Below are 49,458 nucleotides of genomic sequence, written 5' to 3'. Positions count from 1 at the left end.
GTGCTGAGACCGGTCGACAACGAACTCACGTTGGACGTGACCGTGCTCATGCCCGTCGACAGCGAACTGACATCGGAAGTCACCGTGCTCAATCCGGTGGACAGCGATGCGACGCCCGACGTCACTGTGCTCAAGCCTGTCGAGGCGGACGTCGACAGCGAATCGAGGCCCGAAGTCACGGTGCTCAAACCCATCGAGGTCGAACTCGACAGAGAGTCCAGACCGGACGTCACCGTGCTGAGACCCGTCGAGAGCGAACTCACGTTGGACGTGACCGTGCTCACGCCCGTCGACAGCGAACTGACATCGGAGGTCACCGTGCTCAGTCCGGTGGACAGCGATGCGACGCCCGACGTCACCGTACTCAAGCCTGTCGAAGTGGACGTCGACAGCGAACCGAGGCCCGAAGTTACAGTGCTCAAACCCATCGAGGTCGAACTCGACAGAGAGTCCAGACCGGACGTCACCGTGCTGAGACCCGTCGAGAGCGAACTCACGTTGGACGTGACCGTGCTCACGCCCGTCGACAGCGAACTGACATCGGAGGTCACCGTGCTCAGTCCGGTGGACAGCGATGCGACGCCCGACGTCACCGTACTCAAGCCTGTCGAAGTGGACGTCGACAGCGAACCGAGGCCCGAAGTTACAGTGCTCAAACCCGTCGAGGTCGAACTCGACAGAGAGTCCAGACCGGACGTCACCGTGCTGAGACCAGTGGACAGCGAACTCACGTTGGACGTGACCGTGCTCATGCCCGTCGACAACGAACTGACATCGGAGGTCACCGTGCTCAGTCCGGTGGACAGCGATGCGACGCCCGAAGTTACGGTGCTCAAACCCGTCGAGGTCGAACTCGACAGAGAGTCCAGACCCGACGTCACCGTGCTGAGACCGGTGGACAGCGAACTCACGTTGGACGTGACCGTGCTCATGCCCGTCGACAGCGAACTGACATCGGAAGTCACCGTGCTCAATCCGGTGGACAGCGATGCGACGCCCGACGTCACTGTGCTCAAGCCTGTCGAGGCGGACGTCGACAGCGAATCGAGGCCCGAAGTCACGGTGCTCAAACCCGTCGAGGTCGAACTCGACAGAGAGTCCAGACCCGACGTCACCGTGCTGAGACCGCTCGACAGCGAACTCACGTTGGACGTCACCGTGCTAAGTCCGCTGGAAAGCGAGCTGACGTTAGATGTCACCGTGCTCAAACCCGTCGACGTTGATGTCGACAACGAGTCCAGGCCAGACGCTGCCGTGCTAAGTCCGGTCGACAGCGAACTCACGGTCGACGTCAGAGTGCTCAAGCCCGTCGATGCCGAAGCCGACACGGAATTGATATTCGAATTCGCCGTGCTCAGGCCCGTCGATAGCGAATTCACTCTGCTTGACGCCGTGCTCAAGCCCGCGGACATCGAACTGGACACCGTGAATAGCTGGCCGCCGTTGACCGCGTCGAAGCTACCACTGCTCAATATGCCCGCGGCGACTCCCGTGATCTTGTTCCGATCCATGTCGATCGTCGCATGTGCGGTGATCGGCGCATACGTATCTATCTTGGTCGTACCGGTGGGGTCCGTCGTAATGGTCAGCTGGTCGCTACCCGCAGTGCCAAACCGAAGGGTGTTGGAGTCTGTAGCAAGCGCATAAGCGCCCGCCGTGGCAGCTTGATCAAACGCCACAAAGCCCACGCCAGTCATGCCGCCGCTGTCACAACCAGCACCGTTCTGTGGACCGCTAGCCGTCGATGAGAAGCAATTCAACAGCGCGCTCGTGTCGAAGACGCCATTTAAATAGCTATTCGCATCCGCCGCGTGCGCAGCTCCGCCCGTGAGCGTGGCCACCGCGGAAGCAACCGCAACCACTGATCGCTTCGTGCTCTTTCCCTTCGTCCGAGCGACTTCAGACACTGCGACCCACTCGCCCCGCGCCTGATTCCAAACTACCCTATACGTCTTGTTCACTCAAAACCTCGTAGATTCAACCGCTCAAAATTCATGTTTCGGCATGGAACGCCCGCGCATGGCAGGTGTGGGAAATAACTCGTCATTTCTCGTACTTCGATTGCGTCGGATCGACTAGCGTTCGAATCGAGGGTCATTAGATCAATTTGGCTTGGCTCATTGATTCGCCATCCTAATTTTTTATCACGAAATGTTTCACGATCGCCGCCGCCTCTCCCAGAAGCGTAATTCGCGCAATTCTTAGCGTTCCTGACGAGCTTTACCATTCATAAATTCTGAAAAACGAAATTTACGTCTTACGAGTCGAAAAAATTGGACGGCACATATCGCGCAAAGAGTCAAAAATCTTGGCGCGAAAGAAGCGGAGCTCTTTCAACTACTGATTTTCGGCGGTCAATCACATTAATCGACTGCCAATAGACATCGAAATTTGGAACGGAGATCGTTTAGGATTTGCCTCTATTTTCGGGATTCGCGGTGCTCACAGGGCTTCGACACAACGCCGATGTCGCTAAAGCTGTCTGTCATCGAGGACGAGATAGCAGCGGGAAGTCTTCGTCCACCATCATCAGGAAGCGAGTACATGGCCGAACACGCAGATGTGCGTTCGCATCGACCACAACACGAACCGCGCAAGCAAAGGAAGCGCAGCCGTCCGGCCTCGACAAACAAAAAAGCGCGCCGTGGTTTCCCAACGACGCGCCTCTGCCCCGCACATACAACACTCAGATCGACAACAACTCCCGCGCCTCTTTCGCCGTTGCCACCGGCCTCCCATACTCCGCACACAGCGACGCCACCCGGCTCACCAACTGCGCATTGCTCTTCGCGAGCGTGTCCTTGTCCCAGCGCACGTTGTCTTCCAACCCCGTCCGGCAGTGCCCTCCGAGCTGCAACGTCCAGTGATTCACCTCGAGCTGATGACGCCCGATGCCCGCCGCAGTCCACGTCGCGTCGGGTAGATTCTTCTTCAATTGCTCGACTTCGAACTCGAGAATTTCGAGCCGCGCAGGCAAGGCGTTCTTCACACCCAGCACGAACTGCACATGCACGGGCGGCTTCAGCAAGCCCTGATTCACCAGATCGACGGTGTTGTAGAGCATCGCCAGATCGAAGATTTCGATCTCGGGCTTCACATCGTGATCGAGCATCATCTGCGCGAGCGAGCGCACGAAGTCGGGCGGATTCTCGTAGACGATCGTCGGAAAATTGACCGAACCCGTCGCGAGCGACGCCATGTCGGGTTTCAGATCGAGCATGGCGCCGCGTTGCTCGAACGAGCGTCCGCGCCCGCCCGTCGAAAACTGGATGATGATGTCCGGACAATGCTTGCGGATGCCCTCCTGCAACTCCGCGAAGCGATGCCGGTCCGAGCTCGAACGTTCATCTTCGTCGCGCACGTGCAGATGCACGAGTGTCGCGCCCGCTTCATACGCCTCGTGCGTGCTCTCGATCTGCTCGGAGATCGTGATCGGCACCGCGGGATTGTCCTTCTTGCGCGGTACCGAGCCGGTGATCGCCACCGATATCACGCAAGGTTCTTTCGTAGGGGATTGGGTCACGCTTCGCTCCTTGATGGCGCCATCCTTGCGGCAATAATGCGGGGATCGCGAACAGCGCTCAAATTTGAACTAACTAGTACGTTCTGAATGGTGAGGCATCGTCCTTTCCGCTGCAAGCCAAACAAACCCTAACCCACCTGCCGTGCCACAAACGCCGTTCGTACGAAGAATCGGCTACTGCCGCTCCGCGTATTCCATCAGCATTCTGCCGACCTGCTCGTCGGTGATCGCGGGTTTGATGTCGAACATGAAGAGATCGGCCCACTCGTGCGCCCACCGCGCGAGCGGTTCGATGTCGTCGCATTCGCACACGGCAATCCCCCAGATGGAGCCGATCGCGTGCCAGCGTCCGATAAGCTTGATGCCGTCCGGCGGCGCACCGCGAGTCTCAATGAATCGCTCGGCCGCCTGCCGTTCGACCTCGGGCTGCGCAGTCCAGTTGACGATGAATAGCATGGCTCGATCCTCCTGTTGGAACGCCATGAAACGGCGCGAAGCGCCGGGTCGCCGCCGCATCGGTATATCGGGCCGATGCGGTTCATCCAGTATAGGAGGCAGCCGCGTATCGCATCGCTCGTTCAATGCATCACGACGACGGGCGTCGCGAGCACCGGCTGCGCGTAGGTGATCCTGACGGCCGGCGCAACCGCATAAGGCGCCACGACGACGACCGGCCTCGGCGGCGGAGGTGCGACGACCACAGTGCGCGCGGGCACATAGTAGCGAGGCGGCGCGTAGTAATACACGGGACGCGGCGGCGGTGCATAAACCACAGCGGGCGCGACATACGAAACCTGCACGCTCGTTCCAGCCGATGCGGTTTTCGCGCAAGTCAGACTGATGGCGGCAACGGCGGAAACGCTGAGCAAACGGAAGTTCATGGTGAAGTCCTCATGCATCGTGAGACATGGAATTCGGCAGCGTCAAGGAAGCACATCTGCCGGCGATGAGAACGATAGCGAAGCGTGGCCCGAAGCGTGATCCATAACTTATTTCGCCACATGTCGGCGCAACCTCGCATGAAATCCGGCGACATGATTCGTAGCATTCACCAGATTGCGTTCGCCGCGCGGCTCAATAGAATGGCATCAACCTCGACGTTCATTCGTATCCGCACCAGGGAGACAGCCATGCGAAAACTTCTTGTCATGCTTGCGGCATGCGCGGCGTGCGCCGCGCCGGGCGCCGCATTCGCGCAAACCGCCACGCAGCCGATGGGCGCGAGCCCGCGCGTCGAACGCGCGCTCGGGCAGTTACAGACGCGCTTCTCGAACGCCAACACGACGCACGACGGCAAGCTCACGCGCGAGCAGGCATCGGCGGGCATGCCGATGGTGGCTAAACACTTCGATCAGATCGACACGCAGAAGAACGGCTACGTGACGCTGCCGCAGATCGAAGCCTTTATGCGCGAGCACGCCGCACAACGCTGATCCGGAGCCTCCATGGAAACCCTGCCGAAGATCATCGTGCTCGACGACGAAGCCGAGTTGCGCAACATGCTGCAGCGCTTTCTGAGTTCGCAGGGGTTCGAGGTCCGCGTCGTCGAGAACGGCAAGCGGCTCGACCGCTACCTTCAGCGCGAGCCTTACGACCTGCTCGTGCTCGACTGGATGATGGAGCCCGAAGACGGCCTCTCGGTCTGCAAGCGCCTGCGCGCCGAAGGACAGACCCTGCCCATCCTCATGCTCACGGCCAAGGGCGATCCGGTCGACAAGGTGATCGGCCTCGAAACCGGCGCCGACGATTACCTCGCCAAGCCCTTTTTGCCACAAGAGCTGGTCGCTCGCGTGCGCGCGTTGCTGCGCCGCCAGAAAATCGCCGCGGGCGATCCGACGCACACGCAGCAAGTCGTCCGTTTCGGCGAATTCCGCCTCGATCTCGCCAAGCAGAAGCTCTATCGCAACGGCGAGCCGTTCGAGATCCATTCCGCGCAGATGCAGCTGCTGCACGCGCTCGGCTCGTCGCCGAACCGCGCGGTGAGCCGCGACAACCTCATTGCCCGGACGCGTGGCCGCGATCACGACGCGCTCGATCGCAGCATCGACGTGCAGGTGCTGCGGCTGCGTCAGATCGTCGAGGAAGACCCGGGCAAGCCGCGCTTCATCAAGACCGTGTGGGGCGTCGGCTACATGCTGCTCGCCGAAATCGAATCGTGAGCGCCGTGCCTCGCGTGCCCCGTGTGAATCTCGTCCCGCGCTCGCTGTTCGCGCGCAACGTCCTGCTGCTCGTCGCACTCGTCGCGGTGAGCCAGGTATGCGCGATCGCGGTGCTGCTGCACTTCATCCAGACGCCGCGCATCGAACGGGCGGCCGCGACGTTCGCGAGCTACATCGTCACGCTCGACACGCTTCTGCAAACGACGCCGCCCGACGCCGCGCAAACCGTCGCCGCGCATCTCGACATTCACTCCGAGCTGCCCGCCGGCGCGCACGAAACGGCGCCGGAATCGCGCTTGCGCTTCTATCAAACGTATCAGCGTCGGACTTTCGTGGAGAGCTTGCGGCAGCATTTGCCCGCCGGCATGCTCGTGCGCTGGCAAGGCGGCGACGCGGCCGACGACGGCCAGCAGCGATTGTGGATCCGCGCGCATCTGTCGGGCGAGCCGCGCTGGCTTGCGCTGCCGGTGCCCGAAGCCGCGCACGATGACGGCATCGTGACCGCGCTCCTTCTGTCGCTCGGACTCGGCGCGCTCGCGTTCGCGACAGCCTATGTGATCCAGCGTCACCTGAATCGCCCGCTCGCGCATCTCGCCGATGCCGCGCGGCTAGTCTCCGCGGGCGGCGAGCCCGGCGTCCTGCCGACGGACGGCCCGACCGAAATCGCACAGGTGAGCGGCGCATTCAACCGCATGACGGCCGCGCTGAAGGAAGCCGAAGCCACGCGCGCGCTGATGCTCGCGGGCATCTCGCACGACATCCGCACGCCGATGACCAAGCTGCGCCTCGCCATGGCGATGTCCTCCGTGCCCTCGAAGGACGCGGGCTTCGCGGCATCGGCGGAAGGCTACCTCGACACCATCGACACGATTCTCCAGCAGTTCATGGATTACGCGGGCAGCGGCGCGAAGGAGACGCCCGTCGTCGGCGATCTCAATACGCTGATCGCCAATCTCGCAGCCGATTTCGCGGGACTGGGACACGAATTCGCACTCGATCTCGGCGCGATCGAACCGTTCCCGTTTCGGCCCATCAGCATGATGCGCATGCTCATGAACCTGATGCAGAACGCGGTGCTGTACGGCGTCGTCGGGCTGGAAGTGCGCACGTGGACCGACACGCGGGCGAACGCCGCGTGCATCGTGATCGCGGATCGCGGCAAGGGACTCGGCGGACAGGATCCGGAAGCGCTCAAGCAGCCGTTCAAGCGCGGCGGCGGCGAAGGCCAGCCGAAAGGCACGGGCCTCGGTCTCGCGATCGTCGAGCGCATTGCGCGGTTGCATGGCGGCACGCTCGAATTGCGCGCGCGCGAAGGCGGCGGTGCGGAGTCGCGCATCGTGCTGCCGCTGTCGGGCATCGCGGCGGGCTGACTATTCCGTGGCGTGCGCGTCGTCAGGATCGGCGATCGCCTGTTTTGCGCCGCCCTCTTTCACCGCTTGCGCCTGTTCCTCGACGAGCGTCGATTCGCGCGCGAGCGGCGCGATCGCCTGCAACGGGACCAGCGGCTGCGCACGCGCGTTGACGCCGGCGGGGCTCGGCTCGTTGTCGTGGATCAATGCGCGAATGCGCGGATAAATCTGCCGCTCCCAGCGCTTGCCGTTGAACACGCCGTAGTGCCCGACGCCCGTCTGCACGTGATGCGCCTTCAGGTAAGGCCGCAGCTTGTCGCACAGATCCTGCGCGGCGAGCGTCTGGCCGACGGCGCAGATATCGTCGCGCTCGCCTTCGACCGTGAAAAGCGCGGTGCGCCGGATCGCCGACGGATCGACCCTGCGGCCGCGCACTTCGAGCTGCTTCAACGGCAGCGCGTGCCGCTGAAACACCGTATCGACGGTCTCGAGATAAAACTCCGCGGTGAGGTCCATCGTCGCGAAGTATTCCTCGTAGAAAACGCGGATCGCGTCCGCCTGCGCGGGATCGCCTTTCGCCCGCTGACGATACATCTCCTCGAACGATTCGACGTGGCGCGCGAGATTCATCGACATGAACGCGCCCAGTTGCACGAAGCCCGGGTAGACGCGCCGCATCGCGCCCGCGAAACCGAACGGCACCATGCCGATCAGGTTGCGCTCGAACCATTCGATCGGTTTGCTCTTCGCAAGCTCGTTCACGCGCGTCGGATTCACGCGCGTGTCGATGGGACCGGCCATCAGCGTCATGCTCGCCGGCTCGGCCGGATGCCGCTCCTCGGCCATCAGCGCGACCGCCGACAGCGCCGCGACGGTCGGCTGACACACCGCGAGCAGATGCGTCCCCGGCCCGATCGTTTCGATGAAATCGATGATGTGGTGCACGTATTCGTCGAAGCCGAAACGGCCGTGCACGAGCGAGACGTCGCGCGGATTGCGCCAGTCGGTGATATAGACGTCGTGGTCGGCGAGCATCGTGCGCACCGTGCCGCGCAGCAAGGTCGCGAAGTGGCCGGACATCGGCGCGATGACGAGCACGCGCGGCTGCGCGACGGAGGTATCGGCCTTGCGGAAATGCAGCAGATCGCAGAACGGCGTGCGCGCCGCGATCTCTTCCACGACGCGCATTGGCTTGCCTTCGACGTCGACTTGCGCGATGCCGAACGCAGGCCGCGCATGCGTGAGCCCGGCAAGCTCGATCTGCTCGCAGAACGCCGCGAGGCCGCGGCCCTGCGGCGTGTCGCCGATGTCCTTCCAGACACGCAATGCGCCGTCGATGAGCGAGGCGGCGTGACGTATCGGCAACATCGAATCGGACCAGGCCTGATAGCCCGCGTAAGCAAAGGGATTCATCTCTCTTGCACGCGGGCGGCGCATGCGTTTCTTTGGAGCCTTGAAACAAGGCAATAGCTATGCCAATCGACTGAAGCTGCGGCTCACTCGACGGGGCGATTGGCATACCCTTTGCACCGCTAACCTCCACGAGCGCGTTTTGCCGCCTTTCGGTGCCTGCACGCATCGCGTTCGATCCGTCTTGGTGCACGACGCGCGAGGAGACCTCATGGCGAACGCCACGCTCACCATCAGCAGCAAGAACTATTCGTCCTGGTCACTGCGCGGCTGGCTGCTCACGAAGTTCAGCGGACTGCCTTTCGAGGAAGTCGTCATGCCCGCCGACGATCCCGGCGCGCGCGCCGAGCTGCTTCTGCTGTCGCCATCGATACTCGTGCCGTGCCTCTTTCACGACGGCATCAAGGTCTGGGACACGCTCGCGATCGCCGAGTATCTGAACGAAGTACGTCCCGATGCCGGTCTGCTGCCGAAGGAACGCGCCGAGCGCGCGCATTGCCGGGCGATCTGCGGCGAGATGCATTCGGGCTTCGCCGCATTGCGCTCCGCCTTGCCGATGAACCTGAAGGCGCACTTTCCCGGCTTCAAGGTGTGGGCGCGCGCGCAGACCGACATCGAGCGCATCGTGACCATCTGGCACGAGTGTCTCGCGCAATACGGCGGCCCGTATCTGTTCGGCGAACGCTCGTGCGCGGATGCGATGTTCGCGCCGGTCGTCACGCGCTTCGTCACCTACGACGTGAAGCTCGACGCCGATATCGTCGGGTACGGCGAGCGCATCCTCGCGATGCCGGACATGCGCCAGTGGATCGCCGAAGCGCAACAGGAAGCCGAGGAAATCGACGAGCTGGATATCGAATTCTGAAACGCCGCTGCGCCGACGCGCGGGTTTTCCTTTCCTTCATCCGTGAACCATACTCAGTCTGTAGGAGGAAGCCCGTCATGGAACCGTCAATCGACCCAGGCGCTTCGGTGAGGCGTGCCGCGCCGACGCTGCACGTCCGCTTTTCGGACGCCGACGCCATTCCGTTTCCGACGCGCACCGTCGAACGCGGCGATGCGCTTTACTGCATGGGCGAACCGCTGCGCAGCCTCTATACGGTGCAAAGCGGCTGCTTCAAGACCGTCGCGACCTATCCCAGCGTCAACGACGACAGCGCCCCGCACATGCAGGTCACGGGTTTCCACTTCGTGAACGAAACGCTCGGGCTCGACGGCGTGTGCACGAGCCGGCACGAAAGCGACGCCATTGCGCTCGAACCGAGCATCGTGCGCATCATGCCGGTCGGCATTCTCGAACCCTTGTGCCGTGAATACGCGGCGATGCAGCACGAACTGCTCGCGATCATGAGCGCGGAAATCGTGCGCGCGTCGCGTCTCGCGCTGATGCTCGGCACGATGCCCGCGCGCGAGCGCGTCGCCGCGTTTTTGCTCGATTTCTCCGAGCGCCTCGACGCGCGCGCTGGCTCGGCACGCGGACAGACGAGCGCACTGATCCTGCCGATGACGCGCGCGGACATCGGCAGCTATCTGGGGCTGGAACTGGAAACCGTGAGCCGCATGCTGTCGAAGCTGCAACGCGAGGGCGCGATCGGGCTCAATGGACGGCAGGTGCGCATCGTCGATCGCACGATGCTCGAACATCACTGACGAACGTTCGTCGATTTATTCGATTTACCCGCGCACCGTGAGCACGGCCGCGCCCGTAAGCTTGCCCGTGCGAAGATCGGCAAGCGCGCGGTTGGCTTCGTCGAGCGGATAAGGCGTCGTGTGCAGATCCAGATGAAACTGCCCGGCGATGTTCATGAACGCGCGCCCATCCTCGCGCGTGAGATTCGCCACCGACATGAGGCGGCGCTCGCCCCACAGCAGGTCGTAGGAAAACGAAGGAATGTCGCTCATGTGGATGCCGCCGCACACCACCGCGCCGCCCTTCGCGACCGCCTTGAGCGCCGCTGGCACGAGCGCGCCGGCCGGTGCGAAGATGAGTGCGGCGTCGAGCTTGTCGGGCGGCGTCTCGTCGCTGCCGCCGGCCCAATGCGCCTTCAGATCGAGCGCGAGCCGTTGCGCGGCGGTATCGCCGGGACGCGTGAATGCATAGACCGCGCGCCCCTCGTGCCTCGCCACCTGCGCGACGATATGCGCCGCTGCGCCGAAGCCATAGATGCCGATGCGCTCGGCATCGCCCGCCATCGCGAGCGTGCGAAAGCCGATGAGTCCCGCGCATAACAGCGGCGCCGCTTCGACATCCGAATAACGCTGCGGCAGGTGCAGGCAGTAGCGCGCATCGGCAATGACGCGTTCCGCATAACCGCCGTCGATCGTATAGCCCGTGAAGCCGGGCGTATCGCACAGATTCTCGCGCCCCGCCGCGCAATAGCGACAGTGCCCGCACGTATGACCCAGCCACGGCACGCCCACGCGATCGCCGACCGCGAAGTCCGTCACGCCCGCGCCGAGCCGCGCGACCGTCCCGACGATCTCGTGCCCCGGAATTACCGGCCGTTTCGGATACGCGAGTTCGCCGTCGACCACATGCAGATCGGTGCGGCACACGCCGCACGCATGGACGTCCATGAGCAGCTCTCCCGCGCTCGGCATAGGGTCCGGCAGATCGAGCATTTGCAGAACGGGAGCCTTGCCGTCGAAAACCATTGCGCGCATGAGTGCGTCTCCTCAATTCGATATTGCAGTGCAGCGGCGATGCGGTGGGGCGCGCCAAGCCGACGTGGTGCACATGTGCACGAGCAACGAGCGTCGATGTAACGTGCCTCGCACAATGTTCGTTCACCTTGGATCACACCTAGATGCGGCGATATGCCTCCGACGCTTGTCGCTGAAGCGTCAGATTGTCATACTAAACTCAAGTCACGAAGCCGAATGTTGCGGTCGCGTTTTCGGCATCGGACTTGCTTAATGGCTTCGAATGTCTTCACTGTTGCGGCACGGCAAGTTAAGCAAAGCATGTCCGATGGAACCCATTACATGCGCCGCGTTTAAACTTATCGGCCGCGCGCAGTTCGAACCTTGATCGCGGTCTGTACGAACCGCGCTGTAACGCCTTAACACTACGCGCGGCGCGAGCCGCCATTCATCGAGGGCGCTCATGGCCAGTGCGAAAGTGCTGAGCGTCTCGTCCATCGAATCGTTTCATGGAGGATGACATGCGTATCACGGTCAAGCTGGATGGCTTCGAAGGCGCTCAATCGGCGGCCTACGCCATCCTGTGGCTCGACAAGGAAACTCGCCGATGGTCGCGCGAGGGCCACCAGGCAGTGGAGGTGCCGGACTGGGGCGGCTTGCGCTCGGGATCGAACGGCACGATGATCTGCGGCCAGCACGTCGGCGAGCCGATCTGCGTATTGGAGCGCCTCGATGTCGACGCGCCGGACGGCCCGTGCGAAGGGCTCGCGGGACGCGTGCTGTGGTATGCGGACGGCGCGGCGATGAAGAGCACCGGACGATGGCACGTACAGTGCATCGACCGCGAGCAGATCAAGGCGGAGCGCGGGGTTTTCGCGGGCGAGGAGGGAATCTGATCGACGTGCGCAATCTCAGGATCAGGGCTCGTCGCCCGGCAACGGCGTGAGCATCACGACGAACGACGCAGCCCCGATGAGAATCGCGAGCACGCCGTAGTACATCACGGCGGTCTCGTCGAAGAGCAGGCCGCGCAGCGCCGCATTGATGCCGCCCAGCGTCAAGAAGACGGCGCCCAAGGCCGCGACGATGCGCCCTTCACCCCTGACCATGATGTTCTCCCGACCGCCGGGCGGCGTGGGCCGCGCGCGCGGTTTCTGCGCGCGGTCGATATGCGCGCCGCCATAAAATCCATGGTCGTTTGCGCGGCGCGGCATGCATTGACCTGCATCAAGCTTCCCCGGGCGCCGATTCGACCGACCGTTCTGGTGTTTTCCCTTCCCCCATTTCCGACGCTTATATTGGTAGTATCAGGTGCTGTCTGCGCGTCGGACATGATCGCGCGCGAACGGCGCATGCTGCCCGGGCCATCCTCGCCTTTGCCCGCAAGAATGGCTCACATTCGATCGACAGAACCCTGGGGAGGCACGATGAATCAAAATTTCAGCGATCCGTTCAGCCAGTTTGCCGCCATGTTCCAGCAGTATCAGCTTCCTGGGTTCGACGTCACCGCGATCATGGAATCGCGGCGCAAGGACGTCGAAGCGCTCGCGGCGACCAACCGCGTCGCGTTCGGCGGCATGGAGGCGCTGCGCGACAAACAAGTCGAAATACTGCGCCGGACTTTGAGCGATCTCGAAACCATCGCGAAGCAATTCGCCACTACGTCGACGCAACCGCCGTTCAACGCCAATGAAGTCGTGCAACGCGCACTGCACAACGCACTCGCCGACATGCAGGACATCGCGCGCACGACCCAGCAGACTCAGGCGGAAGCGTACGCGCTCGTCAGCAAGCGGATGGAAGATGCTTTGAGGGAACTGAAGGCTTCGATCGAGAAGCCGAAGACCTAGCCTCGCGCGTTCTCTTCTCTGAATGCCGGCCGCGTCGCGTCCATGGAGCGCGCGGTCGGCGTCGTTCTCGCTTCACGGAAAATCCGACGAAGTTATTTCTTGCCCTGCGTCGTGATCTGGAATATATCGACTGCCACGCGCTCGCGGCCGTACTTGCCCGCCAGCGCGGAAAGGCGCTTCTCGACAGCGCGCAGATATTCCGGCTTAGCCTCGCTGTCGGGGCGCGGCGCATCGAAAAGCGGCGCGGGCGCGACCGTCAACACGATCATCTCCGAGCCGAACGGCTTGCCGACCACCCAATCGCCCATGGTGCCAATGGTCGCCGTGTAGTTCGCCGGCGCCTGGTTGTCGCGCGAGCGCGCATTCGGTAACAGATGCACGACGCTGCCATCGAGCATGTAGTAGTCGACGTTGACGTAGGACTCGAACGCGGGCGTCATCAGATCGATGATCAGCGGTTCGCCTTCGGTGAGACGCGTCGCGCGCGAGCGCGTATGCACCGACGCCGGCCTGCCCGATTGACGGTTCGCCGTCCAGAACGGGCCGAACACCTTGAGCAGATCGCATTTGTCGTCGGCGACCTGCTGCACGCCGAAGTTCGTGGTCTTCACGCCGGGCACACGGCCGAGAGCTTCCTTCAGGCGCGCGAGACCGTATTTCTGCGACACGAACCCCTGCACGTCGACGGTCTGATCGTGCACCGACGCGACCAGCGCCGAACACGGCACGCTCGCGAGCACGGGCGTGACGGCGGCCGTCGTGAGCGCGGGAACGGGCGTCGGCGGCACGGCGGGCGTGACCGCCACGACGGAAGCCGGCGCAGGCGTTTCGGGCGCGTGCGCGGTCACGGCGCCGGTGGCGCTTCCTTCGGGTGGGCGCGACGGCGCCTCGCGCGCGGCTTCCTCGCCACCTTTCGACTGCTCGTAGAAGTAATAGCCCGCCCCCGCGATCAACGCCGCCACGACCACCCCCGCGCCGATTGCGAACTTCGGCGCGCCGCGCTTTTTCGCCTTGCGGCCCGTGGCCGGCGCGGCGTGCTCTTCGGCGATCTCTTCGAGGAATTGCACGACGCTCGGCGTGCGCGCCTCGCGCTCGAACGCGAGCGCGGCCTTCAGCGCCTTCCACTGCCGGTTGCCGAGATGCTCGGGGCGCTGCGGCTTCATGCCCGCGCTCTTCGCCTGCAACGCGGGCACGCGATCGAACGGATGCTTACCAGTCAACAGTTCATACGTGATGCAGCCTAGCGCGTAGATATCGTCGCGCGGATCGGGCTCGCGATGCTCCATCATCTCCGGGCTCGCGTACGCCGGTGTCATCGCGCCGAGACTGCCGGGATCGAACACGGTCGCCTCGGTCTCTTCCTCGGGCCGTTGAATGACGCGCGAAATCCCGAAATCGATCACCTTCACTTCGGACGTGTCGGTCAGAAACACGTTGGCCGGCTTGAAATCGCAGTGGACGAATCCGCGTTCGTGCGCGTAGGCGAGCGCGTTCGCCATGCCCTTGAAGATCGGAAAGACCTCGGAAAACGGCATGCCCTTGAAATTCGGGTTCCGAAGCAATCGGGACAGCGGCTGCCCGGAGAGATATTCCATCGTCAAATAGACGATCTGGCCATCGCGATCGAAGTCGTAAACAGTGACGATGTTCCGGTGCGCGAGCTGTTGCGCCTTGCGCGCTTCACGCTGCAACGCGATCAGCGATTTCGGATTGCCGCGGAACTGGAGATTGAGCACCTTGATCGCGACATACGGACGCCGGTCCGACGCTTCCAGCTTGCGCAGATCGAGCGCCTTGTAGACGGTGCCCATCCCGCCGATGCCGAGACATTCTTCCAGCACGAAGCGGCTGTTGAGCGTGTCGCCGACGCCTTTCATCTGCTGATCGTGGTCGACGATCACCTGCGTCGCCTGGCTGCCGGTGCCGCTGCTCGGATCGCGCGACTGCGGCGGCGCGAAGCCCGGCGATGTTTGCAGACGCGTCTCGTCGCGGCTTGCGGGGCCCGTGGGGGAATCGGCTTGCGGGCGCATGCGCGCCCCATGCTCGATACGGCGGCGGATGGCCGCATAGATGTCGGGCGGCAAAGGCCGCGCCGCGTGCTCCTCGTCGAGGATCTCCATGAGCCGCTTCGCCGGAGTCTGCTCGGTCGCCAATGCGCCGTCCACTCCCGCAAAGAACTCGTCGCGCGACCCGCCGTCGCCCCGATAAGTACGAATCGCTTGCGCAAAACTTGTCATCTGTGCGTCGCGATGCGGCTCCGATCGATCGAACTGACTTGTCGTAACAAAACCCCGGTGCTCGTTCGATACTAGCCTCCACATGACGCTTTCGCAAATGGCGTTTGCCATCATGCGCGGCATCGCGCACATGTCGTTCGGAGACCGACACATCGGCGGCGAGTGTCGGCGCGGTGGCGGCAGATCGGGCGATGAGGCATCTGTCGAATGTGGATAAAACATCGGCGAATCATGGTCTTGCCGCTACGCGCCGCATTGGCACGGCTTTCGCATGACTCGGCGCGAACGTCTTTGCGGCAGAAGGCACGCGCCTTTCGCCGCCATTGGCGTTTGCCGACCGATGTATTGCGCGCAGGGACGTGGAGTCGATCCGGCGCGACAAGGCGGATTGTCTATACTCGACTACGACTCCCCATTCCGGAGGAAACATCCATGGCCGTCCTCAAAATCAGGGATCTCGCCGACAGCGTCGAACTCGACCGGCAGGCGATGCACACGATCATCGGCGGGGCGCGCGATGGCGTGCGGGCGTCGTTTCGCATCCGCCCGGCGTCGAACACGAATCGTGTCGTCGACTATCCGGGCGTGCCGGTGAAGGACGTGCCGGCCGCGCAGACCGGGCCGTTCACGACCAAAATCGTCACGAAGAAGTGACGCCGGCATCGGCGAGGAATCGCTTCCCTCGCTTTCTCAATGGCGCACCGGCATGCCGGTGCCCGTCATCCCGCTTCCGAACGACGTGCCGAGCGAACGCGCCGAGCGCTTGACGAGCGCGAGACGCACGCGCTCGCGCCCTTCGCCTTCGACATCGCCGAAATAACGCGTCTTGCCAGCGACCACCGCGCCGACCGGGAGGCCGTCGAGAAACAGCACGCGATTGCCCGCGAGCGCCGGCACCTTATCGCCCGGCAGCAAGGTGCCGACGAGATTGAGCGGATCGACCGCCGAGAGCGCGACGAACGCGCCGTCCTTCGGCCGTTTGCGCATGTCGCGCAAGAGCGGCACCGCGTCGGGCAGCGCGAACTGTTCGCCCGCGAGCCCGGCGACGAAACGCCCGCCGCGAATTTCGCCGCGCGCTTCGAGCCGATGATAGACGCGCAGCAAGTCGCGCCACGGCGGCAGCCATTCGGCTTCGCGCTCAAGCAGCCGCCAGAACACGACACCGTAGCGCCGCAAAAGCGTCAGCGCGACGTGCTCGATGTCGCCTTCCTCGCGCGCATCGTCCGGCTTCGCGCGGCGCAGGAGCGCCCAGCGCCCGGCATCGTCCATTCCGCCGATGAAGAGCCCGCCGCGCCTCGGACGGCGTGCGAACGCGTTGCGCTTCGCCGCGGGCGTAAGGAGCGCACGCAGGCCCGCGAAGCTGTCGGCATTGACGAGCCCGAGCGCGACGAGTTCGCCGAGCGCGTCTTCCAGTTCGGTGCGCAAGAGCCGCACGTCGCCGAGAAGCTCGTCGAAGAACATCGCGCCGTGAGCTTTCAGCGCATCGAACACGCGTTCGGCGCGCGACGAAAGCTGCGGCGCTTCGTCCGGGCTCATGAGCGCATTCCACGCATCCAGATGACGGCGCGGCAACAGCACGATCGGCGTGCCGCGCACCGGGCCGCCCGACGCGCGCGAACGTCCCGCCGGGCGCGTCCACACGAGCTTGCCCGCGCGGCAAAGGTCGTCGAGCCACATCCCGGAATAATCGGCGATGCGCGCCGGCAGAATTTCCTCCTCCCACGCGACGGCGGGCGCCTCGAATCCTTCGAGCTGTTCCAGCACGGCGGCGAGCGCGTCGCGGCCCTCGCCCCGCGCGTCGGGCGCGACGCGCTGCCATTCGAGCAGAAAGCGCATGAAATCCTGCCGCTCGACCGGCTCGATCTCGCGACGCAGCCGCCGCACCGTATAGCGATGAATCCGCGCGAGCAGATGCCGCTCGCACCATTGTTCGGCCTCTACGCCCGGCGTAAAGCGTCCGCGCATCACGTAGCCCTGCGCTTCGAGCCGCGTCAACGCGAGCGCGATGGCGGATGCGGGCAGCGCGAGCGGACGCGCGATCTCGGGCACCGTCAGCGGCCCGAAGCCCGACAAGCGCGCGCGCACGATTTCGACGAGCGCATCGTCGGGCGTCCAGGCGTCGTCGAAGCCGGGCGGCGGCTGCAAAGCCGGATCCATCGGCGCGTGTTCGTAGATCGCGCGCACGCAGGCGAGACGCTCTACGGGCGTCCACAACGCGTCGTGCTCCGCGATTCGCAAACGCGTCGCGCGGCCGGAGCGCGCCAGCGCGTCGAGCCAAGCAAGCCATTGCGGACTGCGCTGCGCCTCGGTCTCGGCAATGCAGGCGAGCGTCGTCAGCGCCTCGTGCATTTCGTCGGCGCTCGTGACGTCGGGCCACGCTTCGTCGCGCACGCTAGCGATCGCTTCGGGATCGAGCGCGCCGAGATCATCGGCCGACCGCGGATCGGTCCAGCGGCGCGCGAGCACGGCCTGCGTGCGGCGTTCCTCGATCGGCGCATCGTCGAGGAACGCGTAGGGACGCGCCGACAAAATCTCGGCCGCGAGCGGCGACGGCGCGGGCAGTTCGCGCGTGACGAGCCGCACGTCGCCGGTTTCGATGCGTCGCAAAAGCGCGAGCCACGCGTCGCTATCCATCGCGTCGTGCAGGCAATCGTCGATGGTCTGCTCGACGAGCGGATGCGCCGGCACGTCGCGCTCGCCCGCGATGTTCTCCGCGCACGCGACCTGATCCGGAAACACCGCCGCGAGAAGATCCTCGCTCCTCATGCGCTGCAACTGCGGAGCGACCTTGCGCCCGCCCGTGTAGCGCGGCAGCGCGAGCGAATTGGTCGCGTTCCAGCGCCAGCGCACGCCGAAAAGCGGTGCGTCGAGCAGCGCCTGGATCAGCACGTGTTCCGCCGTCGCCGATTTCAGATAGCGCCAGACATCGTCGAGCACGAAACTGTGGCCGCCGGTCAGCGACAGCACGATCGCGTCCTCGGTCGCCGCCGCCTGCAATTCGAAGTTGAACGTGCGGCAAAAACGCTTGCGCAGCGCGAGACCCCACGCGCGATTCACGCGGCTGCCGAACGGCGCGTGGATGACGAGCTGCGTGCCGCCGGATTCGTCGAAGAAGCGCTCCATGACGAGCGTGTCCTGCGTCGGCAGCACGGTGAGCGCGGCGCGCGAACGCGCCAGATAATCGACGATCTGGCGCGCCGGTTCTATGCCGATCTGCGTCGCGTCCGCGAGCCACGCGACCGTGGAGTCGACGCCGTCGTCGAGCCGCGCGTCGATGTCCGCGCGCAGACGGGAAATCGCGTGGGAAAGCTCGTCGCTGCGGCCCGGCGCTTCGCCCAGCCAGAACGGAATGTTCGGCGGCTGCCCGTTGGCGTTTTCCACGCGCACGCGCCCGCCCTCCACGCGCATGATCCGGTACGACGTATTGCCGAGCTGAAAGATGTCGCCCGCGAGGCTTTCGACGGCGAAATCCTCGTTTACCGTGCCGATCTGCAAGCCCTGCGGTTCGAGGATCACGGAGAAATCGGCGTTGTCGGGAATGGCGCCGCCCGAGGTCACCGCCGTCAGCTTGCCGCCGCGCCGGCCGCGCAGCGTGCGCGAGACGGCATCGCGATGCACGTAGGCCGCGCGCACGCCCTGCCGGCCGGTATAGCCTTCCGCGAGCGTGCGCAGCACGGCCTCGTAATGCGCGCGGTCGAGCGTCGCGTACGGATACGCGCTCGTGATGCGCTCGAAAAGTTCGTCCTCGCCCCATTCCCGGCACGCGACTTCGGCGGTGATCTGCTGCGCGAGCACGTCGAGCGGCGCGCGCGGAATCGTCAGCGCGTCGAGCTCACCGCGCCGCACGCAGTCGACGAGCGCCGCGCATTCGATCAGATCGTCGCGCGAAGTCGGAAAGAGCCGCCCTTTAGGCATGCCGCCGACGTGATGCCCCGACCGCCCGACGCGCTGCAAAAACGCGCCGATCGATCCCGGCGAACCGATCTGGCAGACGAGATCGACATCGCCGATATCGATGCCCAACTCCAGCGAGGCCGTCGCGATCAGCACCCGCAGCTCGCCGCGCTTGAGCCGCTGTTCCGCGTCCAGCCGATGTTCCCGCGCGAGGCTGCCGTGATGCGCCGCGACCGCTTCCTTGCCGAGGCGCTCGGTCAGATGCCGCGCCGCGCGTTCGGCCATGCGCCGCGTGTTCACGAACACGAGCGTCGTACGATGCTGCCCGGCGAGTTCAGCAAGGCGGTCGTAGACGCGCTCCCACATGTCGTTCGACATGATCGCTTCGAGCGGCATCGGCGGAATGTCGAGCGCGAGATCGCGCGCGCGGACGTGGCCCACGTCCACGATTTCGCACGGCCTGTTTTCGCCGACGAGAAACTGCGCGACGAGCTCGATCGGCTTTTGCGTCGCCGACAAGCCGACGCGCACCGGGCGCTGCCCGCCCGCGTCCTCGCACAGCGCGTCGAGCCGCGCGAGCGACAGGCTCAGGTGCGAACCGCGCTTGCTGCCCGCGACCGCGTGAATTTCGTCGACGATCACCGTGCGCGTGGTCGAGAGCATCGCGCGGCCAGAATCGGACGAAAGCAGCACGTAGAGCGATTCGGGCGTCGTCACGAGGATATGCGGCGGGCGCTTCTTGACCGCGTTGCGCTCCTGCTGCGTCGTGTCGCCGGTGCGCACGGCCGCGCGGATTTCGGGCGCGCCCACGCCGGATTCGCGCAGCGTCTGGGCGATACCCGCGAGCGGCTCCTCCAGATTCACGTGAATGTCGTTCGACAGCGCCTTCAGCGGCGACACGTACACGACTCGCGTCTCGTCCGGCAGCGTCCCGCCAAGGGCGATGCCGTCGCGCACGAGTTCGTCGATGGCGGCGAGAAACGCGGTGAGCGTCTTGCCCGAGCCTGTCGGCGCGGCGACGAGCGTCGAGCGCCGTGCGTGGACGAGCGGCCACGCGCGCGCCTGCGCGGCCGTCGGCGCGGGAAAACGCGAGCGGAACCAGCCGGCGACGGCGGGATGAAAGCCCTCCAGGGCGTCGGTCGCGGAAGCGGATTTTCGGATCATTCGGACATTCTATGAGTGCTTGAGAAATGGCGTATTGCATGCGGTTTTCGGACAGTTCCCATGCGAGCAAATCCCTCTTCCGGCGATGCTAGACAGTTCGCTCATTTGAGCGGTTTCGGCGCGCCGCCCCGGCGTGCGCCCAAGCCCCACTTTCCATTCGCTCACAGCTTCCATGATCGTCATCAGCCTTCTGTTCGACAACGCGCCCGCCGCGCTCGCCAATCATCGCCACTATGCGCGCGAGCACGGCTACCGCCACGTCGAGCTCGACCTGTCCGAACTGTCCGGCAGCAACAACGCCGTGCGCTGGGTCTACAAGTACGAAACGCTCCTGCGCCATCTGCAACAGGCCCAGCCCAACGAAATCGTGCTGCTGCTGAGCGAGAACGCCGCCCTTCTGCGCTCGACGCCCCTGACCGACCTCATGGCGGGCCGTGACTGGCTGCTCGTTTGCAGCGATTCGGATCTGCCGCAGACGGACATCCTCATGTTCCGCAACACGCCGACGGTCCGCGAGAAGGTCGCGGATCTCGTCGGACGTTGCCGTTACGGGGTCGTGCTGCCGGAGCGCGAGGCCGGCTTGCTGCACAACTTCACCGCGTGTCCGGTTCAGCACCGCATCGGCGATGTCTTCGTGGTCGTTCCGGCTGCGTCGAACCTCCAAAGCGTCTGGGCCAACTGGCCGGCGTTCTCCGTCAGCATCCAGGACGACAAACAGCATCGGCGGTTTCGCACGGCGCTCCTCGAACACATCAACGAATGCCACGCGCGGGGCGTGCCCTATCTGACGCTCACCGACACCGGCGTGCGGGATACCTCGGCGCACAGCGTCTTTCAGCCCAACCGGCCGATTGCGATCGTCACGCTCTATACGCCGAACGTCACGGGCTACGGGCGCATCGCGGAGGCGAACTTCAAACGCTACTGCGAGCGTCAGGGCTATACGCTCTACGTGCATCGCGACATTCCGGCGCTTCTGAACGACGGCAAGACCTCCGGAAACCGGTTCAAGGCCGCGCTGCTGCGCGAGTATCTGCCGAATCATCAATGGGTGTTCTGGCTCGACGCCGACGTGCTCATCAACGACCTGAACCAGCGGCTCGAACCCTTCACGCACGGGCGTGAAACCGTGCTCGCGCGCGATGTGGGAACGTGGACCTTCAACTCCGGCATCATGGGCTTTCAGCGCAACCAGCGAAACTACGACGCGTTCGCGCACGTGATAGATGAGTGCGCGAAGCTGGAAGACAAGTCGCACGTCTACGCGAGCCACGGCGACCAGCAGCAGTTCATTCACGCCTTCGAGGAACGGCCGGACTTCCAGGTGTCGTCTTTCATCGACATCAACACGCCGTGGATCTATCGTCGCCCGGACAGCTTCATGGTCCATTATGTCGGCATGTGGGAAGACAACCGGGCGCTACTGATGGACTATGACCTGCGCAAAAGCGCGCTGGAGTGACGCAGCCGCCTGCCTGATCGCCCAAGCCCCTTTATCATGTCTTGCGGCGCCCGAGCGGCGCCGCGGCCTTCCTGCCACATAACGCCACAAACATTTCCGATCATTGAAGAACGCGCGGGCCGGTCCTGCGCGAAGCCACACGCGCGACGCTCGACCAATCCTCCCACCTGCCAAGGAGCCGCAATTGAACGACGACGTCACCCGCACGACCGCTCTCGAAACGCCGCTCGACCCCGACCTCCTCGCGAAAATCGACGCCTACTGGCGAGCCTGCAATTACCTGTCGGTCGGCATGATCTACCTGCGCGCGAATCCGCTGCTGCGCGAGCCGCTGAAGCCCGAGCACATCAAACGGCGGCTGCTCGGCCACTGGGGTTCGGATCCCGGCCAGTCGTTCGTGTGGGTGCATCTGAACAGGCTCATCAAGCGCGACGACCTGAATGTGCTGTTCGTCTCCGGCCCCGGCCACGGCGCGCCCGCGACCCTCGCCAATTCGTGGCTCGAAGGCCATTATTCCGACATCTATCCGGATCGCAGCGCCGACGAGCGCGGCATGCTCAGACTCTTTCGCGCGTTTTCGTCGCCGGGCGGCATCGGCTCGCATTGCACGCCGGAAACGCCGGGATCGATACACGAAGGCGGCGAACTCGGCTACAGCCTGTCCCATTCGTTCGGCGCGGCGTTCGACAATCCGGATCTGATCGTCGCGACGATCGTCGGTGACGGCGAGGCGGAAACCGGCCCGCTCGCCACGTCCTGGCATTCGAACAAGTTCCTCAATCCGGCGACCGACGGCGCCGTGCTGCCGATCCTCCATCTGAACGGCTACAAGATCGCCAATCCGACGATCCTCGCGCGCATTCCGCACGACGAGCTGGAAGATCTCTTCAAAGGCTATGGCTACGCGCCGCATTTCGTCGAAGGCGACGAACCGGAGGCGATGCATCAGCGCATGGCCGCGACGCTGGAACGCTGCATCGCCGATATTCGCGCGATTCAGGCCAAGGCACGCGCCAATCCGCAGGACGTGACGCGCCCGCGCTGGCCGATGATCGTCCTGCGCACGCCGAAAGGCTGGACCGGGCCGAAGGAAGTCGACGGCCACAAGGTCGAGAATTTCTGGCGCTCGCATCAGGTGCCGATCGCCGATCCGGCCAGCAACTATCGCAATCTCGCGCTGCTGGAAGAGTGGCTGCGCAGCTACAGGCCGGAGGAATTGTTCGATGAAGACGGCCGCCTGGTCGAGACCCTGCGCGCGCTCGCGCCCGAAGGCGCGCGGCGCATCAGCGCGAATCCGCATGCGAACGGCGGCGTGCTGCGGCAGTCGCTCGATCTGCCCGACATTCGCGACTACGCATTCGAGTTCAAGCGCTCGGCGAGCGTCTATCAGTCGCCGACGGCCGTGCTCGCCACCTTCCTGCGCGACGTGATCCGCCGCAACATGACGAGCTTCCGTCTCTTCGGCCCGGACGAAACCGCGAGCAACAAGCTCGATGGCGTGTACGAGGCATCGGGCAAGCGCTGGCTCGCACAAACGCTGCCCGAAGACGCCGACGGCGGCGCGCTTTCCATCGATGGCCGCGTGATGGAAATGCTCTCCGAGCACACGCTCGAAGGCTGGTTCGAAGGCTACGTCCTGACCGGCCGCCACGGCCTCTTTGCGACCTACGAAGCGTTCGTGCACGTAATCGACTCGATGTTCAATCAGCACGCGAAGTGGCTCGAAAAGGCGAAGAACGAGCTCGACTGGCGCGCGCCGGTACCGTCGATCAATCTGCTCATCACGTCGCTCGTGTGGCGTCAGGATCACAACGGCTTCACGCATCAGGACCCCGGTTTTCTCGATGTCGTCACGAACAAGAGCCCGGGCGTCGTGCGCATTTATCTGCCGCCCGACGCGAACTGCCTCTTGAGCGTCGCGGATCACTGCCTGCGCTCGCATGATTACGTGAACGTGATCGTCGCGGACAAGCAGCCGCACTTGCAGTATCTCAACATGGGCGACGCCATCGTGCATTGCGCGAAGGGCATCGGCATCTGGGATTGGGCGTCGACGGATCAGGGCGCGGAGCCGGACGTCGTGATCGCGTGCGCGGGCGATATCGCGACGATGGAAGCGCTCGCGGCCGTCGAAATCCTGAAGGCGAATTTCGCCGATCTGAAGATCCGCTTCGTCAATGTGGTCGATCTCTTCAGGCTGATGCCGGACACGGAGCATCCGCATGGTTTGTCGCATCGCGATTTCGATTCCATCTTCACGCGCGACAAACCGGTGATCTTCAACTTCCACTCGTATGCTTCGCTCGTGCACAAGCTCACGTATAACCGCACGAATCACGCGAACATGCACGTGCATGGCTATCGCGAGCGCGGCAACATCAACACGCCGTTCGAACTCGCGATTATCAACGGCGTGGATCGCTATACGCTTGCGATCGACGTGATCGACCGCGTGCCGCGCATCGCCGGCAGCGGCGCGCATACGAAGGAATGGCTCAAGAATCAGATCATCGAGAGCGTGCGGTATGCGCACGAAGAAGGCATCGACCGCGACGAGATTCGTGAGTGGACATGGAAGGATTGAGGCAGGCTAGATGACAGAACGCCCGGCGGACGAACGATGCTCCGCCGGGCGTTTTCACGTTCGGGGCAGGCGCTGCGTCAGGCCCTGGGCTCCGAATGATCGCGCTGCCTGAGCGATTGCGGCAAGCCGAATAGCAGCAACAGCGCGCACACCACGCTCATCACGCCGATCGCATACAGCGCGGGCGTCGTGCTGCCCATCGTGTCGCGGATGCGGCCGACCATCACCGGGCTCACGATGCCGCCCAGTTGCCCCAGCGTATTGATCAACGCGATGCCGCCCGCGGCGCCCGCGCCGGTCAAGAGCTTCGGCGGCAGCGCCCAGAACGCCGGGATCGACGCGATCACGCCCGCGCCCATCACGCCGAGCGCGGCGATGAGCAAAGTAGTCTGCTTGTCGAAGATGCCTGCCGCGAAGAAGCCGGCCGCCGCCATCGCGAGCAATATCGCGACGAACTTGCGGCGCTCGCCCGAGCGATCCGACATGCGCCCGACCACGACCATGCAGACCGCGCCGCAGATGTACGGCACCGCCGTCAGGAGACCGATGATCGTCGGATTCTGCGTGCCCGCCGCGCGGATCAGATGCGGCGCCCAGAAGTTCAAGCCGTACGACGCGATCTGAATCAGGAAGTAGATCAGGCCAAGCATCAGAAAGCCAGGCGTCTTGATCGCGCCGAACAGCGAATGGCCGGTGTCGGTGTGCTGGCTTTGCGTCGAGATCTGGCTCTTCAGATAGGTCTTCTCCGCGCTCGTGAGCCACGCGGCGTCGTCGATACGGTCCTTCAGCACCTTCAACACCAGCACGCCGAGCAGCACGCACGGCAGGCCGCCGAGCAAAAACAGCCAGTGCCAGCCCGCGATGCCGAACACGCCGTTCATATGGCCGAGCACGAGACCCGAAAGCGGCGCGCCCACCAGACCCGAAAACGCCGATGCAAGAAACAGCAGCGACGTGATGCGTCCGCGATAGCTCGCGGGGAACCACAGCGTCAGGTAATACAGCACGCCCGGCGCGAAGCCCGCCTCCATCGCGCCGATGATGAAGCGCAGTCCGTAGAACTGCCACTCCGTCTGCACGAACACCATCAGCGCGGTCGCGATGCCCCACGAAATCATGATGCGCGCGATCCAGCGCCGCGCGCCGACCTTGTAGAGCAGCATGTTGCTCGGCACTTCGAAGAGCACGTAGCCGATCACGAAGAGACTCGCGCCGAGGCCGTAAGCCGTGTCGGAAAAACCGAGCGAGCTTTGTAGCTGAAACTTCGCGAAGCTGATGTTGATGCGGTCGAAGAACGCGAAGAGATAGCACAGCATGATGAGCGGCATCAGCCGCCATGCCACCTTGCGGATGATGTCCGCGGTGTTCTCGATTGCCTGCGGCTTGTTTGCCGCGCTTACGCTCAAATCGCTCATGGTTGTCTCCAATAATTGTTTTGATGTTCCGTTTCAGATGGCGCGGACGTACTCGGGCACCGGATGCAGATCGCAATTGCGTCCCGCCTTCGCGACTTGTCCCGGCACGTCATGTCCGACGAGCGAGGGCAACGTGCGCGACAGCGCGATCAGCTTTTGAAGATCGATGCCCGTCGGAATGCCCATCTCCTCGCACATGTTCGCGAGGTCTTCGGTGCAGATGTTTCCCGATGCGCCCGGCGCGAACGGACATCCGCCGAGGCCGCCGAGCGCGGCGTCGAAGCGGCGCGCGCCTGCGTCGTAGGCGGCGAGGACGTTCGCCAGACCAAGGCCGCGCGTGTTGTGAAAGTGCAGCGTCAGGTCCGCGGCGGGCACGTCGTCGAGCACGCGCGCAACGAGCCGCGCGACCTGGCGCGGATTCGCCATGCCGGTCGTATCGGCGAGCGTGATGCCTTTGATGCCCATCTCCCGATACGTCCGCGCGATCGACACGACGCGGTTCTCGTCGATGCGCCCTTCGAACGGGCAGCCGAACGCGGTCGCCACGGTGGCGTTTAGCGAGGCTGCGGAACCGGCACGCTCAACGAGCCGCACGACATCGCCGAAACCGGCCAGCGACGACTCGCAACTCATGCGCATGTTCGCGCGGTTATGCGTCTCGCTCGCGGACATCACGAGATTGAGTTCATCGGCGTGGGCGGCGAGCGCGCGTTCCGCGCCCTTCACGTTCGGCACGAGCGCGACATAGATCACGCCCTTTCCGCGGCGGATGCCGTTGAACACCGCGTCGCCATCTCGCAGCGCGGGAATCGCCTTGGGCGACACGAACGAGCCCGCCTCGATACGCGTGATGCCGCACGCCGAAAGGCCATCGATCAGCGCGATCTTGTCTTCGGTCTCGACCCATTCCTTTTCGATCTGCAAGCCGTCGCGCGGCGCGACTTCCTGCACTATCAGCGGTTCTTTGTATGCATGATTCATTGAACCGCTCCTTCGGCACGCAGCCGCCGCACTTCATCGTCGTTAAAGCCGAGCGATTCCAGCACCGATTGCGTATGCTCGCCGAGCGCCGGACCTTGCCAGTGCACTTCGCCCGGCGTGTCGGAGAGCTTCGGCACGATGCCCGGCATCTTCACCGATGCGCCGCCCGGCAAATCCGCCTGCAAGAGCATGTCGCGGGCGCGGTAGTGCGCATCGTCGACGATGTCCGCGACCGAGTAGATGCGGCCCGACGGCACTTCTTCGCGTTCGAGCGTCGCGAGCACGTCGTCCATCGAGTGATGCGAGGTCCAGGCGGTGATCGCTTCGTCGAGCATCGCGCTCTGTTTCACGCGGCCGTCGTTGTGGGCGAGCGCGGGATCGTCGGCGAGATCGGCGCGGCCGATCACGTGCATCAGACGCCGGTAGATCGGATCGCTGTTGCCCGCGATCACGACGAAGCCGCCATCCTCCGTGCGATACGTATTCGACGGCGCGATGCCCGGCAACGCCCCGCCGCTGCGCTCGCGCACATGGCCGAGCAGGTCGTATTCGGGCACGAGGCTTTCCATCAGGTTGAAGACGCTTTCGACGAGCGATACATCGACCACTTGTCCATCGCCCTGACCGGTCTTTACGCGCAGCAACGACATCAGCGCGCCTATCACGCCATGCAGCGACGCCAGCGAATCGCCGAGGCTCACGCCGACGCGCGCGGGCAGGCCTTCGGCGTCGCCCGTCGTGTAGCGGATGCCGCCCATCGCCTCGCCGATCGCGCCGAAGCCCGGCCGATCGCGATACGGACCCGTCTGGCCGTAGCCGGAGATGCGGACCATCGTGAGCTTGGGGTTTATTGCATGCAAAACATCCCAGCCGAGGCCGAGCTTTTCGAGCGCGCCGGGACGCATGTTTTCAATGACGATGTCGGCATCCGCAGCCAGCCGCTTGATGACGTCCGCGCCTTCGGGCGACTTGAGATTCACGCACACCGATTTCTTGTTGCGCGATTGCAGATACCACCAGAGCGACGTGCCCTCGTGGAGTTTTCGCCATTTGCGCAAGGGATCGCCGCTCGTCGGCGCTTCGATCTTGATGACTTCCGCGCCGAATTCGGCCAGCATGCGCGCCGCGAACGGCGCTGCGATCAGCGTGCCGATTTCGATGACGCGAATGCCTTGAAGGGGTCCGCTCATGGTGCTTGTCTCCTGATTTGTACTGTGGGACAAGCTTATTGGCGAACGCTCGCGGGCGTCCAACCGCATTTCGGCAAGGATCGTTCGTGAAATGCGAACGCTCGTTGAGGGCGTGTGGCTTTTTTACGCCGGATCCCGTTTCTTGTTGGCGGCCGGCCCACACAGGGGCAGTGCTAATAAAACCAACACGAAAACGGGATCCGGCGAAAAGCAAAGAGCGAAAGTGCCCAAGACGCGCTACTCGCGCCCCTCGACGGTCCGAAGATGATCAAAAAGCAGCCGACTCACGGGCGAAAGCGCATTCGAATCCCGCACGACGATCACAAGACTTCGCGCGGCCCATTCGTCATCGAGCGCGACCGCCGCGAGGCCGAGCTGGCGGCCCATCGCTTCGAACACCTGCAACGGCAGGACGCCCACGCCCATACCGGCCTGCACCATGCGGCACACGGCATCGAAGCCCGGCACGTGAATGCGCAGCCGCAGCGCGCGGCCCGCCTGCCGCGCCGCGAGATGCGTGCGCATATTGATGGAGCTGGCAGAATGCAGCCCGACGTGATCGAAATCGAGCGTTTCCGCGAACGCGACGCTCGTGCGCCGCGCCAGCGGATGATCGCCGGGCACGACGATCGCCAGCCGATCGTGCCGGTAATGCGCGCTTTCGAGCCCGCGCGTGTCGGCATCGCCGGAACAGATACCAAGATCGACGAGACTGTCCGCCACACCTTCCACGATGCCGCCGCTCGGCCGCTCTTCGAGATCGATCTTGATCTGGTCGTGCATCGACGAAAACGCGCGCAAATCCTCCGGCAGAAATTCGACGATCGCCGACAAGTTCGCCATCATCCGCACATAGCCGCGCACGCCGCTCGCATGCTCGGCGAGTTCGATGCCGATGTTCTCGACATCGCGCAACACGCGCCGCGCGTGGTGAAGAAGCGTTTCGCCCGCGGGCGTAAGTGCCATGCCGCGCGCCTTGCGCTCGAAAAGCACCGCGCCGACCGCCTGCTCCAGTTCGAGCAGCCGCTTGCTCGCCGCCGACACCGCGATCGCCTCGCGCTCGGCCGCGCGCGTGAGCGTGCCCTCCTCGAACACCGCGAGAAAGAGTTGCAGCGTCGTGAGATCGAGACGTCTGAGGAGATTTCGGGTGGCCATCGTCGGACGCGGCGGATCAGCGCGCGTATTTGAACGTGCCTTGCGCGCTCGCGATCATCACGCGATCGTCGACCCACGCCTCGCCGCGCGCGAAGTACACGGAGCGTCCCTGCCGCTCGAGAAAGCCTTTCGTGACGACCTTCTCGCCAATGCCGCGATCGAGATAATTCACGGTGAGCGAGAGCGTGAAGCCGTGCACGGGCGTGGCGCCCGTCGTGAAGAGGCCCGCGTAGCCGCACGCCGCATCGAGCAGCGTGGCGATCGCGCCGCCTTGCAGAATGCGCTGGCGGTTCAGATGCCCCGCCCGGATCGGCATCGTGAATTCGGCGTAGCCTGCGCGCCATTCGGTGAATGTCGCGCCGAGCGCTTCGAGAAACGGATTGTCCAGATCGAGGTTCGCCACCTCTGCTCCTGATGTGCCTGCGTTGCGAGCGATTGTGCCATTGGCGGGCGCAGGCTGCCGAGCGCAGCGGGCACATGAAAAAACCCGCACGCGGCGGGTCCGATTTACACGACGACAATCGACGTTGAATTCCGTTTGGCAACGCACACAGAATTTGTAATGCCGGCTTAGTCAACCGGCATTATGCGTTCATGAAATGGCGTCATGAATCGTGGCTGCGCATTTTGCACGCGCTTTAAATGCACGACGTGACAAACCGTGTCACACGCGCAACACACTGCATTAAGTTCGTCAGTTATATCCGCGAATCACGCAGGAATTTTTTTCCTCTTCCGTCTTTCCAAAACGTCCGCATATCTCGGCGACATATTCGGGTGCCCCCGATACCTGACTGGAACGATGTGACACAGGAACGCTCGTGTCCGGCGGCAGCTCGCCGTCGTCGATCCAGGCATAGAAATGCGCGCTCGTATTCGCTTCCATGTTTAGTCTCCTTTCTATTAAGCGCGGAAAAAGTTTCAACGGTTCCAGAATGCGCTTCTCCGGAGCGGCTGGCCCTAGTGGATTACGTTGATGGACTTCGCGCGCCGGCATGCGGATGATGATAAGAATGCCCGTTCGAAACGCATAACCGCGTAAGTGTCAATCCGCCCGTCTATTTCCGTAGCTAAAAAAATGCCCGGTGCGAATGACCGGGCACTTAAACGATCGGTTATGGAAAGCAGTGTTCTCCAGTCCTCTATCAGTTATACGACATTTTTTTCGACGATCGGCCGTCCTTCGAGAACGCGCGTCCAATCGAGCGGCGATAAATCCAACGTCTCGTAGCGTCCGCGCAAAATCAATTCGCTCACGCCGCGTCCCGTCGCCGGGCCTTGCTGCAGGCCGTGTCCGCTGAATCCGTTGGCGAAAATGCAATTCTCCACATCCGGGTGATAGCCGATGATCGCGTTCTGGTCGAGCACGTTGTATTCGTAATACCCCGACCAGCAGCGTTCCACGCGCAGCGCCTCGAACCCCGGCACGCGATGCGCGAGCGTCGGCCAGATCACGTCGTCGAAAAGTGCATGATCGACTTCGTCGAGCGGCAGATCGTCGGGATCGTTGTCCGCCGCGGGCGACGTACCGCAGATATACGTGCGCCCTTCCGGACGGAAATAGACGCCCGTCGGATCGATCAGCAACGGCGCGCGTTCGAGCTTCGCCGGCGACGACACGTTGAAGATGCTGCGCCGCCGCGCATACACCGGAATGTCGATGCCGAGCATGGCTGCAATCGCCCGCGACCACGCGCCCGCCGCGTTCACGACGACATCGCACGCGTACGTTTCGCCGTTGGCCGCGCGCACGGCCGTCGCGCGCCGTCCTTCGCGTTCGATGCCGACGACTTCCGTCGTCACATAGCGCGCGCCGAGCGATTGCGCCTTGCGCCGCAGCGCCCGCACGAGACCGTAGCCATCGAACCAGCCTTCGCCGCTTTCGCCGAACGTGCCCGCGGCGAGATCGTCCGTGTTGAGCCACGGAAAGCGCGCGCGCAGTTGCGCGGGATCGAGCAGGCTGATGTCGGCGCCGAGCGCGCGTTGCAGTGCGTGGTTCTCGCCCAGCGTCGCAACGCCCGCCGCCGTCGCGAGGAAAAGATAGCCACCTTCGTGCAGATCGATCGACGGACGCTCACCGTTCACTTCGAGCCGCTCGCCGATCGAGCGCAGGAACTCAATGCCGAAGAGCGACATACGCACCGAAAGCGGCGTCGAGAACTGCTGGCGGATCGACGCCGCCGAGAGCGCCGACGACGAGCGCGCGTAAGTCGGATCGCGCTCGATCACCGTGACCTGCACCGTTGGGTCCGATGCGCGCAAGAAATACGCGACCGAACTGCCGATCACCCCGCCGCCTGCGATGACAACGCTGGAAGTCACGTCGCCCTCAGCTCAGATTGAAGTCGATGCCCTGCGCCAGCGGCAATTCCGACGAATAATTGATCGTGTTGGTCGCGCGGCGCATGTAGGCCTTCCACGCATCCGAGCCCGATTCGCGGCCGCCGCCGGTTTCCTTCTCGCCGCCGAATGCGCCGCCGATCTCCGCGCCGCTCGGCCCGATGTTCACGTTGGCGATGCCGCAGTCGCTGCCCGATGCGGACAGGAAGCGCTCGGCCTCGCGCAGATCGGTCGTGAACGCGCACGACGACAAGCCATGCGCGGCGGCGTTGTTCGCGGCGATGGCTTCATCGAAGTCGGAATAGCGCATCACGTAGAGAATCGGCGCGAAGGTTTCCTTCAGCACGACATCCGTCTGCGACGGCATTTCGACGAGCGCGGGGCGCACGTAGTAGCCGTTTTCCTGGCCCTTCACGGTGACGCGCTCGCCGCCGAAGACCTTGCCGCCCTCGCCCTTCGCCTGTTCGAGCGCGTCCTGCATGCGCGCGAACGCCTGCACGTCGATGAGCGGCCCCATCAGCACGCCTTGCTCCAGCGGATTGCCGACGGGCACCTTCGCGTACAGATCCTTCAGGCGCGCGACGGTTTCGTCGTAAATGCTGTCATGCACGAAGAGACGCCGCAGCGACGTGCAGCGCTGCCCCGCCGTGCCGACCGCGGAGAACAGGATGCCGCGCAGCGCGAGATCGCGATTGGCGGTCTGCGAGACGATGCCCGCGTTGTTGCCGCCCAGTTCGAGAATCGAGCGGCCGAAACGCTCCGCCACCGCGACGCCGACCTTGCGGCCCATTTCCGTGCTGCCCGTCGCGCTGACGATATCGGAGCGCTTGTCCGCGACGAGCGCCGCGCCGACATCGCGTCCGCCGATGATCACCGACGCGAGGCCCGCGGGCGCGGAGCCGAATTCGTCGATCGCGTCGCGCAGAATGCGATCGACGGCGAGCGCGGTGAGCGGCGTCTTCTCGGACGGCTTCCACACGACCGCGTTACCGCACACGAGCGCGAGCGCGGCGTTCCACGACCACACCGCGACCGGAAAATTGAACGCCGAGATGATCGTGCACACGCCGAACGGATGCCACGTCTCCGCCATGCGATGGCCGGGGCGCTCCGACGCGATCGTCAGGCCGTACAACTGGCGCGACAGACCGACGGCGAAATCGCAGATGTCGATCATTTCCTGCACTTCGCCCAAGCCTTCCTGGAGAATCTTGCCCGCTTCGAGCGACACGAGGCGGCCGAGCGCCTCCTTCTTCTCGCGCAGGCGGTTTCCGAGCAAGCGCACGAGCTCGCCGCGTCGCGGTGCGGGCACATTGCGCCACGCGGCAAACGCGCTGCGCGCGGCGCCGAGGGCGGCATCGACGTCGGCGGTGGTGTTCTGTTTCACCCGGCCGATGACTTCGCCCGTGACCGGTGAAGTGACGGCGAGGTCGCCATCGGTGACGAGGCTCGCGATGCCGAGGTCGGAAAGAATCGATTGTGCGTTCACGATGGGAGTCCTTTTGAAGCGGGTCCGTTCTTCGAGGCGAAGTTTCTGATAAGAAACTTTCGCAGGTCCGGCCACTATACGCGCTGCCGTCGCCGCTCACAACAGCGGACAATATCGGGGTTGTCACCAATGCGCACGGCCTTTTGCGGCGGTAGATTCGGCTTGTTTTCCGGCTTGCGAGGACAGCGCGGCCCACGCTTGCCCGATGTTATGATCGGAAACAAAACCGCTCCTCCTATGCCCAGTCCCAGTCTGAAAAATCTGACCGAACAAACCGCATCCGATCTCGGACGCCGGGTGAAGCGCGCGCGGCTCGCGCATGATCTGACGCTCGAAACCGCGAGCCGGTTGTGTGGCGTATCGCGCTCGGCGTTGTCGAAAATCGAAAACGGGCTGATGTCGCCGACTTTCGACGTGCTGCAAAAAATCGTGCGTGGCCTGCAGATCGATCTCGCCGAACTGTTCGGCACATCGCCCGCGCCGAACGCGAGCGGCCGGCGTGCGCTCACGCGCCGTGACGAAGGACAGCGCCACGCGTATCGCGGCTATCAGATGGAACTGCTCGCCACCGAGCTCGCGCACAAGGCGATGCTGCCGTTTCGGATCCGCATCTCGGCCCACACGCTCGATGCGTTCGACGACTGGGGCCGTCACGAGGGCGAAGAATTTCTTTACGTGATCAGCGGCAGCGTGTGCCTCTACTCCGAACTCTATGCGCCGACGCATCTGAACGCCGGCGACAGCATCTACTTCGACAGCCGCACCGGCCACGCGGCCATTTCGACGAGCGAGGAAGACGCCGAAGTGCTGTGGATGGCGACGGGCGGCGGCGTGCCGACATCGTCTTCCACCGCCGATGCAGTGGACGCCGGTTAGCGCCACTATCGCAGCGCGAGACGCATCGGCATTTCGCTCGGCACGGCGGTAAAGGTGCAGACTTCGTGGATATCGGCGGGGTTCGTCGCGAGTTGCGCGGTGAAGTTCGCCGTGAGCATCGACACGACGAGCCGCATCTCCACCGCCGCCAGGTGCCGCCCCGGGCACACGCGCGGCCCCGCGCCGAATTGCAGATAGGCACGCGGTTCATGCGCGCCGCGCTCCGATGCAGCGCTTGCGTGTAGCCATCGGCCGGGGTTGTAGCTTTCGGGATTGGCGTAATTGTTCGGGTCCATCATCGCGGGGCGATGCAGCATGAACATCTTCGTCCCGGCGGGCAATCGCACGCCTTGCAGCCGCACATCCTCGAGCGGCTCGAACGACAGATACGGCGCGACCGGATGCAGACGGCTCGCTTCCGTGCACACCGCTTCGCACAGGTCGAGCTCGCGCATCGCGGCATAGCTCGGGCACACGGCCGAGCCGTCGAGCACGCGCCGTGCGTGTGCGGCGACGCGCGCCTGCAATGCATCGTCGGTGCCGAGAAATAGCAGCGCCCACGCGATCGACGTCGCCGTGGTCTCCTCGCCCGCGACGAGCATGGTCAGCACGTTGGCGGCGACTTCATCGTCGGTGATGCCGGAGCCGGGCGCATCGCGCAGCGTGAGCATCGCTTCGAGCAGATTGCGTGGCGCGCGGGCCGTCTCGCCAAGCGGCGTCTCGCACGCTTCGACAGCGGCTTCGTCGCGCATGCGGACGCGTGCGCGCGCCATCAACTCGCGGATATGCCGATGGACGTCGATCATCGCTTCATCGAACTTGCGGTCGCGCGGAAACTTCACGTAATGCCAATAGGCGAAGGGTGCGTTCACGCGCGTCATCAGCATCGGCAGCAGCATCGCCAATTGCTCCTGGATCAGCACGCGCTCGTTCTCCAGCGTGTTCGGATCTTCGCCGAATGCGAGCGCGCTCGTCGCGTCGACGGTGAAGCGCTTCAGATCCTCGGTCATGTCGACCACGCGCCCCGCGCGCGCCGCGGCTTCCCAGCGCCGCCGCAGCCGCTCGGTGATCGTGGCGAGCGTTGGGTAGAACGCCTTGATATGCGGGATCGACAGCGCCTGCATCACAAGGCGGCGCTGCGGCTCCCAGGCCGCGCCCTCGATCGAAAAGAGCCCGTTGCAGCCGAATTCTTTCAGGACATTTTCGATGGGCGCATAGCGGCGGTAACGATGCGGCCGCTCGCGCATCACGGCATGGGAGAGTTCAATGTCGTTCCAGACCGTGACGGGCGTCGTGGCGAAGCGGAACACGTAGGGCGTGCCGAGTTCGGCGGCCCAGCGTTCGAGCGTCAGATGGTGCGTCGCGGGCGGCAATTGATGCAGGTTGCCGAGCAGCGGCAGGCCGCGCGGCGATGGTAAATCGTCGATTTCGCGCAGGGGCGCTTCGACAGACGCTGCGTTCATGATCGGCCTCGCAGGGGGCTTGATCTGTGCAGGATAGTGCAGGAGCGAGCCGGCTGTGCCTTATCCGCCGGCGTCAAATGCCGTCGCACTGCAACGGTCACTCATTCGAACGGATAGCACTGTCTTGCATGCAGCACATTCAGCACTTCGACGCGGTCTGTCATTGCCGCGTAGACGACGATGTCATTGGGATGTACGAAGATCTCACGAGTCGCCGGAATACGACCATTGCCATACAGACAGGGTGCGATGGCGGCGGACCGCGGTGCTCCTTCAATCGCGCTCTTGATCGTGCGTGCGGCAGGCGGGACTGCGTTCGACGATGTAGCGGAGGATCTGCAGGAGGTCGAGGCGCGCGGTTTGGGTCCATACGACTTGAAACATCAAGCGGCCCTCGACTTGTGACGTTTCTCTGCTTCCGTGATGATCTCTTCGACTTTGCACTGGTCATGAGCTTCCGCTTCTTCGACCGTAGCGTATTCGGACACGACAAGCATTCCAATGTCTTGTTTCATGATGAAAACGATGCTAACGCAGGCGTTTCCCGCCCGTCACCTCGTCCGTTCGGCCGATTGCGCGCGGCATCAGATCGTGTTCACGCTCTTCTTTTTCACCTTCCCCACCGCAGCCGCTTCCTCCGCCTTCACCGCCGGCCGCTTGAAATAAGGCGAACTCAACGTCGCCGCGCCCATGTCCGATGCCGCTTCCAGCAGCGCAGGCGCGAGCTCCTTCAGCCGCGCGTCGGGCAAACGGCTCGTCGGGCCGGCGAGACTCACGACGCCCACGACGACACCCGTCACCGGATGATGAATCGGCGCGGCCATCGACGTCATGCCGGCCTCGTAGGTCTCGCTCGCGATTCCATAACCACGCTCGCGCGCCGCCTGCAGATCCGCGAGAAATTGCTGAATCGTCTTGGGCGCCTTCGGACCGCCCGCGCCCGGCTTGCCCAGACCGCCCTGCTTCGATACGAGTTCGAGCGCTTCCTCGTCCGTGAGCGACGACAGCCACGCCTGCCCGCTCGCCGTGCAATGCAAAGGCGGCTGGCTACCCATGTCCGGGTCGTAGCGCAGGCCGGATTTCGCCCCCTGCGCCTTGCCGACGAACGTGATGTGATCGTCCTCGACCACGCCCAGCCGCGCCAGCTCCCCCGATTGCGCCGCGAGCCGGTCGAGCACCGGTTGCGAGACATCGAGCACGCCGCCCGTCGACAGATAAATGAGCGCGAGCGACACGAGTTTCAGCGCGAGCATGTACTCGCCGTGATCCTCGTCCTGCCGCACATACCCTTCGTCGATCAGCATCGCGAGCAGCCGGTGCGTGCCGCTGCGCGGAATGTTGAGCGTATCGGCGATGGCGGCGAGCTGCATCCGCCCGCCGTTTTTCGCGAGCAACTCGATGATCGACAACGCCCGCTCCAGATTTCCCGCCATCTCTCAGTCTCTCGAAGTTCCGATGCGGCATGAGTAGAACACGATTCCACCTCGGAATTCAACCGGTGCATCTCAATGTTCGGCGTAGACCTCCTGAAGCACCGCGAGCGTCGCTTCACGCAGACGCTTCGCACGAGTCAGCGCGTCGGCAGTTTTCGCCCATTCGTTCATCGGCACTTCGATGGACAGCGGCAAGCCATCCGGCAACGCGCGCAGGATGCCCGCGAGATCGAGTCCGCCCTCGCCAGGAATCATGCGCTCGGCGCGCGCCTGATAAAGCAGCGTGTCGAGATCGGCCGGACGCTCGGCAGGCGCATCGCAGAACTGCACGTAGCCGAACCATTCGCGTGGCAGCTCGCGCAGCGTTTGCGTCGACGATCCCGCGCGGTCGAAATGAATCGGATCGACGATCAGGCCCGTGTTCGCGCGCCCTGCCGCCCTCACGATACGTGCGCCCTGCACGATATCCTTGGCGTCGGTCCAGGGCATCGGTTCGAGCGACGGCGACAAGCCATACGGTTTCGCGAGATCGCAGAGCGCCGCGAGCCGGTCGGCAGTGCGCGCCTCGTCGGGATCGTTGCCCGCGACAAGCACGTAGCGCGCCCCGAGTGCCGCGGCGGTTTCGAGCATCGGCTCGTAATCGGCGACGTTCGTGTCGGGCTTCAGACGCAGGATTTCGGCATCGAGCACGCCGATCCCGGTGTCCTTCAACGCCGCGAGCGTTTCGCGCCGCAAAGGCGTCGCGCCGACGATCTCATGGCGCACCTCGGTATCGGTCGCCGGCAAAAGCCGCAGGCCGACGAAATCGTAGCCCGCCCGCGCCGCGCACTCGACCATTTGCGGCGGCGTCAATTCGAGGACCGTCAGCGCGGAGAGAGACAGCTTGCGTCGTGACATCGAGGTCTCCGGTTAGCGCAGCGGCGAGAACGGCGCGGGCATGTAGATGGTCGATTCCATCGTGGTCAGATGGGCCGGTCCGCCCTTCGGCGGCCAGATGCCGTCCTTCACGGCTTCCGCGCGGATGCGCGAACGCTCGTCGACAGTTTTGTACGGCCAGATGTTCAGAAAACGCGGCACGGTGCCGTCGAGCGCGTACATCGCGCCGATCAGCGGCGAGCGCGTCGTGCGCTCCGGCACGGCGTTCTTCCATGCATCGATCGTATGTTGCAGGCTCGCGAGCTTCGTGCCGTACACGCGCATCTCGTAGATGCCGCCGTGCACGGCCGGTTCGATCGGCGGCAGAAACGGAAAGAGCGCATAGCTGGTCACGTCGACATCGGTGATGAATTCGCCGCAGCCGAACGGATTGCCTTCGAGCAGCAGGCGCTGGCGTTCCCCGATCAACGCCGCTTCCGATTCGAAGCCGCGCAGCACCATGACCTTGCCAAGCGCGCCGATGTCCGAATACCAGCAGCCGAGCAGCTTCGAGCCGGGCGCGTCGCCGCTATTTTTGATGTTCTCGAAGACCTGCGCGTTCGCGCCGATCTTCACCGTCAACGTAACCGCGTCGTACAGAGTCATTGCAGCGTCCTTGCCTGTTTGAAGTTGGAGAGATTCACGATGTCTTCGCGCGCCGGTTCGGCGAGTTCGAGACCCGCGAGATAGCCGAAGGTCATCGCGGGGCCGAGCGTGATGCCGCCCGCGGGATAGTGGCCGCCCATCATGCTCGCGGCGTCGTTGCCGACGGCGTAAAGGCCGCGAATCGGCGCGCGCGATGCGTCGAGCACGCGCGAGCGCGCATCCGTCGACAAACCGGCGAAGGTGCCGAGGCTGCCCGGCACGATTTTCACCGCATGGAACGGGCCGCCGGCGATCGGCGCGAGACACGGATTCGGCTTGTGCGATGCGTCGCCCTGCACGCGGTTGTACGGCGTCGAGCCTTTGTGAAATTGCGGATCGAAGCCGTCTTTCGCGTAGCCGTTGTACGTAGCGACGGTATCGGCGAGACCGCGTGCATCGATGCCGCATTGCCTTGCGAGCGCCTCGAGCGTCGGCGCGGATTGCAGATAGCCCGAGCGTTCGTACGGGCCGAGCGGAAACGGAAACGGCTTCGCGAAGCCGAGGCCGTATCTGCGCTGAAACCGATGATCGCAGACGAGCCATGCGCACGCTTCCTCGCCCGGCGGCGTCGTGCCGAGGAGCGCGGAGATGAAGTCGTAATACGACGACGCCTCGTTCGTGAAGCGCCTGCCCGCGCGTGTGACCGCGATCAGGCCCGGCTTTGCGCGCTCGATGAGATGCGGGAACGCGGCTGCATCGCCCTTGGTCGTCGGCACGAGCGACACCGGCGCCCATGCGGCGGGCGCTTCGAGCGAAGCATCGAACTGCGCGCCGGCCGCCTCGCCGAGTCGAATGCCATCGCCGGTATTACTCTTCGGCGCCGCCGACCAGTGCGGCGTGTACGGAAACGTCTCGGCCTGACGCTTCGCGTCGTGCGGATAACCGCCGCACGCAAGCACGACGCCGCGCCGCGCGCGCACGTCGTGCAGCGTGCCGTCGATCTCGACGCGCGCACCCGTCACGCGATTCCCGTCGCGCACGAGCGACACCGCGCGCGCCCGCGTGCGCAGATCGACACCGCGATCCGACGCCGACTTCAACAGACGCGCGACGAGCGCATTGCCGTTCACGAGATGCATCGAACGCCGGTAACGCAGCATGTGCCAAGCGAACGCGGCGAAGCGCTTCGTCACGTGCCACGCCGAGTTCGCGCTGCGCGTCGCGTTCAGAAAATGCGCGAGGTCTTGGCCCGATGCGATCGCCATGCCCTTGATCGTCACTTCGGCCAGCGGCGCACGCAACTTGTCGATCAGCGGGCCGAGCTCGCGGCCGTCGAACGGCATCGCGCAAACCGAGCGCCCGCCCGTGGCCGCGCCTTGCGTCGTGTGGAAATCGGGAATGCGGTTGCCATCGATGAAACGCATCGACGTATTGCGTTCGAAGAATTCGACCATGCGCGGGCCGTGTTCGATGAGCGCATCGGCCTTCGCGGCGTCGAAATGCGCGCCCAGCTCGCTCTTCAGATACGTGCGCGGCACGCTTTCATCTTCGACGATGCCCGCGCGCGCCGCGAGCGGATTGCGCGGAATCCACATCCAGCCGCCCGACCACGCGGTCGTGCCGCCGAACACGTCCTCCTTCTCGCAGACGAGCACGGACAGACCCTGCGTCGCCGCGGTGACGGCCGTCGACAAGCCGCCCGCGCCGGAGCCCAGCACGAGGACGTCGCATTCGAGAATCGGCTCGGGCTTCATTTGGCGTGCTCGGGCGTTCGACGTTCGACGGGCAGCGTCGGCGCCAGCGTTTCGCGAGATGTCGTGCTGCGCGCCACCGCATGCCGCGCCGCCAGATAGCCGAACGCGAGACCCGGGCCGAGCGTGATGCCAGGCCCGGGATAGACGCCGCCCATCACCGATTGCATGTCGTTGCCGCAGGCGTAGAGGCCGCGGATCGGCTGATCGTCGCGATCGAGCACGCGCGCGTGCGTGTCGGTGACGAGACCGGTCGCCGCGCCGATATCGCCGGGATAGAGCCGCACCGCATAGAACGGCGCCTGACCGATCGGACCGAGGCACTTGTTCGGGCCGTTCCAGTTGGCGTCGCCATTGGCGTTTTGGTAGTCCGTCGTGCCGCGCTGAAAATCGGCGTCGACGCCGCTCTGCGCATAGCGATTGTTGCGCGCGACGCTATTGGCGAGGCCGGCCTGGTCGATGCCTAGCTTCGTCGCCAGTTCATCGAGCGTTTTTCCTTCGACGAGATATCCATCGGCGAGAAACGGCGCGAGTCCCTTGCCGCCCGGACGCACCATGCCGAGCCCGTACTTGCGCAATCCTTCGGAGTCGGTCACGAGATACGCGGGCACCGAAGGCCTGATCTCGTTCGCTTTCTGCATCGCGATGCCGAACAGGTGATACGACGTGTTTTCGTTCAGGAAGCGCCTGCCCGTCTTGTCGACCGTGATCATGCCCGGCTTGCCGCGATCCATCATGAAGTGCGGGAACACGGCGGTAGTGCCATCGGCGCGTTTGCGCACGGAAACTGGCGCCCAGAATGCGTTCGACAATGCACCCTCGCCGAAGCGCGCGCCCACGGCCAGCGCGAGATCCTGCGCGCCGCCGGTGTGCCCGGGCGCGCCTGGGCACCACGTCGGATCGGCCCCCGGCAGCATCTCGCCGCGACGCGCCGGATGACGGTTGAAACCGCCGCTCGCGAGAATCACGCCGCCTTTCACCTCGATGCGACGCCGCTCGTTGACGTGGCTCAGCGTCACGGCTTCGATGCCGTTCGGGCCGCTATGCAACGCATCGACTTTCGTGCTCGTCAGCACCGTGACGCCACGCTCGAGCAACGAATAGAGCAATCGTCCGATAAGCGCGTTGCCCATCACGAGCCGCGTACCGCGCGGCGCGCTCATACGATCGCGCGCGTGACGTGCGAGCAGTTTCGCCGAATGTCTGAACGACGCGAACGACCTGGTCATGTTGAGCAGATGGCCGACGTCGTCGCGGTCGACCATCATGCCGCCGAGCGCGGTGAATTCGGGAATCGGCGGCCGGATCAGCGAAAACGCGCGGCCGAGCTTGCGGCCGTCGAAGGGCAGCGGCTCCAGCGCGCGCCCACGCAGCGTCGAGCCTTCGAGTTCGGACAAATAGTCCGGATGAAACGGGCGCGCGCGATATTTCACGTCGGAGTTCGCTTCGATATGCGCGACCGCTTTCGGGCCGGCATCGAGAAACGCGCGCCGCATCGCGGCGCTGCTGTGGCCGCCGACCGCGCGGTTCAAAAAGCCTTCGGCGTTCGCGGATGTATCGTCGCGATTGACGCTCGCCGCGTGCATCGACGCAGGAATCCACGTCGTTCCGGCCGAGAAGGCCGTCGTGCCGCCGACGTATTCCGTGCTCTCGACGAGCAACACGCGCGCGCCGTCGATGGCCGCGAATAAGGCCGCCGACATGCCTGCGCCACCCGCGCCGATCACGACTACATCGACCGTTTCGTTCGGTCCCAAACTGTCCAGTGTCTCCACCATTCGTTCGCTCCTCGCGTCACGAATCGCTGTTCCTCCGACGATTCCAAACACGCATTTTTAGAACTTGCTTTGATATTGGAATGCTATTCCATAAATGCCGACGAAGCCAAGCTGTTTTTGAGACGACGGGAACGATATGCATCCCGGCCAATCCCGCGCTCGCCCGGTTAGCGGTCTACCGATAGCGGAGGCGGGCCTTGGCACCGCACCATCCTTGGGGCACGATTCGCTTCTTCAGGACACGGTGCCTCGCATGCAAGACACAACCCGAACGCCCGCGGCGACCACGAAGCTGCTCAAAGCCATCCTTCCGCTCGACCGCGCCGCCGCATTGCGCGACGCGCTCGCCGGCATCTCGCTCGCGTCGATGGACATTCCGCAGGTGCTCGGCTACGCGCGCATCGCCGGCATGCCCGCCGTGACGGGCCTCTACACCGCGTTCTTGCCGCTCTTCGCGTTCGCGCTCTTCGGTGCATCGCGGCATCTCGTGGTCGCCGCCGATTCCGCGACGGCCACGATCTTCGCAAGCAGACTCTCGTCGATGGCCGCGGCGGGCAGTCCGGAATACGTCGCGCTCGCGAGCATGGTCGCGCTGCAGACCGCCGCGCTCCTGCTGCTCGCGCGCCTCTTCAAGCTCGGCTTTCTCGCCGATTTTCTGTCGCGCACGGTGCTGACGGGCTTTCTCGCGGGCGTCGGCGTGCAGGTGTCCATCGCGATGCTCGGCGACCTCTTCGGCATGACGGTGCCGTATCCGTCCTCGCGCAGCCTTGCGCAACTCGTCTACGTGATCGGGCATGTCACGCACGCGCATGGGCCAACGCTCGTGCTCGCGCTCGTCGTGATCGCGGCGATTCTCGGCTGCAAGCGCCTCGCGCCTCGTTTGCCGATTCCGCTCGTCGCGGTGATCGGCAGCATCGTCGCGAGCCGTGTTTTCGATTTCGCCGCGCGCGGGATTTCGGTGCTCGGTCCGATCGACGGCGGCTTGCCCGCCCTTCGCTTTCCCGATGTGACATGGCAGCAGTCGCTCGATCTCGTGCCGGTCGCGGCCTCGTGCTTCGTGATGATCATCGCGCAGAGCGCGGCCGCGGCGCGCGTGTTCGCGCAGCAATATCACGAGGATGTCGATACCAACAGCGACATTCTCGGCCTCGCCGCAGCGAACGCGGCGGCGGCGGTGAGCGGTACCTTCGTCGTCAACGGCAGCCCGACGCAGACCGCGATGGCCGAGCGCGCCGGCACCCGCAGCCAGTTCGGACAGCTCGTCTTCGCCGCGGTCGTCGCCGTGGTTTTGTTGTTTCTGAGCAGCTATCTGCGCTATCTGCCGCACTGCGTGCTGGCGGGCATCGTGTTCACGATCGCGATCGGCCTCATCAACGTGCGAAGCCTCAAGGACATCCGCGCCGAGAGCCCCGGCGAATTCGCGCTCGCGCTCATCACGGCAGGCGCGGTGGTGATCGCGGGCGTCGAGCACGGCATTCTGCTCGCCGTCGCGCTCTCGCTGATGCGGCACGTGCGCCACAGCTATCATCCGCACACGATGGTGCTCACGCCCGTCGCGCCCGGAAAACCCTGGCAGTTCATGCCGACGAAACCCGGCGCGATGACCACGCCGCATCTGATCGTCTATCGCTTCGGCGCCGATTTGTTTTACGCGAACGATCATTTTTTCGCGTCGGAAGTGACAAAGCTCGTCGATACGGCATCCGGCGAATTGCGTCATCTCGTCGTCGATGCTGGCGCGATCACCGATCTCGATTACTCGGCGGCCCGCACGATCGGCGAGCTGATCGAAACGCTGCGCACACGCGGCGTCGCAGTGATTTTCGGTCGCGTGAACCGGTTCTTGCGCAACGACATGGATCGGCACGGGCTCACGCAAGTGCTTGGGGCGTCGAAGGTGTTCGATACGTTGCATCAGGCGCTCGCGGCGGCTGGCGTGAATGCGGGTGCGCACGAGCCGAACGCGTTGTGAGAGAGGGCGCGCTCGGCCGTATGCTTGCCGAACTGCCTTTGTCTTGTCGAAGGTCGGTCGAATCCATGACCGTTAGTTGCCTCTTAATTGAAAAAACGAATTCTTGAACACAATTCCAATTTCAATTAGGATTCTCGAAACCGTCAGGAGACAATCGAAGCATGGCGCAGGACACTTCTTTTTCCGCATCGCTCGATGCGGGCTTGAGCGGCGCGACGCGCGTCTATTTCATCGTCGGCGATCCGATCGCGCAGGTGCGCTCGCCTTCCGGCGTGACAGCGGCGCTGCGAGCGGCGGGCCGCGACGCGATCGTGATTCCGGCGCATGTCGCGCCCGACGACCTCGGCGCGTTCTTCGCGGGCATCGCGCCCTTGCAGAACTGCGACGGCCTCATCGTCACCGTGCCGCACAAGTTCAGCGCGACGGCGTTTTGCAAGTCGCTCACTGACGAAGGCGCGTTTCTCGGCGCGGTCAACATGCTTAAACGCAACGCCGACGGCACCTGGCACGGCGGCGCATCGGACGGCATCGGCATGGTCGCGGCGTTGAGAGACGCGGGTTGCGAGCCGAAGAACAAGCGCGCGCTGCTCATCGGCGCGGGCGGCGCGGGCTCGGCGATCGGCCATGCGCTCGTCGAAGCGGGCGTCGCATCGCTCGCGATCCGTGATTTCGATGCCGCACGCACCGGCGCCCTCGCCTCCCGCCTCGCCGCGCTGGGCCGGGGCGGGGTGAGCGTCGCCGACGATGCGCCCGCCGAAAGCTACGACCTCATCGTGAACGCGTCGCCGGCTGGCATGCGTCCCGGCGATGCACTGCCGATCGACGTCTCGCGCCTGCCTCCGACGACCTTCGTCGGCGACGTGGTGACGAAGCCGCCGCTCACGCCGTTCATCGAAGCAGCCCGCGCGCGCGGCTGCACGACCGTCACCGGCACGCAGATGTTCGGCCGCGTGTGCGACGCGATCGTCGCGTATCTGTTGAAGGACTGACGACGCAAGACATATCCGCCGCGCCATGAATCGGAGGAATCTGGTTCAATCGCGGCGCGCGTTCGTTCAACATTCCGGCCGCGCATTCGCGTCCCTCGCGACGCGCACCGGCCTCCTGGTTTTCGAAGCGAATCGCCGACGAGCGCCGCCCTCTCCGGGGCGGCGTTTTTTTGCGCGACGTTTCGGCCACGCCGGCGCGAGCGCGCGTTTCTCGTGAGACGCGCGCTCGCTTCGAGGGCCAATCAACGCGTGCAGGCGCACGCAAGAGGCTGGAATGAAACTGCATCGAGAAGGAATTCAACGCGCGGCGCGTACGTGCTTCGCGGCCGCCGCATTCGCCGCGCTCGCCGCGTGCGCGACGGGACCGGGCGCATCGGCGCCGCTGCCGGCCGACAGCACGCTCGCGACGGGCCGCGTCGTCGGCAAGCAATACTTGACCACCGTGCCGACGGGCGCGACGCCGTCCTCCGGGCCGACGCTCGGCGTGGGCGGCGGCGGCATCGGCGGGAACGGCTGGAATGGCGTGGGCGGCGGCGCGGGACTGAGCTTCGATCTGACGAGCCTGTTCCAGAGGACTCCGGAGCAGACCGCGAAGGTTTATCGCTATAGCGTGCAGATGAAAGACGGATCGAAGCGCGATGTCGACAGTACGCTCGACCTCGGCGAAGGCGCGTGCGTGACGACGATCGATTCCAGCCAGCCCGGCTATCCGAGGCTGACGAGCGCCGACGCCTGCTGATCGTCCGGCGCGGCTCGTCCAATGAGTCGCGCCGACAGCGCCGACAACGCCTCAGCGACGCGCTCGACCACGGGCGCCCAGTCGCCCTGAGTTGAATCCTAAGAATCGCAACGGTCCGATCGATTCATTCGCATATCGAACGATTCACGTGATCCATCCTGAAATGCAGTGATTCGCGCCGGCGATTGTGCGCGGCGCAGAGCTTTGCCATACTGGGTTCAGTCGTCCTGTCTCCTCAAGCGTCCGCTCTCGATCATCGAGCCCACACGCGGACGCCCTCCCGCCGCCTCTTTAGGCGGCGTCTTTTTGCACGCGGCCTATTACCTTCGGGGTAATTGCCCGGCTCACGTCCTCCTGCGACGATGCAATCACACCGATCATCGACAAGGAGACGGACATGCCCGCACATCATCGATTCCACGCTGAAATCGCCCGCCCGGGTTATGTTGCGACCGCCGGCGGCGTCGAGCTTTTCTATCGCGACTGGCGGCCCGAAGGCTCGCGCGGCAACGGCAAGACCATCGTGTTCGTGCCCAGCTATTCGCTGCCGGGCGACATGTGGGCGTATCAGATGCTGCCGCTCGCGCGCCAGGGCTTTCGCTGCATTGCGTACGACAGGCGCGGCCACGGACGTTCGAGCGATCCGGGCGGCGGCTACGATTACGACACGCTCGCGGACGATCTCGGCGCCATCATCGACGCGCTCGATCTTTCGGATGTCACGCTCGTCGGCTATTCGATGGGCGGCGCGGAAGCGGTGCGCTATCTGACGCGTCACGGCAGCGGACGCGTCGCGCGGCTCGCGTTGATCGCATCGACCTTGCCGATGCTTGCGAAGACGCCGGACAATCCGGACGGAATCGAGCGCGCGTACGTCGACGCCTTTCAGCAAGACTTGATGAACGACTATCCGCAATGGCTCGCCGACAATGCTCGGCCGTTCGCCGGGCCGGGGGCATCGGAGGCGATGATCGACTGGATCCGGGAAATGGCGTTGCGCACGTCGCATCAGGCGCTCTTCGCGTGCAACGAAACGGTCAACCACGGCGACTTTCGCGACGAGCTGCGCGACATCGACGTGCCGACGCTCATCGTGCAAGGCGACCGCGACGTGTCCAATCCGCTCGAACTGACCTCGCAACGCACGGCGCGCCTGATTCCGGACGCGCGGCTCGTCGTCTACGAAGGCGCGCCGCATGGCATTTTTCTCAGCGATGCCGCGCGGCTGACGGCGGACATCGCAGCGTTTGCAGCAGCTTAGGGAATGCTATCTTTGGTAGTCGCTTAATTTAGCGCGAAAGCCGGAGATCAACGCCATGCAAGACCCGCTCAAAACACATTTCGACATGTTCGCGCGCTACAACGCATGGGCCAACGCCCGCGTCTACGATGCGGCGCGCGCGTTGTCCGCCGCCGACTATCGCGCCGACCGTGGCGCGTTTTTCAAGTCCGTGCACGGCACGCTCAACCATTTGCTCGTGACCGACCGCGTGTGGATGCATCGCTTCACCGGCGAAGGCGCGGCCCCCGAGCGGCTGGACGCGATTCTCTTCGACACACTCCCGGCGCTCGAAGCGGCGCGCCGCGAAGAAGACGCGCGCATCGTCGATTACGTGACGGGTCTCACGCCGCAGGCGCTGGGCGGCGCCATCAGCTACAAGCGCGTATCGACGCCCGACGTGATGACGCAGCCGCTCATGCCCGCGCTCGCGCACTGGTTCAATCATCAGACGCACCATCGCGGGCAGGCGCACGCGCTCCTCACCGCGTTGACGGGCAAGGCGCCGGAACTCGATCTGCTTTTTTATCAGCGTTTGTCGGATTAGCGCTGAGTCCTGACGCGTTTGAAAACACTCATAACAATAGACTCTGGAAGAATCCCGGCACACCGTAGCACTGCGAATCGACACCCCGGCGCGCGAGATGAAAGGATCGCCGCGCAGCCTCCTTCCATTCCATCGGAGCCTATTGCGATGATCTTCCACGCATCCATTCCCGCCAACGACCCGAAGCACGTCGCGCATGTGCTCGCCGAACTGTGGGACGGCTTCGCCGCGCCCTTCTCGCCTTTTCCCGATGCGTGGATGGCGGTCGCGGGCGACGATCGCGGCAGCATCATCGAGGTCTATCCGAGCGACAAAGTGATCACCCCGGGCGGCGGCCACGAGGAAAGCGTCAGCTACGGTGCGGATACTTTGAAGCGCCCGCAGTACAGCGCGTTTCACATGGCGATCGCGACGAAGTTGAGCGCCGAGGAGGTCATCGCGATCGGCGAGCGCGAAGGCTGGCGCGCGGTGCGTTGCACACGAGGCGACAACTTTTTCCACGTAATCGAGTTCTGGATCGAAAACTCGACGATGCTCGAATTCCTCACGCCCGAAATGCAGGCCGAATATCTCGCTTTCGCCACGCCCGAAAACTTCAAGGCGATGGCCGCCGCCGTGGCTCAGTGACCGCCTTTCGTCTGAGGACGGATCGCCGCGCAGACCGAACGTGGAGCGCCGCGCCGCTCGTGATGCCGATACTGCTGATGAATGCGAAGCCCGCCGCCGCGCTCCTGCCCGGCAGACGGCTCGCGCGGGAAGGCCCGGCGTCTGGAGCGCGCCTTTTTGCCTGAAGAGAAGAAAGCGCGGCGCGTTCGAAATGCGCGCCGCGAGGGATGACCGTCAGTCCTGCAAGGCGGCCCACATGTCCTTGTCGCGCTGGGCCGTCCAGATTCGCGGATGCTTGATGCCGCTCGCCTCGTCATAGGCGCGCGACACGTCGAACGGCAGGCAGTGCTCGTAGATGAAGACGTGGCCGAACTTCGGGTCCATCGACTTGCGGGTGTGCGCCATCGCGCCCTTAAGATCGAGCTTGTCGGCGACGGCTTCGCGGCCCGCCTGCAACAGCGTCGTGACGAAATCCTTCGTATAGTCGAGACCCTTGTCGACATCCGCCGGCGAAAGCAGCGCGGGACCGCGGCCCGGCACGAGCTTCTCCGCCTTCAGCGCGCGCAGCGCTTCGAGCGTCGCGGGCCATTCCTCGAGTTGCGCGTCGCCGCAATAACAGGCGGCGTCGTACTCGACCAGATCGCCGGAAAACAGCACCTTCTGCGACGGCAGCCAGACAACAGTGTCGCCCTTTGTATGGCCCGAGCCGAGATGCGCGATCTTCACTTCGAGCTTGCCGAGGAACAGGCTGATTTCCTTGTCGAATACGAGCGTCGGCCACGTGAGCCCGGGCACCGTCTCGACGCCGGCGAAGAGACGCGGAAAGCGCTCGATCTCCGATTTCATGTCCTGCTCGCCGCGCTCGACGATCATTTCATACGTGCCGCGGCTCGCGATCACCTGCTGCGCGCCTTCCGCGAAATACGCCGACGCACCGAGCACGCGCACCGCGTGGTAATGCGACAGCACGACGTATTTGATCGGCTTGTCGGTGACGCTGCGGATCTTCGCGATGAGATCCTGCGCCATTGCGGGCGTGGCGGTCGTATCGACGATGAGAACGCCGTCGTCACCGACGATCACGCCCGAGTTCGGATCCCCCTCCGCCGTGTACGCGTACGCGTTCTCGGAGAGCTGCGTGAAGGTGATCTTCTTCTCTTCCAGATCGGCCTGCGATGCGAATGCTTTTGCCATGGTCGTGTCTCGCTTCCATTCTCGTGGTGATGAGTGGATGATCGGCGTGAGGCTGTTTTTTGTCAACAGCAAGTGCGCTTGCTATTTGCAAACACGGGTAAATACCGAATCGCTTCATCGGATGATTCGCGCTCGGCTAACATCTGCCATTCGTTCACTTTTATCGATCGCGGAGTGCTCTTGGCTCGTCCAGTCCCTGCCACGCCTGAAGAGAAAAAACAGCGCGGCATCCAAAGCGTCGAGGTCGGCGCGCGTCTGCTCGAAGCGCTCGCCGCGCGGCACGAGCCGCTCGCGTTGAGCGCGCTGGCCGGGGCCGCCGGGCTGTCGAGCGCGCAGGCGCATACGTATCTCGTGAGTCTCAGGCGGCTCGGCCTCGTCAAGCGCGACGCGCTCACCGGCAACTACGAGCCGGGTCCGCTTTCGCTGCGTCTCGGTTTATTGAATCTAGAACATCAGCCGGCGTATCGCGTGGCCGCGTCACGCGTT

General features: G+C 64.4%; 41 protein-coding genes and 1 pseudogene (1 of these 42 running past the window's edge). 18 read left to right on the top strand and 24 right to left on the bottom strand.

The genetic code is table 11. The features are described 5' to 3' along the window. The 4 genes from NCS28_RS17610 to NCS28_RS17595 form a co-directional block, all read right to left on the bottom strand. On the bottom strand, positions 1-1,961 hold a 1,961-nt coding region (locus tag NCS28_RS17610), incomplete at its 3' end, for an ESPR-type extended signal peptide-containing protein (RefSeq protein ID WP_350029798.1). Between the two features lie 725 nt (positions 1,962-2,686). Continuing rightward, entirely contained in the window at positions 2,687-3,523 is an 837-nt protein-coding gene (locus NCS28_RS17605) for a 3-oxoadipate:acetyl-CoA acetyltransferase (RefSeq protein ID WP_250515024.1), read from the bottom strand. A gap of 174 nt (positions 3,524-3,697) precedes the next feature. Beyond that, a complete protein-coding gene (locus tag NCS28_RS17600) occupies positions 3,698-3,979 on the bottom strand; it encodes a DUF3303 domain-containing protein (RefSeq protein ID WP_250515023.1) in 282 nt (93 codons plus the stop codon). 122 nt (positions 3,980-4,101) lie between these two features. Beyond that, positions 4,102-4,404: a hypothetical protein gene (locus tag NCS28_RS17595; protein WP_250515022.1), complete on the bottom strand. Its 303-nt coding sequence runs from the start codon at positions 4,402-4,404 to the stop codon at positions 4,102-4,104. Positions 4,405-4,653: 249 nt separating this feature from the next. On the opposite strand from NCS28_RS17595, the gene NCS28_RS17590 reads away from it, so the two are divergent. The 3 genes from NCS28_RS17590 to NCS28_RS17580 are packed head-to-tail and all read left to right on the top strand — an operon-like array spanning position 4,654 to position 7,052. Further along, positions 4,654-4,956: an EF-hand domain-containing protein gene (locus tag NCS28_RS17590; RefSeq protein WP_250515021.1), complete on the top strand. Its 303-nt coding sequence runs from the start codon at positions 4,654-4,656 to the stop codon at positions 4,954-4,956. A 12-nt stretch (positions 4,957-4,968) separates the two neighbouring features. Further along, the gene (locus NCS28_RS17585) at positions 4,969-5,682 is read left to right on the top strand and encodes a response regulator (protein ID WP_250515020.1); all 714 of its coding nucleotides are present in this window, start codon (positions 4,969-4,971) and stop codon (positions 5,680-5,682) included. A gap of 23 nt (positions 5,683-5,705) precedes the next feature. Further along, positions 5,706-7,052, top strand: coding sequence for an ATP-binding protein (locus tag NCS28_RS17580; protein ID WP_250515048.1), 1,347 nt, complete (start codon positions 5,706-5,708; stop codon positions 7,050-7,052). Here the strand turns inward: NCS28_RS17580 and NCS28_RS17575 are convergent, their stop codons facing one another. Further along, positions 7,053-8,444, bottom strand: coding sequence for a polyhydroxyalkanoate depolymerase (locus NCS28_RS17575; RefSeq protein WP_250515019.1), 1,392 nt, complete (start codon positions 8,442-8,444; stop codon positions 7,053-7,055). A 208-nt stretch (positions 8,445-8,652) separates the two neighbouring features. Here NCS28_RS17575 and NCS28_RS17570 point away from each other — a divergent pair, with 208 nt between their 5' ends. Together NCS28_RS17570 and NCS28_RS17565 are read left to right on the top strand one after the other, a co-directional pair. Continuing rightward, positions 8,653-9,306: a glutathione S-transferase family protein gene (locus tag NCS28_RS17570; RefSeq protein ID WP_250515018.1), complete on the top strand. Its 654-nt coding sequence runs from the start codon at positions 8,653-8,655 to the stop codon at positions 9,304-9,306. A 77-nt stretch (positions 9,307-9,383) separates the two neighbouring features. Further along, complete coding sequence (locus tag NCS28_RS17565; protein ID WP_250515017.1) at positions 9,384-10,091, top strand: Crp/Fnr family transcriptional regulator; 708 nt, start codon at positions 9,384-9,386, stop codon at positions 10,089-10,091. Positions 10,092-10,115: 24 nt separating this feature from the next. Here the strand turns inward: NCS28_RS17565 and NCS28_RS17560 are convergent, their stop codons facing one another. Next, the gene (locus NCS28_RS17560; RefSeq protein WP_250515016.1) at positions 10,116-11,105 is read right to left on the bottom strand and encodes a zinc-dependent alcohol dehydrogenase family protein; all 990 of its coding nucleotides are present in this window, start codon (positions 11,103-11,105) and stop codon (positions 10,116-10,118) included. Positions 11,106-11,605: 500 nt separating this feature from the next. Here NCS28_RS17560 and NCS28_RS17555 point away from each other — a divergent pair, with 500 nt between their 5' ends. Further along, a complete protein-coding gene (locus tag NCS28_RS17555) occupies positions 11,606-11,980 on the top strand; it encodes a DUF3564 family protein (RefSeq protein ID WP_250515015.1) in 375 nt (124 codons plus the stop codon). Positions 11,981-12,001: 21 nt separating this feature from the next. Here the strand turns inward: NCS28_RS17555 and NCS28_RS17550 are convergent, their stop codons facing one another. After that, positions 12,002-12,193: a DUF2964 family protein gene (locus NCS28_RS17550; RefSeq protein ID WP_250515014.1), complete on the bottom strand. Its 192-nt coding sequence runs from the start codon at positions 12,191-12,193 to the stop codon at positions 12,002-12,004. A 60-nt stretch (positions 12,194-12,253) separates the two neighbouring features. Here NCS28_RS17550 and NCS28_RS17545 point away from each other — a divergent pair, with 60 nt between their 5' ends. Continuing rightward, complete coding sequence (locus tag NCS28_RS17545; protein WP_250515013.1) at positions 12,254-12,934, top strand: phasin family protein; 681 nt, start codon at positions 12,254-12,256, stop codon at positions 12,932-12,934. A 92-nt stretch (positions 12,935-13,026) separates the two neighbouring features. Here the strand turns inward: NCS28_RS17545 and NCS28_RS17540 are convergent, their stop codons facing one another. Then, a complete protein-coding gene (locus NCS28_RS17540) occupies positions 13,027-15,171 on the bottom strand; it encodes a protein kinase domain-containing protein (protein WP_250515012.1) in 2,145 nt (714 codons plus the stop codon). 432 nt (positions 15,172-15,603) lie between these two features. On the opposite strand from NCS28_RS17540, the gene NCS28_RS17535 reads away from it, so the two are divergent. Further along, the gene (locus NCS28_RS17535) at positions 15,604-15,825 is read left to right on the top strand and encodes a hypothetical protein (protein WP_250515011.1); all 222 of its coding nucleotides are present in this window, start codon (positions 15,604-15,606) and stop codon (positions 15,823-15,825) included. Between the two features lie 36 nt (positions 15,826-15,861). Here NCS28_RS17535 and NCS28_RS17530 read toward each other — a convergent pair whose 3' ends face one another. Beyond that, on the bottom strand, positions 15,862-20,229 hold the full coding sequence (locus NCS28_RS17530; protein WP_250515010.1) for a DEAD/DEAH box helicase: 4,368 nt from the start codon (positions 20,227-20,229) through the stop codon (positions 15,862-15,864). Positions 20,230-20,401: 172 nt separating this feature from the next. On the opposite strand from NCS28_RS17530, the gene NCS28_RS17525 reads away from it, so the two are divergent. Both NCS28_RS17525 and NCS28_RS17520 read left to right on the top strand, forming a co-directional pair. Then, entirely contained in the window at positions 20,402-21,691 is a 1,290-nt protein-coding gene (locus NCS28_RS17525) for a glycosyltransferase family protein (protein WP_250515009.1), read from the top strand. Between the two features lie 184 nt (positions 21,692-21,875). After that, positions 21,876-24,275 carry a phosphoketolase family protein gene (locus NCS28_RS17520; RefSeq protein ID WP_250515008.1) on the top strand — a complete coding sequence of 800 codons (2,400 nt, stop codon included), beginning with the start codon at positions 21,876-21,878 and terminating at the stop codon, positions 24,273-24,275. A gap of 77 nt (positions 24,276-24,352) precedes the next feature. Here NCS28_RS17520 and NCS28_RS17515 read toward each other — a convergent pair whose 3' ends face one another. The 8 genes from NCS28_RS17515 to amaB form a co-directional block, all read right to left on the bottom strand. Beyond that, positions 24,353-25,690: an MFS transporter gene (locus tag NCS28_RS17515; protein WP_250515007.1), complete on the bottom strand. Its 1,338-nt coding sequence runs from the start codon at positions 25,688-25,690 to the stop codon at positions 24,353-24,355. 33 nt (positions 25,691-25,723) lie between these two features. After that, the gene (locus NCS28_RS17510; RefSeq protein WP_250515006.1) at positions 25,724-26,671 is read right to left on the bottom strand and encodes a hydroxymethylglutaryl-CoA lyase; all 948 of its coding nucleotides are present in this window, start codon (positions 26,669-26,671) and stop codon (positions 25,724-25,726) included. Beyond that, positions 26,668-27,861 (bottom strand): CaiB/BaiF CoA transferase family protein, encoded by a 1,194-nt coding sequence (locus NCS28_RS17505; protein WP_250515005.1) that lies wholly within the window; start codon positions 27,859-27,861, stop codon positions 26,668-26,670. Before NCS28_RS17505 ends, NCS28_RS17510 begins: the two co-directional genes overlap by 4 nt. A 237-nt stretch (positions 27,862-28,098) precedes the next feature. Further along, positions 28,099-29,016 carry a LysR family transcriptional regulator gene (locus NCS28_RS17500; protein ID WP_250515004.1) on the bottom strand — a complete coding sequence of 306 codons (918 nt, stop codon included), beginning with the start codon at positions 29,014-29,016 and terminating at the stop codon, positions 28,099-28,101. A gap of 16 nt (positions 29,017-29,032) precedes the next feature. Then, the gene (locus NCS28_RS17495; RefSeq protein WP_250515003.1) at positions 29,033-29,419 is read right to left on the bottom strand and encodes a PaaI family thioesterase; all 387 of its coding nucleotides are present in this window, start codon (positions 29,417-29,419) and stop codon (positions 29,033-29,035) included. A 291-nt stretch (positions 29,420-29,710) separates the two neighbouring features. Next, complete coding sequence (locus NCS28_RS17490) at positions 29,711-29,902, bottom strand: hypothetical protein (protein ID WP_250515002.1); 192 nt, start codon at positions 29,900-29,902, stop codon at positions 29,711-29,713. Positions 29,903-30,165: 263 nt separating this feature from the next. Continuing rightward, positions 30,166-31,338, bottom strand: coding sequence for an NAD(P)/FAD-dependent oxidoreductase (locus NCS28_RS17485; protein WP_250515001.1), 1,173 nt, complete (start codon positions 31,336-31,338; stop codon positions 30,166-30,168). Positions 31,339-31,345: 7 nt separating this feature from the next. Beyond that, positions 31,346-32,845, bottom strand: coding sequence for an L-piperidine-6-carboxylate dehydrogenase (gene amaB / locus NCS28_RS17480; protein ID WP_250515000.1), 1,500 nt, complete (start codon positions 32,843-32,845; stop codon positions 31,346-31,348). A gap of 237 nt (positions 32,846-33,082) precedes the next feature. Between amaB and NCS28_RS17475 the strand changes: the two genes are divergently transcribed. Beyond that, complete coding sequence (locus NCS28_RS17475) at positions 33,083-33,721, top strand: helix-turn-helix domain-containing protein (protein WP_250514999.1); 639 nt, start codon at positions 33,083-33,085, stop codon at positions 33,719-33,721. A gap of 5 nt (positions 33,722-33,726) precedes the next feature. Here NCS28_RS17475 and NCS28_RS17470 read toward each other — a convergent pair whose 3' ends face one another. The 6 genes from NCS28_RS17470 to NCS28_RS17445 form a co-directional block, all read right to left on the bottom strand. Then, the gene (locus NCS28_RS17470; RefSeq protein WP_250514998.1) at positions 33,727-35,184 is read right to left on the bottom strand and encodes a cytochrome P450; all 1,458 of its coding nucleotides are present in this window, start codon (positions 35,182-35,184) and stop codon (positions 33,727-33,729) included. Positions 35,185-35,768: 584 nt separating this feature from the next. After that, a complete protein-coding gene (locus NCS28_RS17465; RefSeq protein WP_250514997.1) occupies positions 35,769-36,617 on the bottom strand; it encodes an IclR family transcriptional regulator in 849 nt (282 codons plus the stop codon). A gap of 72 nt (positions 36,618-36,689) precedes the next feature. Beyond that, positions 36,690-37,514: a sugar phosphate isomerase/epimerase family protein gene (locus tag NCS28_RS17460; protein ID WP_250514996.1), complete on the bottom strand. Its 825-nt coding sequence runs from the start codon at positions 37,512-37,514 to the stop codon at positions 36,690-36,692. 12 nt (positions 37,515-37,526) lie between these two features. Further along, positions 37,527-38,138 carry an NIPSNAP family protein gene (locus NCS28_RS17455; protein WP_250514995.1) on the bottom strand — a complete coding sequence of 204 codons (612 nt, stop codon included), beginning with the start codon at positions 38,136-38,138 and terminating at the stop codon, positions 37,527-37,529. Next, positions 38,135-39,871, bottom strand: a complete 1,737-nt coding sequence (locus NCS28_RS17450; protein ID WP_250514994.1) for an FAD-dependent oxidoreductase — start codon at positions 39,869-39,871, stop codon at positions 38,135-38,137. The genes NCS28_RS17455 and NCS28_RS17450 overlap by 4 nt, the downstream gene beginning before the upstream one ends. Next, the gene (locus NCS28_RS17445; protein ID WP_250514993.1) at positions 39,868-41,646 is read right to left on the bottom strand and encodes an FAD-dependent oxidoreductase; all 1,779 of its coding nucleotides are present in this window, start codon (positions 41,644-41,646) and stop codon (positions 39,868-39,870) included. The genes NCS28_RS17450 and NCS28_RS17445 overlap by 4 nt, the downstream gene beginning before the upstream one ends. Positions 41,647-41,899: 253 nt before the next feature. Here NCS28_RS17445 and NCS28_RS17440 point away from each other — a divergent pair, with 253 nt between their 5' ends. The 6 genes from NCS28_RS17440 (at position 41,900) to NCS28_RS17415 (ending at position 47,799) form a co-directional block, all read left to right on the top strand. Further along, on the top strand, positions 41,900-43,618 hold the full coding sequence (locus NCS28_RS17440; protein WP_250514992.1) for a SulP family inorganic anion transporter: 1,719 nt from the start codon (positions 41,900-41,902) through the stop codon (positions 43,616-43,618). Between the two features lie 161 nt (positions 43,619-43,779). After that, positions 43,780-44,607 (top strand): shikimate dehydrogenase family protein, encoded by an 828-nt coding sequence (locus tag NCS28_RS17435; protein ID WP_250514991.1) that lies wholly within the window; start codon positions 43,780-43,782, stop codon positions 44,605-44,607. Positions 44,608-44,881: 274 nt separating this feature from the next. Then, a complete protein-coding gene (locus NCS28_RS17430; protein WP_250514990.1) occupies positions 44,882-45,346 on the top strand; it encodes a hypothetical protein in 465 nt (154 codons plus the stop codon). 397 nt (positions 45,347-45,743) lie between these two features. Further along, positions 45,744-46,607 carry an alpha/beta fold hydrolase gene (locus NCS28_RS17425; protein ID WP_250514989.1) on the top strand — a complete coding sequence of 288 codons (864 nt, stop codon included), beginning with the start codon at positions 45,744-45,746 and terminating at the stop codon, positions 46,605-46,607. 55 nt (positions 46,608-46,662) lie between these two features. Continuing rightward, positions 46,663-47,172, top strand: a complete 510-nt coding sequence (locus tag NCS28_RS17420) for a DinB family protein (protein WP_250514988.1) — start codon at positions 46,663-46,665, stop codon at positions 47,170-47,172. Positions 47,173-47,319: 147 nt separating this feature from the next. Beyond that, a complete protein-coding gene (locus NCS28_RS17415; protein WP_250514987.1) occupies positions 47,320-47,799 on the top strand; it encodes a hypothetical protein in 480 nt (159 codons plus the stop codon). Positions 47,800-48,012: 213 nt separating this feature from the next. Here NCS28_RS17415 and NCS28_RS17410 read toward each other — a convergent pair whose 3' ends face one another. Then, positions 48,013-48,972, bottom strand: coding sequence for an MBL fold metallo-hydrolase (locus NCS28_RS17410; RefSeq protein WP_250514986.1), 960 nt, complete (start codon positions 48,970-48,972; stop codon positions 48,013-48,015). 174 nt (positions 48,973-49,146) lie between these two features. Between NCS28_RS17410 and NCS28_RS17405 the strand changes: the two are divergent. After that, a pseudogene (locus NCS28_RS17405) lies at positions 49,147-49,458 on the top strand (IclR family transcriptional regulator); it runs 1,262 nt beyond the window's last position.

The sequence above is a fragment of the Caballeronia sp. INDeC2 genome (assembly GCF_023631325.1).
Lineage (GTDB): Bacteria > Pseudomonadota > Gammaproteobacteria > Burkholderiales > Burkholderiaceae > Caballeronia.
This window is presented reverse-complemented; position numbering and strand designations above follow the sequence as displayed.

Bases quoted from the DNA above. Each gene is read 5' to 3' on its own strand.
- NCS28_RS17600 (WP_250515023.1), bottom strand. From the start codon at position 3,979: ATGCTATTCATCGTCAACTGGACTGCGCAGCCCGAGGTCGAACGGCAG.
- NCS28_RS17595 (WP_250515022.1), bottom strand. From the start codon at position 4,404: ATGAACTTCCGTTTGCTCAGCGTTTCCGCCGTTGCCGCCATCAGTCTG.
- NCS28_RS17590 (WP_250515021.1), top strand. From the start codon at position 4,654: ATGCGAAAACTTCTTGTCATGCTTGCGGCATGCGCGGCGTGCGCCGCG.
- NCS28_RS17585 (WP_250515020.1), top strand. From the start codon at position 4,969: ATGGAAACCCTGCCGAAGATCATCGTGCTCGACGACGAAGCCGAGTTG.
- NCS28_RS17575 (WP_250515019.1), bottom strand. From the start codon at position 8,444: ATGAATCCCTTTGCTTACGCGGGCTATCAGGCCTGGTCCGATTCGATG.
- NCS28_RS17570 (WP_250515018.1), top strand. From the start codon at position 8,653: ATGGCGAACGCCACGCTCACCATCAGCAGCAAGAACTATTCGTCCTGG.
- NCS28_RS17565 (WP_250515017.1), top strand. From the start codon at position 9,384: ATGGAACCGTCAATCGACCCAGGCGCTTCGGTGAGGCGTGCCGCGCCG.
- NCS28_RS17560 (WP_250515016.1), bottom strand. From the start codon at position 11,105: ATGCGCGCAATGGTTTTCGACGGCAAGGCTCCCGTTCTGCAAATGCTC.
- NCS28_RS17555 (WP_250515015.1), top strand. From the start codon at position 11,606: ATGCGTATCACGGTCAAGCTGGATGGCTTCGAAGGCGCTCAATCGGCG.
- NCS28_RS17550 (WP_250515014.1), bottom strand. From the start codon at position 12,193: ATGGTCAGGGGTGAAGGGCGCATCGTCGCGGCCTTGGGCGCCGTCTTC.
- NCS28_RS17545 (WP_250515013.1), top strand. From the start codon at position 12,254: ATGCGCGCCGCCATAAAATCCATGGTCGTTTGCGCGGCGCGGCATGCA.
- NCS28_RS17540 (WP_250515012.1), bottom strand. From the start codon at position 15,171: ATGACAAGTTTTGCGCAAGCGATTCGTACTTATCGGGGCGACGGCGGG.
- NCS28_RS17535 (WP_250515011.1), top strand. From the start codon at position 15,604: ATGGCCGTCCTCAAAATCAGGGATCTCGCCGACAGCGTCGAACTCGAC.
- NCS28_RS17530 (WP_250515010.1), bottom strand. From the start codon at position 20,229: ATGATCCGAAAATCCGCTTCCGCGACCGACGCCCTGGAGGGCTTTCAT.
- NCS28_RS17525 (WP_250515009.1), top strand. From the start codon at position 20,402: ATGATCGTCATCAGCCTTCTGTTCGACAACGCGCCCGCCGCGCTCGCC.
- NCS28_RS17515 (WP_250515007.1), bottom strand. From the start codon at position 25,690: ATGAGCGATTTGAGCGTAAGCGCGGCAAACAAGCCGCAGGCAATCGAG.
- NCS28_RS17510 (WP_250515006.1), bottom strand. From the start codon at position 26,671: ATGAATCATGCATACAAAGAACCGCTGATAGTGCAGGAAGTCGCGCCG.
- NCS28_RS17505 (WP_250515005.1), bottom strand. From the start codon at position 27,861: ATGAGCGGACCCCTTCAAGGCATTCGCGTCATCGAAATCGGCACGCTG.
- NCS28_RS17500 (WP_250515004.1), bottom strand. From the start codon at position 29,016: ATGGCCACCCGAAATCTCCTCAGACGTCTCGATCTCACGACGCTGCAA.
- NCS28_RS17490 (WP_250515002.1), bottom strand. From the start codon at position 29,902: ATGGAAGCGAATACGAGCGCGCATTTCTATGCCTGGATCGACGACGGC.
- NCS28_RS17475 (WP_250514999.1), top strand. From the start codon at position 33,083: ATGCCCAGTCCCAGTCTGAAAAATCTGACCGAACAAACCGCATCCGAT.
- NCS28_RS17470 (WP_250514998.1), bottom strand. From the start codon at position 35,184: ATGAACGCAGCGTCTGTCGAAGCGCCCCTGCGCGAAATCGACGATTTA.
- NCS28_RS17465 (WP_250514997.1), bottom strand. From the start codon at position 36,617: ATGGCGGGAAATCTGGAGCGGGCGTTGTCGATCATCGAGTTGCTCGCG.
- NCS28_RS17460 (WP_250514996.1), bottom strand. From the start codon at position 37,514: ATGTCACGACGCAAGCTGTCTCTCTCCGCGCTGACGGTCCTCGAATTG.
- NCS28_RS17455 (WP_250514995.1), bottom strand. From the start codon at position 38,138: ATGACTCTGTACGACGCGGTTACGTTGACGGTGAAGATCGGCGCGAAC.
- NCS28_RS17450 (WP_250514994.1), bottom strand. From the start codon at position 39,871: ATGAAGCCCGAGCCGATTCTCGAATGCGACGTCCTCGTGCTGGGCTCC.
- NCS28_RS17445 (WP_250514993.1), bottom strand. From the start codon at position 41,646: ATGGTGGAGACACTGGACAGTTTGGGACCGAACGAAACGGTCGATGTA.
- NCS28_RS17440 (WP_250514992.1), top strand. From the start codon at position 41,900: ATGCAAGACACAACCCGAACGCCCGCGGCGACCACGAAGCTGCTCAAA.
- NCS28_RS17435 (WP_250514991.1), top strand. From the start codon at position 43,780: ATGGCGCAGGACACTTCTTTTTCCGCATCGCTCGATGCGGGCTTGAGC.
- NCS28_RS17430 (WP_250514990.1), top strand. From the start codon at position 44,882: ATGAAACTGCATCGAGAAGGAATTCAACGCGCGGCGCGTACGTGCTTC.
- NCS28_RS17425 (WP_250514989.1), top strand. From the start codon at position 45,744: ATGCCCGCACATCATCGATTCCACGCTGAAATCGCCCGCCCGGGTTAT.
- NCS28_RS17420 (WP_250514988.1), top strand. From the start codon at position 46,663: ATGCAAGACCCGCTCAAAACACATTTCGACATGTTCGCGCGCTACAAC.
- NCS28_RS17415 (WP_250514987.1), top strand. From the start codon at position 47,320: ATGATCTTCCACGCATCCATTCCCGCCAACGACCCGAAGCACGTCGCG.
- NCS28_RS17410 (WP_250514986.1), bottom strand. From the start codon at position 48,972: ATGGCAAAAGCATTCGCATCGCAGGCCGATCTGGAAGAGAAGAAGATC.